Raw genomic sequence first — 56,761 nt, forward strand, 5'->3', positions numbered from 1 at the left:
TCGCCGATCGTCTTGTCGGAATCTTCCAGCGCGGCAAGCGCCGAACCCTTGATGATCGGAATGTCGTCGCCCGGGAAATCATACTTCGACAGCAGTTCGCGAACCTCGAGCTCGACCAGTTCCAGAAGCTCGGCATCGTCAACCTGGTCGACCTTGTTCAGGAAAACCACGATCGCAGGAACGCCAACCTGGCGGGCGAGAAGAATGTGCTCGCGCGTCTGCGGCATCGGGCCATCGGCAGCCGAAACGACCAGGATCGCGCCGTCCATCTGCGCAGCGCCGGTGATCATGTTCTTCACATAATCGGCGTGGCCGGGGCAGTCGACGTGGGCGTAGTGGCGGTTCTCCGTCTCGTATTCGACGTGCGCCGTCGAAATCGTGATGCCGCGAGCCTTTTCCTCAGGCGCAGCGTCAATCTGGTCATACGCCTTGAACTCACCAAAATACTTCGTAATCGCTGCCGTCAACGACGTCTTGCCATGGTCGACGTGACCAATCGTGCCAATGTTAACGTGCGGCTTGTTACGTTCAAACTTGCTCTTAGCCATACTGTCGTTCTCTCGTCATCACAACCGGCTGCACCGGTCCCATATTTGCAGTCAGACGAGACAGCGAACCGTCCGTCAGCACAGTTAACCGCTCCGCCTCAAGGCCTTGCGGCTCGATTCGTCCCGGCGTTCGGCTCGTCATATGGGGACACATGAGCGGCGTACTATGCTCAAGACAAAAAACGAAGAGCACCAATACGCGCTCTCGCATGTACGCGGTGCTCTCTATATCTGGAGCGGGTAGCGGGAATCGAACCCGCGTATTCAGCTTGGAAGGCTGCTGCTCTACCATTGAGCTATACCCGCACATCGTGGCGTCCGGTTCCGGCAATGGTGGAGGGGGTTGGATTCGAACCAACGTAGGCCAAGCCAACGGATTTACAGTCCGTCCCCTTTAACCACTCGGGCACCCCTCCGGCATTGCCGATGGAACCGCACCACAAGGCACTCTGCAGTCAACCGGACCAGTTCGTCAGCGGCTGCTTGCGGAGGGCCTTATGCCGACTAGGCCACGTGGTGTCAACACCTCGCTTCACAAAATGCGCGGCCTTCACAAAATGAGCCGTTCAAGGCCGACAAAAATGCAGCCGGCGCGCAAATTGCGGTAAAACTCCTGTATCGAACTTGCCCGCGAAGGAGTATATCGCGGGCATGACCGATCAAAAATCATCCCGCACGCCCAAAGACACCCATTACGCCAATCTCCGGCGGCAGTTCCGCGACCAGAAGGCCGGTTCCGTCGGCAAAGGTCCAGTCGGCAAAGGTCCGGCCGGCAAGCCCCAGCGCCCGCAGCGGCCGGCGACCGACGCCACTCCGGTGCCGGAAGGCCTGATCCGCCTCTATGGCCTTCACACGGTGCGCGCCGCGCTGGACAATCCCGCCCGGCAGATCAGGCGCATGCTGGTGACGAGGAACGCCCTCGACCGGCTGGAGATCGCCGACGTCGGCGCCCTGCCCTTCGCCGTCGAGATCGTCGAGCCGCGCGCCATCGACCGCGAAACCGGTTCCGAAGCGGTGCATCAGGGCGTCATGATCGAAGCAAGGCCGCTGAAGACGCATTCGCTGAAGGCATTGCAGGACAGTTCGCTGCTGCTGATTCTCGACCAGGTGACCGATCCGCACAATGTCGGCGCCATCATGCGCTCGGCCGTCGCTTTCGGCGCCGGCGCCATCATCACCACCGCGCGGCACAGCCCGCAGGAATCCGGCGTGCTGGCGAAGGCGGCTTCCGGCGCGCTCGAACTCATCCCGCATATCGAGGTGCGCAACCTCGCCGATGCGATCGGCGAACTGCACGATCTCGGCTTCGTCACCATCGGTCTCGATTCGGAAGGACCGCTCGAACTCGAGCAGACGATGACGCCCGGCCGCATCGCGCTGGTGCTCGGCGCGGAGGGCAAGGGATTGCGACAGAAGACCCGCGAGACGGTCAGCCATCTCGCCCGCCTCGACATGCCCGGCGCCATCAAATCGCTCAATGTTTCCAACGCGGCGGCGATTTCGCTCTATGCGGCCCAGCGGTTTCTTGCCGCCGGCAGCCAGGCCGCCTGACCCGGTCAGCCTAGGTTTCCTTCGCTGCCGCGCGCCCGGCCATGCGCCCGGAAAAGATACATCCCCCGAGGAAGGTGCCTTCGAGGGAATTGTAGCCATGGATGCCGCCGCCGCCAAATCCCGCCGCTTCACCCGCCGCATAGACGCCGGCCAGCGGTTCTCCATCCGCGCGAAGGGCGCGCGCGCTCAGGTCGGTCTTGATGCCGCCGAGGGATTTGCGCGTCAGTATGTTGAGGCGCACCGCGATCAGCGGCCCGTGCTTCGGGTCGAGGATCCTGTGCGGCGGAACGACACGCACCAGCCGGTCGCCGATATAGTTGCGGGCGCCGCGAATCGCCGTGATCTGCGCGTCCTTGCTGTATGGATTGTCGACCTCGCGGTCGCGCGCCACGATCTGGGCGGCAAGATGCGCCTCGTCGATGAGATTGTCGCCGGTCAGGCTGTTCATGCGGCGCACCAGATCGCCGAGATCCTTCTCGACGATGAAATCCTCGCCATGGTCGAGGAAAGCCTGCACCGGCCCGGGCATGCCGCCCAGCGCCCGTTTCGCCACCTGGCGCCAGCTGCCGCTGGTGAAATCCGGGTTCTGCTCGGAGCCTGAAAGCGTGAATTCCTTGCGGGCGATACGGGCGTTCAGCACGAACCAGGAATAATCATGGCCGGTCTGCGTCACCCGGTGCAGCGTTGCCAGCGTATCGAAGCCCGGCAGGCAGGGCGGCGGCAGGCGATTGCCCAGCGCGTCGAACCATAGCGAGCTTGGCCCCGGCAGGATGCGAATGGCGTGGTTGGACCAGATTGGATTCCAGTTGTGGATGCCCTCGACATAGTGCCACATGCGATCGCCATTGATGAGATGGGCGCCCGCCTGCCCGGCGATGCCGAGCATCAGCCCGTCCACATGGTCCGGCACGCCGCTGATCAGCCGTTTCGGCGCCGGCCCGAGCCTCTCCGGCCAGTTCTTTCGCACGAGTGCATGATTGCCGCCAATGCCGCCGCTGCAGACGATGATCGCCGGCGCGCGCAGCGAAAAATCGCCGACCACCTTGCGCGAACTCGCAGCGCTGCGCTCGACATCGCTCGGTTCCAGCACGTCGCCGGCAACCTCGTCGATCCTGCCGGAAGACGATGCCAGCGCCGTAACCCTGTGCCTGAAGCGAAAGCTCAGCAGGCCGCTGCGCTCTGCCTCGCGGGCGCGCCGGACGAAAGGCTCGACCACGCCGGGCCCCGTCCCCCAGGTGATGTGGAAACGCGGCACGGAATTGCCATGGCCCGAAGCCAGCGCGCCGCCGCGCTCGGCCCAGCCGACGATCGGGAACCAGCGCATGCCGAGGCCGCGCAGCCAGGAACGCTTTTCGCCGGCGGCAAAATCGACATAGGCCTCCGCCCAGCGGCGCGGCCATTCATCCTCCGCCCGGTCGAAGCGCGCCGAGCCCATCCAGTCCTGCATGGCGAGTTCGCGCGAGTCGCGGATGCGCAGCCTGCGCTGCTCCGGTGAATCGACGAAGAACAGCCCGCCGAAAGACCGCCACGCCTGCCCGCCAAGCGTCTGTTCCGGCTCCTGATCGAGAATGATGACCCGCTTCCCCGCCGCGGTGAGCTCCATCGCCGCAACGAGCCCGGCCAGCCCGGCGCCGATTATGATGGCATCCGCATCCTGGGCCATTCGAACCTCCCCCACCGCCAAATTACCTTTACGTCAACGTTGTCACCGAATTGCCGTTTCGGCAAGCGCAATGACGGTGACGGCGGGCGGCCGTGGTTATTGCGTGGCTGGCCCCTCACCTGTGGGCGATCCATCCAAACGATATTCATGCAGCACTGGTGGAGATTGCAGCAACGTTGCTGCGTGCTTCGACAAGCGCAGCATGAGGGAGGTGGTTTGTTGCGCCACCGGCCGAGGCATGAAACCTGCCACTCCGGCACGGGCCCGATCCCCGGCACTATCCTGATGCCGCGCATATTTTTTCACCCCGCCCGGCATTTTTGATTTCACAGGCATTTGCTTTATGCTATGCGGACGCCGCTGCCCTTATAGCTCAGTTGGTAGAGCATCTGATTTGTAATCAGAGGGTCGGGAGTTCGAGTCTCTCTGGGGGCACCATTTTCAGCTTCTGTCCGTGGAAATCGTCAACCGCCTGCCCGGCGCCGCCGCTCAGCCCATATATTTGGGCAGACCCGCGACCAGGGCGTCGATGGCGAGGCGCAGCTTCAGCGGCATGTGCGGCGTGCGCAGCCACAGCGCGAAATTCTCGAACACATATTCCGGCACGTCCGGCAGGAGGCGCACGAGCCTTCCCGTCCCAAGCTCCTGCCTGATCAGCCAGGACGGCAGCCAGGCCATGCCCATCCCGGCAATCGCCGCATCCATCACCGCCTCCAGATCGTCGAGCCGCATGCGGCATGGCGGCGACACCTCGAAGGGCGGCTGGTCCTGCTGCGGAAAGAGCCATGGATGAACCCAGCCTGGCCGCGCATAGAGAACGGCCCCGTGGCGGGCGAGATCGTCGAGATCGTGCGGCGCGCCATGGGTTTCGACATAGGCGGGCGAAGCGCAGACGACCATGCGATGGCTGCCGAGGCGGCGGGCAATCAGGCCGGCCCTGTCGGTCAGCGTGCCGGTGCGCACGGCAAGATCGAACCCGCCCTCGGCGAGGTCGAGCACAGTGTCGGCAAAGGACAGGTCGAGTTCCATGTCCGCATGTTGCCGCGCCAGCGCCGTGAGCACGGGCGCGACGCATTTGCGCCCCAGCAAGGCCGGCATGGTGACCCGCAAGCGCCCGCGCGGCCTGGAAAGCTGCTCCGCCACCAGTGCATCCGCCGCATCCGCCTCGGCGAGGACGATACGGCAGCGTTCATAATAGGCACGGCCGAAATCCGTCAGGCTCTGGCGCCGCGTCGTGCGGTTGATCAGCCGCACGCCAAGGCGATCCTCAAGAAAGCGGATATGCTTGCCGACCATCGGCGCCGAAATGCCGAACGCCTCGGCCGCAGCGGCGAAAGACCCGGTTTCGGCCGATTTTACGAAGACTGCCATGCTCCCGAGCCTATCCATTCGATACTCCTGGTTCATACTGCAGTGAATGGAACCGCATTTATCATGATCCGGCCCCATGCCAAAGCTGATTAGGTTCAATTGGTTTGGAGTGGTCGCATGGCACGGGTGGTTCGTTTTCATGAATATGGTGGGCCGGAAGTCCTGCGCTTCGAGACTATGGCGGTCGCGGAGCCCGGTCCGGGCGAAATCCGCATCGCGGTACGGGCGCTCGGCCTCAATCGCGCCGAGGCTCTGATGCGCGCCGGCACCTATATCGAAAAGCCCGCCCTGCCATCGGGCCTGGGGCTGGAGGCATCCGGCGTCGTGCAGTCCATCGGGCCGGACGTGGCGGGTTTCGCGCCGGGCGACGCGGTCAGCATCATCCCGCCAATATCGATGGCGCGCTGGCCGGCCTATGGCGAAATCGTCACCTTCCCGGCCAGCCATGTGGTCAGGCATCCCGCCTCGCTTGGCTGGGAAGCGGCGGCCGCCTTGTGGATGTCGTTCCTCACCGCCTATGGCGCGCTTGTCGATATTGGCGGGCTGCGGCGCGGCGAATTCGTCGTCGTCACCGCCGCTTCCAGCAGCGTCGGGCTCGCGGCGATCCAGATCGCCAACATGATCGGCGCGATCCCCATTGCCACCACGCGCAGCTTTGCCAAGGCGCCCGCATTGCGCGCGGCAGGCGCGCCGCATGTCATCGCCTCCGGGGAGGAAGACCTTGCCGCGCGGCTGGAAGAAATCGCCGGGGCGAATGGCGTGCGGCTGGTGTTCGATGCGGTAGGCGGGCCGGATTTCGAGCCGCTCACGGCGGCGATGGCCAAGGGCGGCATGCTGATCGAATATGGCGGGCTGAGCCCGCAGCCAACGCCTTTTCCGCTGTTCGACGTCCTTCGCAAATGCCTGAGCCTGCGCGGCTACCTCGTGCATGAAATCATCGCGGACCCGCAGCGGCTGCGCGCCGCCACCACCTTCATTCTGGATGGCCTGGCTGCCGGCAAGCTCGCCCCGGTCATTGCACGCACCTTCCCTTTCGACGAGATCGTGGAAGCGCACCGCTATCTCGAATCGAATGAACAGTTCGGCAAGGTGGTGGTGACGGTTCCGCCCCGCAGCGATTGATGCCGAGCCAACCTCCCTCATGCTGAGGGGATCGGGTGGGTGGCAGGGGAATAGATCTGCAAGGTTTCAGATCCTGGCTCCCTGCTTTTCTGCAATCAGTCCTCGACCTCCTTAGCACGAGGGAGGTCGGGGCTTGGCAGCACTTATCCAACTTTTTTGGATTAACCGGTAGTTTGGGGATGGATTTTGGGCCTCAAAACAATATTTTGCGGGAAGAACTCCCTGCAAGACACTGATTTTCCTTGCGGTGAGAGCGAAACGACCCGCCAAAATGCGGGGGGATAAATGGAAACTTATCCCACCACTTTGAAACCGGGTTATTTTGATTCGGTCCTTTCCAGTGGGGAGCAGCTTCCGGAGCTGTTTCGACAAGCTGGGAGAGGATGGCGTTGCCGGATAGTCGGAAGTGACAACCCCGACCATCAAGCAAACTGCAGAAGGAAACGGAGGTAGCGCTCATGTTTCCGGGTTGTTGCGTCTGACAAACGCAATGATAGCAGGCAAAGACGTCGCGGGCGGTCTTCGGACCTCGACCCTGATACCTACTGACGCGCTGAAGACCGCCCGTCTCCCCCCATTTCAATGACCAGACGCGATTTTCGCGGGCGTGGTGCGGGTTTTCTGTATTTAACAAGAGACTGCATCACCGTTGCTGCGCCCTTCGACAAGCTCAGGATGAGGGAGAGTAGAGTTTTGCAGGGTTCTAGTTCTGCAAGGTTTCAAACCATGGCTCCCTCCACTTCCGCCATCCATAATTTCCCTCATGCTGAGCCTGTCGAAGCACGCACGATGCTTTTGCAGCGCTCCAAAGAAGGATTGCACAAACGTTGCTGCGCCCTTCGACAGGCTCAGGATGAGGGGAAATAGAGTTTTGCAGGGAGGTCGTTCTGCGATCTCTCAACACCCCGCCAACGCCACAGAACTACCACCCCTGCCAACACCAACCTCCCTCATGCTGAGCCAACTTCCCTCATGCTGACCTTGTCGAAGCACGCACGATGCTTTTGCAGCATTGTAAATAAGGGGGGGCTTGCAGCCGTGCTACGGTTTGACGAGGCCTCCGTGATAGTCCAGCCGATAGACCTCCCTGTCCCCGACGTAAATGCGCTCGATGCCGACGAACTGCCCGATAGTCTCGTCGCTGTCGTCGACGTAGCGGTACTGTCCGACGACATATTCAAACGCACCGAGGAACCTGCCGAGCCGGTACAGGGCAGACAGCGACTCCTTGATGATCGCACCGGCGACAGTCGCATCGATCATTTCGGGATCGAGGATGCGACCGTAATAATTCATGGCCCATACCGGTTCGTCAGCTTTCCACACGACCTCCTGTCCGAGAAAATCGGTACCGCCAAAATAGCTGTCCAGATAGCGCCAGGAACCACGGTCGTAGCCGATATCATGTGCCGCTGGGCGACATGCCGGTGAAGGACTGCCGCCTCCGACATAAGTCGCCGATTTCGCTTCGAGAATAAACGCCTGCAGGCCATCCATGATAGACTCCCATGAGAACATATCACGAACATTGCATGGTTCTGCACAGCTGCCAAGGGGCGGTCGTGCTTCGACAGGCTCGGCATGAGGGAGCTGGCCTCCGCATGAGGGAAATTTGGCCCCGGGGCGACCAGCGCCAAGCATGTTCTTTGCCAGATGCCGTGTGACATGCTAGCCCTTGTGCCGACACGTCGCAGCAAGCAGGCATTCCATGAACCGGAAAGTTCAATCTCTCGCTTTTTTATCTTCCGGCACGCCGGAATCCGACCTCGCAATGCAGGAACTGACGGCGATCTACGGCCAGGCCGAGGCGCGCGATGCCGATGTGATCGTGGCGCTGGGCGGCGATGGCTTCATGCTGCAGACGCTGCAGAACTACATGAACCAGGGCAAGATGATCTATGGCATGAACCGCGGTTCGGTCGGTTTCCTGATGAACGAATTCGACAGCGAGGGGCTGCGGGAGCGCGTCGAGGCGGCGCATTCCGAGACGATCCGCCCGCTGAAGATGACGACGGAATCGGTCGAGGACGGCAGCGTCACCGCCTTTGCGCTGAACGAAGTGTCGCTGCTGCGCCAGTCATACCAGGCGGCGAAGCTGCGGATCACGGTCGATGGCAAGGTCCGGCTGGAGGAGCTGATCTGCGACGGCGTCATGGTGGCGACGCCGGCCGGCTCCACCGCCTATAATCTCTCCGCCCAGGGGCCGATCCTGCCGCTCGACGCCAAGCTGCTGGCGCTTACGCCCGTCTCCGCATTCCGTCCGCGGCGCTGGCGCGGCGCGCTGCTGCCCAACCGCGTCACCGTGCGCTTCGACGTGCTCGAACCGGAAAAACGCCCGGTCAACGCCGTCGCCGACCATACGGAAGTAAAGTCGGTCCTGTCGGTCACGGTGCAAGAATCCTCACAGCTGCGCGCAACTATTCTGTTTGACAAAAATCATTCGTGGAACGAGCGAATTCTCAAGGAGCAGTTCCTTTATTGACACGCTGCGAATAAAATCACGGATAAATGAAACGAACTCTTGAATGTGACTGGCCGAAAGAGTTGACTTTTGCTGGCATGCGCCGTAACGCCATGCGAAGCAACACTGCGCAATTCACGCTGCCGGAAGCTTTTTACGGATGACGGTTTGTGCGGCAATGACTGCAGATAGAAAGTTAAACCTCCATTGACCACCTTTGCTGATCTGGGCCTTTCGTCGAAAGTGCTCGATGCTGTAGAAGCAGCAGGATATACAATTCCAACGCCGATTCAGGCAGGCGCCATTCCGCACGCCCTGCAGCGCAAGGATGTTCTCGGCATCGCCCAGACCGGTACCGGCAAGACGGCGTCCTTCGTGCTGCCCATGCTGACCCTGCTCGAACAGGGCCGCGCCCGGGCCCGCATGCCGCGCACGCTCATTCTCGAGCCGACGCGCGAACTCGCGGCGCAGGTCGAGGAAAACTTCGTCAAATACGGCAAGAACCACCGCCTGAACGTCGCGCTGCTGATCGGCGGCGTTTCCTTCGACGACCAGTTGCGCAAGCTGGAGCGCGGCGCGGATGTGCTGATCGCGACGCCGGGCCGGCTGCTCGATCATTTCGAGCGCGGCAAGCTGCTCCTGAGCGCCGTCGACATTCTGGTCATCGACGAGGCCGACCGCATGCTCGACATGGGCTTCATTCCCGATATCGAGCGCATCTGCAAGCTGATCCCCTTCACGCGGCAGACGCTGTTCTTCTCCGCCACGATGCCGCCGGAAATCACCAAGCTCACCGAGCAGTTCCTGCATTCGCCGGTGCGGATCGAAGTCGCCAAGGCCTCGACCACCGCAACGACGGTGGAGCAATTCCTGGTGAAATCCAGCAAGAAGGATTGGGAAAAGCGTGCGGTGCTGCGTGATCTCATCCGCGCGGAAGACGAAGGCCTGAAGAACGCGATCATCTTCTGCAACCGGAAGAAGGACGTTTCCGAACTGTTCCGCTCGCTGGTCAAGCATGATTTCGACGCCGGCGCGCTGCATGGCGACATGGACCAGCGCGCGCGAACCACGATGCTGGCGAACTTCAAGGAAAACAAGCTCAAGCTGCTGGTCGCCTCCGACGTGGCGGCGCGCGGGCTCGACATTCCCGATGTCAGCCATGTCTTCAATTTCGACGTTCCGATCCATTCGGAGGATTACGTCCACCGCATCGGCCGCACCGGTCGCGCCGGCCGGTCCGGCAAGGCCTTCACGCTCGTCACCCCGACGGATGTGAAATATCTCGCCGCGATCGAGAAGATGATCGGCAACAACATTCCCTGGCTCGACGGCGACCTGAGCACACTGCCGCCTCCCGCCGAAGGCGACGATGCGCCGAAGAAGACGCGCGGCAGAAAATCCGAGCCGAAGCGCCGGCCGCGCAATGAAGGCCGCGAGCGCGAGCGCCCGCAATCCGAGATCGACATTCTCGCCGCGGCCGAAGAAGCGCGCGAGACCCAGGCCGAACAGCGCCAGCCCGTCGCCGAAGCGCCGGCGCCGCGCGCGGAAAAGCCGAACCGGAACGCGATCAAGGCCGAGAACGAGACACGGCGCGCCCGGCCCTCGGGCAGCGATGGACGCCGCGAACATCGGCGCGACCGCGACGATCTCGGACCGGCGCCTGTCGGATTCGGCGACGAGATTCCCGCTTTCATGCTGATTGACACCAAGATCTGAACCGATGGACCGCCCCGGCCTTGGCTGCGGCCTCGTCTTTCTGAAGGATGACCGCATCCTGCTGCTGCAGCGCCTGAAAAGCCCCGAAGCGGGCAGCTGGGGCATACCCGGCGGCAAGGTGGATTTCCTCGAACGGGCGGAAAACGCGGTGCGCCGCGAAGCGCTGGAAGAAACCGGTCTTCTTGCCGGCCCTGTCGAGCTACTCGGCCTGAGCGAACAGCTTTTTCATGAAGAACAGCAGCATTGGATCGGGATATTGTATCTGGCCGCGAGTTTCAGCGGCCAAGAAAGCCTGATGGAACCGGAAAAACATGGCGGCATCGGCTGGTTTCCGCTTGGCAACCTGCCTCCGAAGGTGACCCTGCCGACGCTGCATGCGGTCGAACTGATCCGCAAGCGCGCCTATTTGCCCGCCCGCAAAGAGGCCTCGTAGGCGCGGCGCGCCCAATCGGTCATGATCTCCGGATCGTCGAATGCGTCCACCGGTACCGACCAATAGGGCATGTGGACCGAACGGCCCTTGCCTTCGTAATGCCATTGGCGGCACCCGGCCGCTTCGAATTCCGGCGCGGATAGCCTGTCTGCCTTGAGGAGGATTTCCTCGTCCACCTCGAGCGCTATGATCAGGCCCTGGTGATAGATGCCCTTGCCGCCGAACATGCGTTTGATGACGACCGGCCCGAGGCCGGCGAAAAGATCGCGAATGGCGTCATTGTCCATGACGCTGCGCCGGTCAGGAACCGGCAGCAGCCAGCGCTTCGGGGCGAGCCGGCGTCAGTTCGACGGATTCGCCGCAGCCGCAGGCCGATGTCTGGTTGGGATTGTTGAAGACGAAGCCGGTGCGCAGCGTCGTCGCTTCGAAATCCATCGTCGTGCCAAGCAGATAGAGCACCGCTTCCGGCGCCACATAGACCCGGGCGCCATCGTGCTCGACGAGGTCATCCCCCGCCCGTGCCTCGGTGACGAGGTCGATCGTATATTCCATACCGGCGCAGCCGCCCTTCTTGACGCCCACGCGGATACCGAGCGCGCCTTCGCGCGTGTCGGTGATTTCATGGACACGCCGGGCTGCGGCTTCTGTTAGGTTGATGACAGAAAATCGACCCATTTTTCTTTTCTCATGTTCGAGACCGGTAATTCGTACTTTCTATAAGTAGTGTTATGCGTCCGTCACCGCAAGAGTTCAGACTGTGCAAGAGCAAACAAACCAAAGGTCAGGGCAAACCATGAAACGCCGCCTTCCTGTTCTTTTGACCCCGCTTACCCTCGCGCTTACCTCCCCCTTGGGCTACCCCTTGGCCGCCCGCTTGGCCGCCCCCTTGGCGCTCCCTTTGGGGCTCGCGCTTACCGCCCCCCTGGGCTTCGCGCTTACCGTCCCCCTGGGCTTCGCGCTTGCCGTCCCCCTGGGCTTCGCCCGGCCGGCAATGGCACAGGAGCCCGGCGCCGCGCCGGCGAAGCCAGCCGAGAAGCCGGCAGCCGCCACACCGGCGCAGCAACCAGAAACGACGGCGCAGCAGCCTGACGCGAAGAGCGCAGCTCCGGCGGCCGAACCGAGCGCCGCCGAACAGAAGCCGACGCAGACACCGGCGGATTATACCGACAATCGCAGCACGCCCGATGCGCTGGTGCGCTCCTATTACAATGCCATCAACCGCCAGGAATATGCCCGGGCCTATGGTTATTACGAACCGGAAAGCGTGCCCCAGCCCTTTCCGCAGTTTCAGGCCGGATATGAAAACACCGTTTCCGTCGAGGTCCTGCTTGGCAAGGCCGAAGGCGAAGGCGCGGCGGGTTCGGTCTATTGGAGCCTGCCCATCGCGATCAAATCGACCTTGAAAGATGGCAAGACCAGCATATTCAATGGCTGCTACCGGCTGAAACTCGCCAATCCCGCCATTCAGGGCGTGCCTTTCGTGCCGCTATCGCTGATCGGCGGCACGCTGGAGAAATCGGAACAGCCCTTCGAGCAGAGCGTCCCCGAGGGTTGCGAAGCGCCCTGACCGGGCCAGCCAGCCCTGATCGCCCTTGATCGCCCTGATCGCCCCTTGATCGCCCTGACCGCCCTTGATTGCCCTGGGCGACTTCTCAGCCCTGGCCGATGCACCAGGCCAGCATCGCCAGGCAGCAGGCAATGAACACCCAGACGACGGTCTTTGCCCGCGCCGTGGCAAGTTCGGCAAAGCTTTCAGCGGCAATGTCTTCGGCGATTCCCGCCATGAACGACCGGCCATGTGCCTGCGCCTCGGCTGCGGCCGGAAATTCCGCCGAGCAATGGAGATACCACGCGGCGGAAAGGAGCGCGAGAACCGCGCAAGCCGCAGCGACGACCGCAATCAGGTCAGCCAATGAAAAAGCGTACAACAATGGAATGCTCCGCTAGCGGATGAAATCGGCAGATTAAAATTCAGCAGGTCAAAATACGGTAGGTCAAAATACGGCAGGGCAAAATTCGGCAGGTCAAAATACGGCATGTCCGGCGCGGGCGTGCCACTTGGCCACGACAGTTTAGTCCCGCGACAGTTTAGTCCCGCGACAGTCTCGCCCCACAACAGTCTGGTTCCCCGACAGTTTTAGTCCCGCGACAGTCTGGTTCCACAACAGTGCCAACCCGCGTCTTGGCGGGCTCACTTCCGTGGGACGCTCACTTTCTTGGGGCGCTCAGTTCCTTGGCGGGTTCACTTCGTTGGGCGGGTTCACTTGCCGCACCATGCTCGCCAGACACCCCCGAGAGCTCCACGGTAGCACCAGTTTTTCCCGACTTCGGTAGTTTCAGCCCGCCGGTCTAGAAATAGCAGATCGACATGCCGAGGATGGCGGCGGCGCAAAGCACCAGCGTCATCATCGATGTTGTCGCGCGGCGCTCGCGGCGGCTTTCGCAATGGGCGGCAATGCGGTTCAGGGAAATTCTCCCATCGGATGGGCCGGAAGCACGATGCTGAACGGGCCGTTCCGATGGGATCGCAAGTGATAAAATCATTTTAACACCATAGTCAGCGTTAGAAATTTACAGTTATATTCGCGGTAGAGAGGCAATAAATTTCGTAATTCTCGTTCCGGCAGACTTAAACTTGCCATCTGCCTGTTTAACTTGACATCTGCCTGTCAAACCTGACATCTGCCTGTTTAACTTGGCATCTGCTTGCCGGAACCTGCATCAGCAGCGTGGTTGTGTTATGCCGAAGTTCATTGCGATACACAATCCAGACTTTAGTAGCATACGTTCCGCCCGCCGCGTCCCCGTGGCGCCCCCTCCCCAAGTCCCAATGGAACCCGGCCCTGGCGGCAGGCGGCAAGATACGAATCCGGCCACCCTTTCGAGCAGCCGGACAAAATATTCATTCATGAGAAGGAATGTGGCGCGTCAGTACCAGCCGACGGCGACCTGCGCTTCTTCGGACATGCGGTCCGGCGTCCAGGGCGGATCGAACGTCATGGTGACGTCGACGAAGCTCACGCCTTCGACGGTACCGACGGCATCCTGTACCCAGCCGGGCATTTCGCCGGCGACCGGGCAGCCCGGCGCGGTCAGCGTCATCTCGATCTTCACCGAGCGGTCGTCCTCGATGTCGATCTTGTAGACAAGGCCGAGTTCGTAGATGTCGGCGGGAATTTCGGGATCATAGACCGTCTTCAGGGCGGCGATGATATCGTCGGTCATTCTCGCCAGCTCGTCGGCGGGAATAGCCGAAACGGGCCCATCTTCAACAGACTTGCCTTCGACTGGCTTGCCTTCGAGGGACTTGCCTTCGCCCTGCCCGGTGTCCGTGGCCATTGCGGCCTCCGGTGTTTCGAGAGTCTCTGCCTTGTCGGTCATCATTGTCACCCGAAGAATTTCCGCGCTTTTTCCAGCGCATCGGCGAGAGCGTCGATCTCGGCCCTCGTATTGTACATCGCCAGCGATGCCCGACATGTGGAGGTCACGCCGAACCGTTTCAAGAGCGGCTGGGCGCAATGGGTGCCGGCGCGGACGGCGACGCCGGCGCGGTCGATCACCATTGACACGTCATGGGCATGGATTCCCTGCAGTTCGAATGAGATGATGGAGCCCTTGTCCCTGGCCTCGCCGAAGATGCGCAGCGAATTGATCTCGCGCAGTCGGCGATGGGCATAGTCGCGAAGATCTTCCTCATGCGCGAGGATCGCGGCCCGGCCGATACGCTCGACATATTCGATCGCGGCGCCAAGCCCGATCGCCTGCGCGATCGGCGGCGTACCCGCCTCGAAGCGGTGCGGAGGATGATTGTAGGTGACGATATCCTCCGTCACCTCCTCGATCATCTCGCCGCCGCCCTGGAACGGACGCATGGCCTCCAGCATGTGCTTGCGGCCATAGAGGACACCGATGCCGGACGGGCCATAGAGCTTGTGCCCGGTGAAGATATACCAGTCGCAGCCGAGGTCCTGCACGTCGACCGGCAGGTGCACCGCGCCCTGGCTGCCATCGACGAGCACCGGAATGCCGCGGGCATGGGCGATGCGCACGATCTCCTTGATCGGCGTGACGGTGCCGAGCACGTTGGACATGTGGGTTATCGCCACGAGCTTGGTGCGCTCCGTCAGGCGCTGCTCGAATTCCTCGATGTGGAAGGCGCCATCCTCGTCCACCGGCACCCAGACGAGCCGGGCGCCCTGGCGCTCGCGGATGAAATGCCACGGCACGATGTTGGAATGGTGCTCCATGATCGAAAGGACGATCTCGTCGCCCTCGCCGATCTCAGGCATGCCATAGCCATAGGCGACGGTATTGATCGCCTCGGTGGCCGATTTCGTAAAGACGATCTCGTCGACGGAAGCGGCGTTCAGATATTTCCTGACGATCCCGCGCGCCTTCTCATAGGCGTCGGTGGTCGCATTGGAAAGAAAGTGCAGGCCCCGGTGCACATTGGCATATTCATGGCCGTAGGTATTGGCGACGGCGTCTATGACGGCCTGCGGCTTCTGCGCCGAGGCGCCGCTGTCGAGATAGACGAGCGGCTTGCCGTGGACCTCGCGCGACAGGATCGGAAAATCCTGCCGCACCCGATCCACATCATAGGAACCCTGCATCAGTTTCGTGTCCATGATAACCGCACTTTCTGTGCCCGAAAGCCTCGTCCGTTCAGATGTGAGCGGCGAGCCACTTTTCGAGTATGGCTTCCAATGCCTCGACGAGCTGCTCGTCTTCGAGTTCCTCGATGATCTCGGCGACGAAAGCCTTGATCAGCAGGCCCCTCGCCTCGTTCTCGGGAATGCCGCGCGCCTTGAGATAGAACAGGTGGTTGGCGTCGATCTCCGTCACCGTCGCCCCATGGCCGCAGGCAACGTCGTCGGCGAAAATCTCGAGCTCGGGCTTGGCGTCGAATTCGCCATCGTCCGACAGCAGCAATGTGTTGCAGGCCATGCGGGCATCGGTCTTCTGGGCGATCCTGTTGACCTTGATCTGGCCCTGGAAAACGCCGCGGGCGCGGTCGGTGACGACATTGCGCACCACCTGCACCGACGTGGTGTTCTCGACCAGATGGCCGAGCGTCATGGTAACGTCCGTATGGCTGTCGCCCGCGAGGAGATTGACGCCGCGCAGCTGGAAATCCGAGCCTTCGCCCTTCACCAGCACGTGCACCTCCTGGCGGATGAGCTTGCCGCCGGCATTGACCACATAGAGCGTCAGCTTCGCATTGGTGCCGAGCGTTGCGATGAACTGCGCCAGCTGCGCCGCATCCGGCCCGTGCTCGCGCAGGATGATCCAGGTGATCTCGGCGTCGTCGGCAATGGCGACATTGCTGACGCTGGTCGAGAAACCCTCGCCCTCGCCGCCGGACTGGCGCTCGATGATCGTCGCCTTCACGCCCTTGCCGAACTGGACCGGAAAGCGCACATGGCTCTGCCCGCGCAGTTGCGTGTTCTGCAGCTCGACCGGCGCCGCAAGTTCCGTGCCTTCGGCGAAGACCAGGCTCCAGCCATCGGTCACATAGGCCGCATTGATCTGGCCTATGGCGTCGTCGCCATCGCGAATGGCGAGATCGCGGATGAGCGAGCCATTGGCCAGCTGCTCCGAAACCTTGGCGAAGCTGACGCCTTCGACCTGCGGCGCGGCGAGCGCCACGCCATTGGAGACGGTCGCTACCGCCGAACCCGGGATCACCGCGTTGAGCGCGTTGCTTCCCGCCGCCGGGTCGAAGCCGGGGATGGCGCGCAGCAGCGTGCGCAGGTCCGTGTAGTGCCAGGCCTCGACGCGGCGCGAGGGCAGGCCCCGCTGCTTCAGCGCTTCAACGGCGTTGTCGCGGGCACTGATGACCTCGCCGTCGCCCGGCAATTCGCCCATGCGTTCGGCGAATGTGTCGACCAGAGCGGCTTCTGCCGCCGTAGGCTGACGTCCTGTATGAACATTCATCGAATTATCCTCAGGCTGCCTCGCCGATGATGTCGGCATAACCATTTTCTTCAAGGTGAAGCGCCAGGTTCTTGTCGCCGGACTTGATCACCTGGCCCTTGTAGAGAACATGGACCGTATCGGGCACGATGTAATCGAGCAGGCGCTGGTAATGGGTGATGACGATGACCGCGCGATCGGGCGAACGCAGCGCATTGACGCCGTCGGCGACGATCTTGAGCGCATCGATGTCGAGGCCGGAATCGGTCTCGTCGAGAACGCACAGCTTCGGCTCGAGCAGCTTCATCTGCAGGATCTCGGCGCGCTTCTTCTCACCGCCGGAGAAGCCGACATTCAGCGGCCGCTTCAGCATGTTGATGTCCATGTCGAGCGAGCCTGCCGCGGTCTTGACGCGCGCGATGAAGTCCGAAACCTTCAGCGGCTCCTCGCCGCGGGCCTTGCGCTGCGAATTCAGCGCCACCTTCAGGAATTCCATCGTGGCGACGCCGGGGATTTCCATCGGATACTGGAAGGCGAGGAAGATGCCCTTGGCGGCGCGCTCGGCAGGATCGAGCTCGAGGATGGATTCGCCATTGTAGAGAATGTCGCCTTCGGTGACCTCGTAATCCTCGCGGCCGGCGAGAATGTAGGAAAGGGTCGACTTGCCGGAACCGTTCGGCCCCATGATGGCGGCGACTTCGCCGGCATTGACGGTGAGATTGAGGCCGCGGATGATCTCCGTGTCCGTATCCGCGATCTTCGCGTGAAGGTTTCTGATTTCCAGCATGTTCTTACCCTTTGACGTCCCGGGATCGACCGCAGCGATCCGCATAATGTTTAAGTCGCGTCGATCGCAGGCTTGGCGATCGGAAATGATGATCTGCCCGGCGCGGCGGACAGGGAGCGGCGAAAGGGGATGAGCCCGCGCCGCCCGTGGCCGGCCGCTATCCGACGCTTCCTTCCAGGCTGATGCCGATGAGCTTCTGCGCCTCGACGGCGAACTCCATCGGCAGTTCCTGGATGACTTCCTTGACGAAACCATTGACGATCAGCGCAATGGCCTCTTCCTCGGGAATGCCGCGCTGCATCACGTAGAACAGCGCATCCTCGGAGATTTTCGAAGTCGTCGCCTCATGTTCGAACTGGGCGGTGGCGTTCTTCGCCTCGATGTAAGGCACCGTATGCGCGCCGCAATCATTGCCGATCAGCAGCGAGTCGCACTGGGTGAAGTTGCGCGCATTCTCCGCCTTGCGGTGCGCCGAAACCTGGCCGCGATAGGTATTGTTCGACTTGCCGGCCGAAATACCCTTGGAGATGATGCGGCTGGAGGTGTTCTTGCCCAGATGCAGCATCTTGGTGCCGCTGTCGATCTGCTGATGGCCGTTGGAAACGGCAATCGAGTAGAACTCGCCGCGGGAATTGTCGCCGCGCAGGATCACCGACGGATATTTCCAGGTGATCGCCGAACCGGTTTCCACCTGCGTCCACGAGATCTTCGAGTTCTTGCCCCGGCAGTCGCCGCGCTTGGTGACGAAATTGTAGATGCCGCCCTTGCCCTCGGCATCGCCGGGGAACCAGTTCTGGACGGTCGAATATTTGATCTCCGCATCGTCGAGCGCGATCAGCTCGACCACCGCCGCATGCAGCTGGTTCTCGTCGCGTTGCGGCGCCGTGCAGCCTTCGAGATAGGACACGTAGGCGCCCTCCTCGGCAATGATCAGCGTGCGCTCGAACTGGCCGGTGTCACGCTCATTGATGCGGAAATAGGTGGAAAGCTCCATCGGGCAACGCACGCCCTTCGGCACGTAGACGAAGGAACCATCGGTGAACACCGCCGAATTCAGCGTCGCGTAGAAATTGTCCGACACCGGAACGACCGATGCCAGGTATTTCTGCACGAGCTCGGGATATTCGCGGATCGCCTCGGATATCGAGCAGAATATGACGCCGGCCTTCGCCAGCTCCGCCTTGAAGGTGGTGACGACGGACACGCTGTCGAACACGGCATCCACGGCGACGCGTCCGGACTTGTAGACATTGTCGCTGGCTTCCTCGTCGCCATCGGACGGGCTCGGCTCGCCGGCCTTGCGCACGCCGGCCAGAATCTCCTGCTCCTTGAGCGGAATGCCGAGCTTTTCATAGGTGCGCAGCAGCTCCGGATCGACATCGGCAAGCGACGAGGGTCCCGTCTGGTTCTTCGGCCCGGCGAAATACACCATGTCCTGGAAGTCGATCTTCGGATAATCGACGCGCGCCCAGGTGGGCTCTTCCATGGTCAGCCAGCGCTCATAGGCCTTCAGCCGCCATTCCAGCATCCATTCCGGCTCGTTCTTCTTGGCCGAGATGAAGCGGATGATATCTTCATTGAGGCCCTTCGGCGCCTTATCCATCTCGATAAGGGTCTCAAAGCCATACTTGTATTGGTCCACGTCAAGCGTACGGACCCGGTCAATGGTTTCCTGCACTGCAGGCATTGGCGTTCTCCATCCTCGCGGGGTTCAAGGTCCCGCAGTTGCAAACGTCAAGGCAGTATGTCGTCTTGAATATTTGCCTATAATGTAGTGTGCAACTGCACATTTTAACACCGGTTGCACCGGATTTTTTACAAAGGCGCCGGCCATTGGCCGATCGCCCCGAATTCATGCGGCACTTGCGGCTGCCGCGGCCGAGCGATCGCGGCGCGAGACGATCTGCGCCAGCGCGTCGAGAAACAGTTTCATCTCCGCTTCCGGCGTGTCGGGCGCGGTCGATACCCGCAGCCCGCCCGTGCCCTTGCCGAAACCCATGGCGGCCAGTACATGGCTGGGGCCGACCTTGCCCGAAGAACAGGCCGAGCCAGCCGATAGCGCAATTCCGGCCAGATCGAAAGCGATTTGAACGGTTTCCGCCTTCAAATCGCGCAAGCCGAACATCGTCGTGTTCGGCAGTCTTTCCGCTGCCGCGCCAAAGACAATCGCATCGGGCGCAATTTCGCGGATCGCCAGTTCCAGATTGCGGTGCCTGTCGGCAGGCCAGCCGCCGGAAGCGAGCAGGTCGCGCGCGCTGCGCGCCGCCGCGCCAAAACCTGCGATCAACGGCAGGGCCTCGGTGCCGGCGCGATGGCCCTTCTCCTGGCCTCCGCCGCGAACGAGCGCGTCGGGCATGACCAGATCGGAACCGGCAATGATGGCGCCGACGCCCTTGGGACCGCCGATCTTGTGCGAGGAAAGAATCAGGTAATCGCCGTAACCCTCTGATATATCCAGAGGAATTCGGCCCGCCGCCTGAACGGCATCGACGATGAACAGGCCGCCGAACTCCTTGACGACGGCGCCGATGCGGCCGACGGGCTGCACCACGCCGGTTTCGTTGTTCGCCGCCTGCACTGCCACCAGCGGCAGGCCCGCACTGCGGTCATGGGCGCCGAGCAACGCGCGCAATCGCTCGATATCGATGATGCCATCCTGATCGACCGGGACGGTTTCGATCTGATCGGCCGGAAACTGGCCGCCGGCCAGAATGCAGGGATGCTCGCTGGCCGAGACATAGAGCCTGGAAAGGCGCAAGGGCGCCCTGCCCATGGTGAAATGCGGCGTCAGGAGGGTTGAAGCAGCTTCGGTCGCACCCGATGTAAAGACCACATGATCGGCTTTCGCATTGACCAGCGCGGCGACATCGCGCCGGGCCGCTTCGAGAATAGCCTTGGCGGCGCGGCCTTCCTGATGAACCGAGGATGGATTGCCGACCTGCTGCAACGCGTCGATCACAGCCTGCCGCGCCGCCGGAAGCAGCGGTGCGCTGGCATTGTAGTCGAGATAGGCGCGGTTGAGGCCCATGCGATTCTGCTCTTTTGCACTCTGTGGGGTCTTGAAGCGCAATTTCCTTGAAATTGAGCTTCAGACCAGCCTATTAAGCCAATTCGATATGGTTTCCACCAGTTTTGAACGGTTCTAAACTGGTTTTATGAGTGCAACCGACCGCCGTCAACCCCGACTGGCGTCGATGCGCTCGGTGGTGATGACTGGAGTATACATGCCTGAAGTAATTTTCAATGGACCAGCTGGCCGTCTCGAGGGTCGATATCAGCCCTCGATGGAGAAAAATGCTCCCATAGCAATCATCCTGCACCCTCATCCACAGTTCGGCGGGACGATGAACAACAAGATCGTCTACGACCTGTTCTACATGTTCCAGCAGCGCGGCTTTACCACGCTGCGTTTCAACTTCCGCGGCATCGGACGCAGCCAGGGCGAATTCGACCATGGTTCGGGCGAACTTTCCGACGCTGCGGGCGCGCTGGACTGGGTGCAGTCCCTGCATCCGGACTCGAAGACCTGCTGGGTGGCCGGCTATTCGTTCGGCGCCTGGATCGGCATGCAGCTCTTGATGCGCCGTCCGGAGATCGAGGGCTTCATCTCCGTTGCGCCGCAGCCCAACACCTATGATTTCTCGTTCCTCGCGCCCTGCCCGTCCTCCGGCCTCATTCTGCATGGCGACCAGGACAAGGTCGCGCCGCCCAAGGATGTGCAGGGGCTGGTGGACAAGCTGAAGACGCAGAAGGGCATCACGATCACCCAGAAGACGATGGTCGGCGCCAATCACTTCTTCACCGGCATGGTGGACGAAGCCGTCGCCGAATGCGCGGATTATCTCGACCGCCGCCTGAATGGCGAACTCGTCGAGGCAAAGCCGAAACGGCTCCGCTAGACTTTTCGGAACACGGTTCCATTATGCGGAACTCGATGCCACTCCTCCGGGGGTGGCATTTTTTTGGCGTGGCTCCCCTCGATCAAGGGGCTGGCCCCGCAATCGTGCCAGCCCGATAACCGCGCTCAGCCGATGAGCACGCCGCCCGAGACCGGGGCGGAGCAGCCGGTGGTGCTTGGCCAGGTCAATGGCAGGCCCGCCAGCGAGCGCACCGCCAGATAGGCCCAGGCCTCGGCTTCCATCGAATCGCCGTTGAAGCCGAGTTCCTCGGCGGCGGCGACCTGCATCCCCATGGCGCCGGCGCTGGCGGTCAGATCGGCCATGATGACGGCGTTCTTCCGCCCGCCGCCGCAGATGATCCACAGCGAGGGCTGTTCCGGCGCGTGGCTCGCGCCCTTGAGAATCGCATCGGCGGTGATGCGCGCCAGCGTCCGCGCGCCGTCGGCAAGCGGCACCTCGCCGAGGTCGTCGAGGGTGAAATCGGCGCGATCCAGCGATTTCGGCGGTTTCAGCTCGAAAAACGGCTTGGCAAGATAATGCGCGACGATGGACGCCACCACATGGCCGCTGCCGGCAATCGTGCCGCCCGCATCATAGGCCATGCCGGCCCTGGCGGCGACCCACTGGTCGATGAGGCCATTGCCCGGCCCGGTATCGAAGGCGATCGGCGCAGCTGACGGCGCGACGATGGTAATATTGGAAATGCCGCCAATATTGACGAAAACAACGGGTCGCCCCCTGGAAAGCTCCGCCGGCACCCGTGCGGCAAGCGCCTGGTGATAGGCCGGCACCAGCGGCGCGCCCTGGCCGCCATGGGCCATGTCGTTGGCGCGCATGTCATAGACCACCGGAATGCCGGCCAGCTGGCGAAGCAGCGCCCCATCGCCGATCTGCACCGTCAGCGCCTGTGCCGGGCGGTGCAGCATGGTCTGGCCATGAAACCCAATGACATCAATGGCTTCTTGCGAAATGCCGTTAGCGGAGATGAACTCCGCCAGCGCCTCGCCATGGCGCCGCGTCAGGTCGGTCTCCAGCTCGGCGAGCGAACCCGGCCGCTCGTCGCGGGCGGTGATCTGCGCCGCCTCGGCGAGACCGGCTTCGATCCTCTTGCGGAACGCCTCGTCATAGGCAAAGAAGCCGCTCGGGCCCGCCTGCACATGGGCTTCGCCGTCGGTTTCGACCAGCGCAATGTCGATCCCGTCCATCGATGTGCCGCTCATGAGGCCGATCGCCCGCCGTATCGCTGCCAAAACGCTGCCCTTTCTTGTGATTCAACGGAGAATGATGTTAAACGGCTCCGTCTGTTTCGGACCATCGATAAAATCAGGAAAATCTTAATGTCTGCCTTCAAATCCGAATTCCTGCACACGCTTTCGACGCGCGGCTTCATCCATCAGACCTCCGACGATACGGGTCTGGATGCGCTCTTCGCCAGGGAGACGGTGTCGGGCTATATCGGCTTTGACCCGACGGCATCGAGCCTTCATGCCGGCGGTCTCATCCAGATCATGATGCTCTACTGGATGCAGCAGACCGGCCACAGGCCCGTCGCGCTGATGGGCGGCGGCACGGGCATGGTGGGCGATCCATCCTTCAAGGACGAGGCGCGCAAGCTGATGACGCCCGAGACCATCCAGAGCAATATCGACGGCATCAAGCAGGTATTCGCCAAATACCTCACCTTCGGCGACGGGCCGAAGGATGCGCTGATGGTCAACAATGCCGAGTGGCTGATGCCGCTCAACTACCTGGAATTCCTGCGCGACGTCGGCCAGCATTTCTCCGTCAACCGCATGCTTTCCTTCGACTCCGTCAAGCAGAGGCTGGATCGGGAGCAGTCGCTCTCCTTCCTCGAATTCAACTACATGATCCTGCAGGCCTATGATTTCGTCGAGCTGAGCAAGCGCTACGGGCTGCGCCTGCAGATGGGCGGATCCGACCAGTGGGGCAATATCGTCAATGGTATCGACCTCGGGCACCGCCTCGGCACGCCGCAGCTCTACGCCCTCACCTCGCCGCTCCTGACGACATCCTCGGGCGCGAAAATGGGCAAGTCCATGAATGGCGCGGTCTGGCTCAATGCCGACCTGCTCAGCCCCTATGATTTCTGGCAGTACTGGCGCAATACGGAAGACGCCGATGTCGAGCGCTTCCTGAAACTGTACACGACATTGCCGCTGGACGAGATTGCACGCCTCGCAGGGCTGGGCGGAGCCGAAATCAACGATGCGAAGAAGGTGCTCGCCACCGAAGTGACGGCGCTGCTGCATGGCCGCGAGGCGGCGACAGAGGCAGCGGAGACGGCGCGCAAGACTTTCGAGGAAGGCGCGCTGGCGACCACGCTTCCGACCGTGGAAATAGCCTCTGCCGAACTTGGCGAGGGCGTCGGCATCCTGGCGCTCATGGTCCGGGCCGGCCTTGCCGGTTCGAATGGCGAGGCCCGGCGGCACGTCCAGGGCGGCGCCGTGCGCATCAACGATGCGGCGATCTCCGACGAGAAGGCGCGGATCGGCACGGCTGAAGTCACGCAGGACGGGGTCATCAAGCTTTCGCTCGGCAAGAAGCGGCACATATTGCTCCGCCCGGTCTGATGCGGGCCGGTGGGGAGGCAGTCGTGCCAGCCCCTACTGGAACTCGAATATCGAGCGGAAGATGCCTGGGGCGATGGCGGAGATCGGGTTGACGATGATCTGCGGCTGCTTGATCGGCCCGACCAGCTTGTAGGTGATGCCGATCAGGCCGCGGTCGCGGCCATTGCCGAGGAACAGCCCCAGTACGGGCAGGTCGCCGAACAGGCGGTTCAGCCCGTAGGCGGGCATGAAGGTTCCGGTCAGCGACATATTGCCGTTCGGATCGCTGAGCACGCCCTGGAACGTCGTTCCGATCGTGGAGCCGCGAATGACGCCATTGGCGAGATTGATGTAATTTCTGCCTTTTTCGATCTGCGAGAAGCCGCGCTCGAAGGTGACGGTCGACACGTCTATGTTGCGCTTCACCGCATCGTTCAGGCTGGTGCCGTTCGGCGACGACGAGACGAGCTTGGCCAGGCGCGGCTCGTTGACGAGGGTGAAGTTGCGGGCGTCGATCTGGCCGCGCAGCGGCCCATCGCCCTTGGAATCGAGCGCGACGCTGATGTTGCCGCCCTGCATCTTGTCATAATAGCCGAAGAAGCGCAGCACCGCGCCGGCATCCTTCGATTGCAGGCTGATCGACCGCGCGCCGCTCTCGGAACTGTCGACCGCGGCGATCTTGTTGCCGGATTTGCTGGTGGCGTTGAAGGCGAGGCCGGAAACATTCGAGCCGACGCCCTCATAGGATAGCGAGACGTTGCTGAAATCCTCCGAATAGAAGCCGGTCACGCTGCCGATATCGGCATTGACCAATATGCGCTGCTTGCCGCCATCGCCCTCGCCGCGCCGCCTCGCATCGGTGATCTGGTTGAGCAGCGGGCGGGCGTCGAACGAATCGCCCTTCACATCCACCCGGTAACCATATGGCGTGCGCGCCACCTTGACCGCGATCTTGTCGCCGCGATTGAGCCGGACAGTGTTGAAATCGGCCGAGCTCATCTCGCCGTCGACGACCTTGATATCGCCCTGCAGGCGGAACGTCTCGCCGTTGATGTCGAGATTGTCGATCCGGACATTGTCGTCGTTCTGCACCAGCGAGAACTTGGCCAGGGCCTTCACGCCGGCGCCCTTGGTCCAGCCGATCTGGGCGATCTTGATTTCCGCCTTGGTCAGATCGGCCGTGGCGACGCGGCCGCCATCGCCATTACGCTCGATATCGACGGAAATCGGGCCGGAAAGCAGCGGATCGAGCGCCGGAAACAGTTCGTTGCGCGTCTTGTCGTCGAGCTTGAGCGTCACTTTCTGCTCGCGCTTGCCGTCATTGTCGCCAAGCGGCTCCAGGAGGCTGACGCTGGCCGGAATACCGTTCAGCTTCGCATCCGCCTCGACCTTCGCCGCGGATTGCGTAACGGAGATGGAGCCATCGGCATCCGTGATGAGCTGGCCGTCGATCTTCCTGGCGATGGAAACATTGGAAAGCTCCATCTCCGCCGACCATTTGACGCTGCCGTCCGGCGCATTGCGCGAAACGGGAAAGGTCACGAGGACATTGGTCTTCACATTGCCCTTGATGTCCGCCGCCCCGAAAGGCAGGCTCTTCAGCCCGTTGATCGGCTTGTAGCCGATGATCTCGGCCACCGCCGACGCATCGCCTTCGAGATCGAGGTCGAGCTCCGACAGCACCGGCCGCTGCGGGCCCCAGGGAATGACCAGCGTGCCGCCGACGACGCGCGCCCGGCGCTTGCCGGGGGTGATCGCGACGCCCTTCTGCAGCTTGATCGTGGTGTGGGCGCCCCGGACGCTGATCGTGCCGTTGGCCTCGCTGATCGGCGGCAGGTCGCCGACCGTGTGAAAACGCGAATTCTCCACTGTGAAATCCACCTGGACTTCATCGGCGGTCAAGGGCGGCGGCCGGCCCGGGCCATCGAAATGGCCGGCGGCAAACAGCACCTCGATGCGGCTCTGGCGGGCGCGGCCCTCGAACATGCGGTCGATGACCCATCGGCGCGCGCCGGTCGCCACCCAGACGGGCCAGAGCTGCTTGACCTGCGCCACCGGCATTTCCGGTATCTGCAGCGAAAGCGACAGCTCGGGCGAACCATCCCCGAAAACAGCGCCGGCCCGGCCGAGCAGCGCGCTCTTGTCGTCCGGCCGCACCGCGATATTGGCGACGTCCAGCGTCTTCGTGCCGACATCGTAGCGGCCGGAAACCTCGGCATCGAAGGGCAAGGGCGGCTCCGGCGAGTCGGCCGGGGCGGAGGTGGCGCGCCTGGTGGCAAGTTCGAAACGATAGCCGGGCGCCCCTTGCGCTTCAGGAACGAGGCTGCCTTCGACGACGCCGTCAAAGGCGCCGAAATGCAGCCGGGAGGGCTTGATGGCGATCCGGTTGGACCCGTTCACGTGCTCGAAGATCACATTGGTGCCGACCCTGATGTCATCGACATTGCCGAGCGCGATCGGCCCTTCGGCCAGCGCGACCGAACCCCATATGCGCTGCGGTTCGCTGCCGGTGGCCGCCATGCCGTCCAGCTGCAGGTCCGCCGTATTGTCGAATGCCAGATAGGATGCGTCGGGCTTGAAGCCGTCGCGATCGGCGACCGGAGCCGTGCCGACCTCGCCCTTCAGCGGGATCTTGCCGATGAAAACCGAGAACGCCTCGATGGTTCCGCCGGCGATCGCGCGCCTGACGCTGGCCGCCAGCTCGATCTGCCGGCCCTTCCATTCGACGCTGCCCTTGATCGAGACCGGCCCGCCGGTCTCCTGCAGGTCGAGCCTGACGATCTTCAGCGTCTCCGGGGCACCGTTGACCGTGAAATTGAAGGCGGTGTCGCTGATCGAGATGTCGCTTGTTTCGCGCTGGTCCAGCAGGGAAACGGCGCTGGCAAGACTGTCGAAGATCGCCCGCGACGAACCGTCGAGATCGACCAGCCCGCGATCGTCGACGGGCACGAGCGTCATGAAATCGAACGGGCCCTGCGACGAGACGGCAATCGTCGCGCCCTCGATCTCCAGCCGTTCGACGCGCACGTCGCCGCGCAGCAGCGGCAGCGTCGCAAGACCGATGCGCACGGCGCGGACGTCCTGGACCTTGAGGCCGCGCTTCGCATCGTCGATATTCACGCCCCTCGCCTCGAGCGCGATATGATGGCGCTGGTCGAGCGATATCTGGGCGGACTGGATAGTGGCGTTCGCATCCGCACCGGCAACGGATTTGAGGGCATCTTCCGCCCGCTGCGTCAGCATCTTTCCGCCGATGCCGACGCTGAGAAAGACAAAGGCCGCGCCGCACAGGAGAAGGATGAGCAATGCCGAAGACAGGCATGCGCCGGTGAGCCGCCGCAGACGCGGACGGTGCCTGGGAGTATCGACGGGAGTCCCGGCTTGCTCGGTGGCAGACGGATAATGGTGGAGTTCAGTGAAATCGCGCTTTGTGAAGCGGATCTTTTCCGGTTTCTTTGTCAAATTCCCGAGCCAATTGAGGAATCAATTGGGAAACCGTAGACGATTTCCGTGCCTCTCTATAGTTGCGTATGTGTGGCGCGGATACAATAATGAAAGAAAGGCATTCCTATGACGATTCCCGACGTTGGCAGCGAGGCACCGAATTTCACCCTTCCGAGGGATGGCGGCGAGACACTTACCCTTTCGGACCTGCGCGGACACCCCGTCATCCTCTATTTCTATCCGAAGGACGATACGAGCGGCTGCACCCAGGAGGCGATCGAATTTTCGCAGCTGAAGCCGCAATTCGAGAAGCTCGGCGCGCGGGTGGTCGGCATGTCGCCGGACCCGGTGAAGAAGCACGACAAGTTCAAGACCAAGCATGAACTGACCATCGACCTCGTGGCGGACGAGGACAAGGCGGTGATCGGCGCCTATGGGCTGTGGGTGGAGAAGAGCATGTATGGCCGCAAATATATGGGCGTCGAACGCACCACGTTCCTGATCGGGCCGGACGGCAGGATCGCCCGCGTCTGGCAGAAGGTGAAGGTCCCGAACCATGCGGCGGAAGTATTGGAGGCGACCCGCGGCCTTGCCGCCTGACGGCAGCGATCACCGGCGCGTGGATCAGACTTTATTAACCCTAATAAAGTCTAATGGACGATAGTCGAATCCCACGAGCCGGTGAGCACGCCGTGACCAGAAAGCCCAGCAAAAACACCCTGTTCGGCCGTAATGATCAACCGCATACGATCATCATCGCCCGCGGAGAGAGCGTGCGCCATTTCACCATACGGCCATGGGCCGCGCTGGCCATGGGCGGCGTGCTTGCGACGCTTGCCCTCAGCTATTTCAGCGCCACCGCCTATCTCATGTTCCGCGACGACCTCATCCATGGCAGCGTCGCCAGCCAGGCGCGGCTCCGCCAGGCCTATGAGCAGCGCATCGCCTCCCTGCGCACCCAGCTGGACCAGGCGACCAGCCGCCAAAAGCTGGAGCAGAAGCAGATCGAGGCGAAGATGGCCGAGTTGCTGGAACGACAGAAGACCCTGGCAAACCGCAGCAAGCGGCTCGCGCCCGTACTTGAGACGATAGGAGAAAGCACGCTGGAGAAAGGCGTGGCGCGCCCTCTCGTCCCGGCGACCGACAGCCTCGTCAATTCGGACGATGAAGGCTTCTACGGCATCGACCCGATCATCACCGGGCCGACCGGGCCGCGCCAACCATCGAGATCGCCGCGCATTGGCCGCGGCAGCACCGACAAGGCCGAATTGCTGGATGCCGTCGAAGATTCGCTGCATGCCGCCGAGACGACGCAGAACCAGCATATCCTCGCGCTGTCGACCAAGGCCTATCGGCGCATGGATCGCATCAAGCAGGCCCTCGCCTCCTCCGGCATTGCCGCCTTGCCCGCTGCCTCCGGCCTTGGCGGGCCGTTCCTTCCGGCCAGCCCGATCTCCGATGCCGATGCGCGGCTTGCCGAACTGGAACAGGCCACGGCCCAGCTCAATGCGGCGCAGTCGCTGTTGCAAGGCCTGCCACTGGCCGATCCCGTCGCGGAGAGCTATGTTTCGAGCAGTTTCGGCAAGCGGCGCGATCCCCTGCTTGGCATCCAGGCCTTTCATTCCGGCTTGGACTTTGCCGCGCGGACCGGCAGCAAGGTGCGCGCCGCCGCGAAGGGACGCGTGATAGCGGCCGAATATAGCGGCGGCTATGGCAATATGGTGGAAATCGACCATGGCAATGGCCTCGCGACCCGCTACGGCCATCTCAGCGCCATCCTCGTCGAACCCGGTACGGAGGTGGCGCCCGGCGACATCATCGGCAAGGTCGGCAGCACCGGGCGCTCGACGGGGCCGCACCTGCATTACGAGGTGCGCAAACATGGCAGTCCGGTCAATCCCGCGCCCTATCTGAGAGCAGGCCGGTCCCTCGTCGCCGAACTCTGACTGCCTTCAGGCGATATCCTCGACCTGCACGTCGGCGCCGTGGATGCGGTGCGCCAGCGCTGCTTCCATGAACATGTCGACGTCGCCGTCCAGCACGTCCTGCGGGCTGGTGCTCTCGACGCCGGTGCGCAGATCCTTGACCAGCTGGTAGGGCTGCAGGACATAGGACCTGATCTGGTGGCCCCAGCCGATGTCGGTCTTCGATGCCGAAACCGCGTCGGCGGCCTGCTCGCGCTTCTCCAGCTCCGCCTCGTACAGGCGCGCGCGCAGCATCGACCATGCGGTAGCGCGGTTCTTGTGCTGCGAACGTTCCGCCTGGCACTGCACGACGATGCCGGTGGCGATATGGGTGATGCGGACGGCCGAGTCGGTGGTGTTGACGTGCTGCCCGCCTGCACCCGATGCGCGATAGGTATCGATGCGCACATCGGATTCGCTGACCTCGATGTCGATATTGTCGTCGACCACCGGATAGACCCAGACGCTCGAAAACGAGGTATGCCGGCGCGCATTGGAATCATAGGGCGAAATCCGCACCAGGCGGTGGACGCCGGATTCGGTCTTCAGCAGGCCATAGGCGTTGTGGCCCTTCACCAGGATCGTCGCCGACTTGATGCCCGCTTCTTCGCCGTCATGGATTTCGAGAAGCTCGACCTTCATGCCCTTGCGTTCGGCCCAGCGCGTATACATGCGCAGCAGCATGTTGGCCCAATCCTGGCTTTCCGTACCGCCGGCGCCCGAATGGATTTCGAGATAGGTGTCGTTGGCATCGGCTTCGCCTGATAGCAGCGTATCGATCTGGCGCCGGTCGACATCGTTCTTGATCTCGCGGATCGCGGCCTCCGCCTCGGCGATGATGGATTTGTCGTTCTCCTCCTCGCCCATGGCGATGAGTTCGACATTGTCCTCCAGCGATTGCGTCAGCTGCCGGATGGAATTGATGCTGTCTTCCAGCTGCTGGCGCTCGCGCATCAGCTTCTGGGCTTCCTGGGCATCGTTCCAGAGTGCGGGATCTTCTGCGAGCTGGTTCAGATAGCCGAGGCGCTTGATTGACGTATCCCAGTCAAAGATGCCTCCTCAGCAGGCTTATGGCCTGCTTGATCTCGTCGACCAGCGTCTCGATTTCGGCTCGCATTCGGGTATCCATTCCTGAAGATATTCAAATTTCGCGGGACCATATTGTCTGGTCCGGCGGATGTAAAGTGCGCAGGTCCCGGGATTTTGCCTGATCCGCAAACCGGCGGAGCGATCAGAAAAGACCGCCGCCGCCGCCCTGGATGGCCCTGTTCACATTCGGAGATTGCACCTCGACCGGCGCGCCTTCCGAGAAGCTGTCCATGCCGATGACCGAATAGCTGTCGGCCGGACCGGTGCCGGGCTTGAATGCTTCCATGATGACGTTGGGCTGGCCCTCGGCGGCGCGCATTCCGGTCTTGCGGTTGATCGGAATGATCGTCATGCCTTCCGGAACGCGGAAATCGACCGAACGCTGGTCCTTCAACGCGGCTTCCATGAAGCTCTTGAATACCGGCGCGGCAAGCCCGCTGCCGGTAAAGCCCTTGCCCATGGGAATGGGCGTGTCATAGCCGAGATAGACGCCGAAAACGAGATCGGGCGTGAAGCCGATGAACCAGGCGTCCTTCTCTTCATTGGTGGTGCCGGTCTTGCCGGCGATCGGACGGTCGAGGCTCTTCAGGATGGTCGCCGTGCCGCGCTCGACGACGCCCTCCATCATCGAGGTGATCTGGTAGGCCGTCATCGGATCAAGCACCTGATCGCGCTCGTCGACCAGTTCCGGCTCGTCCTGTCCCGTCCAGGAATCGGCCGAGCAGGCGGCGCATTTGCGCTCGTCATGCTTGAAGATCGTACGCCCATAGCGATCCTGGATACGGTCGATCATCGAAGGCGTGATCTTGCGGCCGCCATTGGCGATGATCGAATAACCGGTCACCATGCGCAGGACCGTGGTCTCGCCCGAGCCGAGCGACATGGCGAGCACCGGCAGCATCTTGTCGTAGATGCCGAAGCGTTCGGCATATTCGGCGACGAGCTTCATGCCCATGTCCTGCGCCAGGCGGACAGTCATCAGGTTGCGCGATTGCTCGATGCCGTAGCGCAGCGTCGAGGGGCCGGCGAACTTGCCGCCGTAATTCTTCGGCGCCCAGACGCCGAGGCTACCACCCTGGTCGACCGAGATCGGACCGTCGAGCACGACCGAGGCCGGCGTATAGCCATTGTCGAGCGCCGCCGAATAGACGAAAGGCTTGAACGAGGAACCGGGCTGGCGCATGGCCTGCGTGGCGCGGTTGAACTCCGATTCGGCAAAGGAGAATCCGCCCACCATGGCGAGCACGCGCCCCGTATGCGGGTCCATCGCCACGGCGCCGCCCTCGATCTTGGGGATCTGGTGCAGGTCGAACTGCGTCTCCGATCCTTCCTTCTTCTGGACGAAGACGACATCGCCGACATTGAAGACCGATTCGAGCGATTTGGCGTTGACCCGCTTGTCATCGGTGATGACGCGGAAAGCCCATTTGATATCCTCGGCGCTGATCGTGCCCTGCTTGCGCTCCGATACGATCTTGCCCGAGGCATCCCTGTCAGGCTGCAGCCCGATCACGGCCTGCTGCGGCGAAACTTCGAGGATGACGGCAAGCTCCCAGTCCGGAACATCCGAGAACGCCTTGATTTCCGAAAGCGGCACGCCCCAGTCGCCCGCGGTCGAGATCGTCTTGTAGGCGCCGCGATAGCCGCGCGCCTCGTCATATTTGAACAGGCCGTGCTGCAGGGCGGCGCGGGCCTGAACCTGCAATTTCGGATCGAGCGTCGTGCGCACCGAAAGACCACCCTCGTAGAGCGCGTTCTCGCCATAGCGCTGGATCAGCTGGCGGCGCACTTCCTCGGTGAAATATTCGGATGCGAACAGATAATTGCCCGTGTGGCGCGGGGTTACGCCGAGCGGCTCGGCCTTTGCCTCCGTCGCCTCCTCCGCCGTCACATAGCCATTCTCGGCCATGCGGTCGATCACCCAGTTGCGGCGCTCGACGGCACGATCGGCCTGGCGGAACGGATGATAGTTGGACGGGCCCTTGGGCAGCGCGGCGAGATAGGCGGCCTGCGCGATGGTCAATTCATTGACCGACTTGTTGTAATAGGTCAGCGCGGCGCCGGCGATACCGTAGGAATTCAGGCCGAAGAAGATTTCGTTGAGATAGAGTTCGAGGATGCGGTCCTTGGAATAGGCCTGCTCGATCCGGAAGGACAGGATAGCTTCCTTGACCTTGCGGCCGATGGTCTGGTCGTTGGTCAGGAGGAAGTTCTTGGCAACCTGCTGCGTGATGGTCGATGCGCCCACCGGCCGGCGCGAACCCCAGTTCTGCAGATTGGTCACCACGGCACGCGCCAGACCACTGATATCCACGCCCGGATGCTGGTAGAAATTCTTGTCTTCCGCCGAGATGAAGGCTGCCTTGACCCGGTCCGGAACCGCCTGGATCGGCAGATAGAGCCGGCGTTCGCGGGCGAACTCCGACATCAGCTGGCCATCGGCGGAGTGTACGCGCGTCATCACCGGCGGCTCATATTTCGACAGGACTTCGTAATCCGGCAAGTCCTTGGAAATATTGACGACATAGAGCGCAACGCCAGCAGCCGCCAGAAGCGCCATAACCGTGCCGATCCCGAAAAAATAACCGATCAAGCGTATCATGTGTATCCGGAATCCATTCCAACAATTGGCATCATACTATCGCAGCATGCTTCGACAAACTATGCAGATTGCGTCGCAGGATCAATTAAACTCCTGCAAGTACTTCTCTTTATCTGCGCCTAAAGCCGTAGAGTCTTTATCGCTGACGCAATTGAGCGACAAATGTGACAAAGGCAAGGACAACCCTCCGTCACACACAATTTTAACCATCCATTGTGGGCTTTGGGCAACGCAACATGCCAAGATCGTTTCGTTACTCATTCCCTGGCGCGTTTCCGGGCTCAATTGGAGCGGCGCGCGGTCTTCAGCCCGATATAGTCCTGCACGGCGGCAGCAAGGCGCGTCGCCACGTGGCCACGCCAGTTCGGATCGGTCATCAGCTTCTCGTCCTCGGCATTCGACAGATAGCCGATCTCGACGAGGACCGAGGGAACGTCGGGCGCCCTCAGCACCTGGAAACCCGCGAAGCGATGCGGGTTGTTGATCATGTTGACATCCTTCTTCAGCGAATCGACCACCGACTTGGCGAAGCTGAGCGAAAAAGTGTGCGTCTCGCGGCGCGTGAGATCCATGAGGATATCGGCAATCTCCGGCGCTTCCGTATCGAAGCTGATTCCGGCGACGGCATCGGCGCGGTTCTCGCGATCCGCCTTGGCGCGCGATTCCGCATCGGACGCCCGGTCGGACACCGTATAGACGGTGGCGCCCCGGATATCGCCGCGGCGGATCGTATCGGCATGGAGCGAGATGAACAGGTCGGCCTCATATTGCCGGGCGATGCGCACGCGCTCGCTCAGCCGCAGGAAACTGTCATCGCTGCGGGTCATCTCGACCCGGGCGCCCGGAATCCTGGCAAGCTCGGCCTGCAATTGCTGGGCGAAGAGCAGCGTCACATCCTTCTCGCGCACGCCGCTCGGGCTTTCCGCCCCGCTATCGATGCCGCCATGTCCCGGATCGACGACGATGGTGAACGGTTTCGGCGCCGCGCTGACATCCTTGGGCGCGGGCGCCGCGACACGGTCGCCCTTCGGCGTCGCTTCGGTCGAGGCGGTCGTCGCGTTCTGGTTCTTGAGGTCCTCGGCGAATTTCCGGTCGGACGATGCGACGATATCGGCAACCATCCGGTAGCCGGGGCTGGTTTCGTTCTTCACCACCTCCAGCCGCTCGACCGCGAACGGGCCCTTCATGCTGAAGATGAGCCGGGCCCGCGTCTCGTCGATCAGGCCATAGCGCAGGTCGGTGATTAGGCCGCGAGGCTCGACCGATTCCCTGGAGAAGGCGAAAACGGCCTTCTGCATGTCCACCACCAGCCGGTGCGGATTCTGCAGCAGCATCGTCGAGACATCCGGCTCCCGGTCGAAATTGATGACGACGCGCGTGCGCAGCTCGTCGCCGGCCGCCTGGTAGGTCAGCGCGGCAAGGCCCTCCTCGGCAAGCGCCGGCATGGCGGCATGCACCGAAGCGACGATGCCCAGACAGAGAGCGAAGATAATGCGGTAGATTGCGTCCATCACTTTGCCGGTGCGGCCCTAGCGGACCAGTTTCCCCTCAGCGTATCCCTGTGTACCAGATCATCGGCGCGCTTGCACGGCAAAGACGATCCGCCATCCACTACCAATAGGTAAGGAAGCATAGTTAATATTGTCTTGCGCAACACCCATATGGCCCAAGGATCGACGTGAATATCAAGAAGGTCTTGTCAGAAGGCGACACACCTCCTAAAAGCAGAGTTGGATTACCCTCTGCCCCTTGGAATCGGGCGCTTTGATGTCACGGCTAAGGACCGAGCGACTATAAGGCCCGAATGGGAGCGGCGATGGCGAACAGCCTCGACGGTGTAACCGAAAAGAATTTGGCGCTGGTGGACAGGGATTGTCGATAGCGCTTTTTGCGAACGGCGGATGGCGCAGACAAGGCGCATCAAGCCAGCCCCTCTGGGGTGTTAACAGTGTCGGCACAGCTGGAAAGCGTGCCATTGATGAGGTCGTTTCGTCAGGAACAGGAATGTTTTTAACAGATAGGATTTTTACCGGCCTGCAAGCCGCGGCTGCCCAAAGGCAGCTTCGCGCGACGCCGTATCTGTCTGTTTCTGCGAACTTTAATGTATCCGGCAAATGTGAAGATGCGGCGCCAGGCCCCCAGCGGGGTCCCTGGCTGTTCCGCATGGAGCGCATTTCAGCCGGGGAGAAGAATCATAATGTCGGACAAAATGCTAATCGACGCCTCCCACCAGGAGGAAACACGGGTTGTCGTGGTTCGCGGCAATCGAATTGAAGAGTTTGATTTCGAATCTGAACACAAGAAACAAATCAAAGGCAATATCTACCTGGCGCGGGTCACGCGCGTCGAGCCGTCGCTCCAGGCGGCCTTCGTAGAATATGGCGGCAATCGCCATGGCTTTCTGGCGTTCAGCGAAATTCACCCCGATTACTACCAGATCCCGGTTGCTGACCGGCAGGCGCTGATCGAGGCGGAAGCCGCGGCGGCCAGCCAGGAAGAGGATCACGAGGACGGCGAGCCGAGAACGCGCGAGCGCAGCGGCGACCGCGACAAGCGCAATCGGCGCCGCGGACGGCGTGGATCGCGCCAGGGCGACGAATCGACGAAGCTCGAAGCCTCCGACGAGGAAGGCGCAGCCAATGTCGAAGGCGAGGAAGCCGCGACCGGCGCCGATGCTGGTAACGATATTGGCAGCGAAAACACTGACAACGACAATCCGTCCGGCGACGACAATGGCGGCAGCCAGTCCATGGCGGCGGCCATCGATGCCGATGTGGTTTCCGAGGCAGTCTCGCTCGACCAGGACGACGAGACGGACGAGGACGACGCCAAGGCCCCTGCCCGCAAGCCTTCCCGCGCAAGAAAGAGCCGTTCCAACGACAGGGACGACGACGCGCAGGACGAACTCGACGAGGTCGAATCCGTCGGGGCGGAAGATGCGATGGAGGAAGTTCCGACGCATCAGCGTTTCCAGCGCCGCCACTACAATATCCAGGACGTGATCAAGCGCCGGCAGATATTGCTGGTACAGGTGGTCAAGGAAGAGCGCGGCAACAAGGGCGCGGCTCTCACCACCTATCTTTCGCTTGCCGGACGGTATTCCGTGCTCATGCCCAATACGGCGCGCGGCGGCGGCATTTCCCGCAAGATCACCAATGTCCAGGACCGCAAGCGGCTGAAGGACATCGTCAAGGATCTCGAAGTGCCGAAAGGCATGGGGGTGATCCTGCGTACCGCCGGCGCCAACCGGACCAAGCCGGAGGTCAAGCGCGACTATGAATATCTGATGCGCCTGTGGGAGAACGTCCGCAATCTGACGCTCTCATCGACCGCGCCGACCCTCGTCTACGAGGAAGGCAGCCTCATCAAGCGCTCCATCCGCGACCTCTACAACAAGGATATCACCGAGATCCAGGTTGCCGGCGAGAACGGATATCGCGAGGCCAAGGATTTCATGCGCATGCTCATGCCGAGCCATGCGAAGGTGGTGCAGCCCTATCGCGACATGACGCCGATCTTCGCCCGCAACGGCATCGAGGCGCAGCTCGACCGCATGCTGCAGCCGCAGGTGACGCTCAAATCCGGCGGCTACATCATCATCAACCAGACCGAAGCGCTGGTTGCCATCGACGTCAATTCCGGCCGCTCGACCCGCGAACATTCGATCGAGGACACGGCGCTGCAGACCAATCTCGAAGCAGCGGAGGAAATCGCCCGCCAGCTGCGCCTGCGCGATCTCGCCGGGCTGATCGTCATCGACTTCATCGACATGGAGGAGAACAGGAACAACCGCGCCGTCGAGAAGCGGATGAAGGAATGCCTGAAGGACGATCGCGCCCGCATCCAGGTCGGCCGCATCTCGCATTTCGGCCTGCTGGAAATGTCGCGCCAGCGCATCCGGGCCAGCGTGCTCGAAAGCACGACGCAGGTCTGCTCCGTCTGCGGCGGCACCGGCCATGTCCGTTCCGCCTCGTCCATCGCGCTGCATGTGATGCGGTCGATCGAGGAATATCTGCTGCGCCATTCGCAGAACAACATCATCGTGCGCACGACCGTGCCGACGGCGCTTTACGTTCTGAACCACAAGCGCCAGAACCTCGCCGATCTGGAGGCCCGCTTCGGCCTGACGATCAGCATCGAGGCCGATGACAGCGTCGGCGCGCAGCATTTCGCCATCGACAAGGGTTCGGTGGCGCTTGGTCCCATCGTGCCGCTGCAGGATACGCTCCCCGTCGGCATTTCCGATGATTACGACGATAATGATCCGATCGTCGAAGAGATCGACGACGAGGCCGACGACGTTTCGGCGGAAGCGCCTAAGACCATCGATGGCGACGACAGCCGCAAGCGCAAGCGCAAGCGGCGGCGGCGCGGCGGCCGCGACCGGCAGGAGAATGCCGGTGCCGAACAGCGCCAGCCTGCCGTGCGTGAAGACATTGCCGAGGGCGAAGGCGAAGGCGAGGCTCCGGGCGAGGACGCCGCTGCGGCCGCGGCACGCGAGGAAGAATATCGCAAGAAGCGCCGGCGTGGTCGGCGCGGCGGCCGCAAGAACAAGCGCTTCGACGACGAGAGCGCGGCAAAGGCAGTGCCCGATGCGGAACCGGTCTTCGTGACCATTCCCCTGCCCGATTTCGCCAAGGCGAAACAGGCCGGCGTCACCGATGTGATCGCCGAGGCACCGGTCGCGCCGCAGGAAGCCGCGCCGCAGGAGGCCGGGCCGCAGGCAGCTGCGCCTCTGGTCGAAGCCGAAGCTGAGGTCGAAGCACCCAAGGCCCGCAAGGCGCCGGCCAAGCGCAAGTCGCGGGCAAAGGCTGCGGCAGAACCCGCCGATACCGTCGCTGCCGATGCCGTGGTTGCGGACAGCGTGGCCGAGGAGAGCGTAGCTCCCGCGGCGGAGGAAGCACCGGCGAAGCCAAAGCGTGCTCCGCGCAAATCGACCAAGAAGGCAGCCCCTGAGGCGAGCGAAGCCGAAGCGACCAGCGCTCCCGCCGAGGTGACGGAAACCGCCGCCCCGGCGCCAGAAACGCCGGAAGCCGAGACTCCGGAAGCCGAGACTCCGGCAGTTGAGACGCCAGCAGCCGAGACGCCGGCGGAACCGGCCGAGCCGGCAAAGCCTGTCGTCACATCGACGAGCAAGGCCGCCGAGGGCGCACCGGCGCCGAAGCGCGGCTGGTGGCAGAAGAAGGGCTTCTTCTGAGAGCTTCCAGACCGCTGATTCCTGAAGAAACCGGCAGCGATGCCGGTTTTTTCTTTATCGGACGCCCGGAATCCTGACGCGAATTTGCCCGATTCATACGATTTTCACGAATTAGGGAGTGTCATTGTTGCTCCCTTTCATTCGTGGTTCGATTTGGTTAGGTATAGGCGATGGTCACTCCTCTGAAAGCCGCAACGTCGCGATCCCTGGCAGCGTTTGCACGCGCCGCAATCGTCACACTGGCCGCCGCTTCCGTCAGCCTGCTGCCGGTCAACACCGCCATGGCGCAGTCGCGAAGCGTGCCCATCGTGCGCGATGCGGAGATCGAGGCGCTCGTCAGCGACTATGCGGCGCCGGTCATCAAGGCGGCGGGATTGAGCCGGCGGGCGATCAAGGTCGTCCTCGTCAACAGCAACAGCTTCAATGCCTTCGTCGACGGCCGGCGCATCTTCATCAATACCGGCGCCCTACTGCAGGCCGAGACGCCCAACGAGATCATCGGCGTGCTGGCCCATGAGACCGGGCACCTTGCCGGCGGCCATCAATTCAAGCTGCGCGAACAATTGGCGGCGGCGCGGACGATGGCGATCGTCGCCGGTCTCCTCGGCATCGGTGCGGTCGTTGCCGGCGCGGCGAGCAAGCAGGGAGGCCTGGCGCAGGCTGGTTCCGGCCTCGCCGTCGGCGGCCCGGAAGCTGCGATGCGCAATCTGCTGAACTATCAGCGCACCGAGGAAATGGCGGCGGATCGCTCGGCGATCACCTATCTTGCCAGCACGGGCCAGTCGGCGAAGGGCATGCTGACGACGTTCGAGCGCTTCTCCAACGCGCTGGCGCTGACCGGGACGCGGGTCGATCCCTACCGGATAAGCCATCCGATGCCGCGCGAGCGTATCGCGAACCTCGAGAACCTGGCCCGCGCCAGCCCCTATTTCGACAAGACCGACAGCCCGGCCCTGCAGCGGCGGCACGATCTCATGCGCGGCAAGATCGCCGCCTATACGGGCGGCGGCGCGAGCGTCATCCAGTCGTTCCGCAAGGATCCGCGCAACATCGGCGCACGCTATGGCGACGCCATCGCCACCTATCTCAACGGCTCGTCGCAATCGGCGCTCGCCAAGATCGGCGCCTTGATCAAGGAAGACCCAAAGAACCCGTATTTCTACGAGATCCGCGGCGAAATCCTGATGAAGATGAACAAGGTTGCGGATGCGGCGAAGGCATTCCAGAAGGCCGGCAGCCTCGATCCGCGCAAATCCGCCCTCATCCGCATGAATTACGGCCGTACGCTGATGCTGACGGGTTCGAAGGACAACCTCAAGACCGCCATTGCCGAACTCAAGGCGAGCATCGCGCGCGAGCGTGAATATTCGACGGGCTACGGCTATCTGGCGCAGGCCTATGGCCAGCTCGGCGAGATGGCGCATTCGGATCTGGCAAGCGCCGAGGAGAAATATTATTCGGGCAAGATCCAGGAGGCACAAATCTTCGCCACGCGCGCGCAACGTGGCTTGCCAAAGGGCTCGCCCGAGTGGATACAGGCGCAAGACATCATCAATACCAAGCGGAAATGAAACGAGTCTCACTCGTTCCTGAGCGAAAAAGGAAAGTTCCATGAGCAAGACCGCCCTGATCGGAGCCGCGGCCGGCATTATCGGCATCGCCGCTCTCGGAGCCGGTTACCAGGCCGGCCGCACGACAGCGGTGTCAGCGCCCGCAGCGCCCGTACCGGCGGCCGCACAGGCGCAGGCGGCGGCGCCTGCCATCGACAAGAGCGAGATCGAGGGCATCGTCCGCAACTACCTCATCAACAATCCGGAAGTGATGATCGAGGTGCAGACGGCGCTGACCGAGAAGCAGGAGGCCGCGCAGCTCGCCGCTTCGACCGAGATCATCGACAAGAACAAGGACCAGATATTCCAGTCGCCGATGGATGCCGTCTTCGGCAATCCGCAGGGCGACGTTACCATCGTCGAGTTCTTCGATTACAATTGCGGCTATTGCAAGCGCGCCCTGCCCGACATGGACGCCCTGTTGAAGAGCGATCCGAAGCTGCGCTTCGTCATGAAGGAATTCCCGATCCTCGGTCCGGATTCGACCCGGGCGCACCTCGTCGCCAAGGCGTTCAAGACGGCAATGCCCGACAAATACCTCGAATTCCACCGCGCCCTGCTTGGCAGCGAGGGCCGCGCCACCGAGGAGACGGCGATGGCCGTTGCGGTGAAGCTCGGCGCCGACGAAAAGCAATTGCGCGAAATCATGCAGAAGCCGGAAATCGCCGGCGCCTTCCGCACCAATTTCGAGCTGGCCAGCAGCCTCAACATCACCGGCACGCCCTCCTACATCATCGGCAGCGAGGTGGTTCCGGGAGCCATGGGCGCGGACGTCCTGGCGGAGAAAATCAGCCATATTCGCAACAAATAATTGTTGCTACGTGCCAAAACGCGTTGTGGACAAGCGATATGCCATATTTGCAGGCTTTTCGCTTGCCGATAAGGCGTCTATATGGGACCAGCATTCCTACAGGACATCATGAAACAGCTCGTCTTTATCCTCAATGGACCCAACCTCAACATGCTCGGCAAGCGTGAGCCCGGTATCTATGGCGGCGATACGCTGGAAGACATCGAGGCGCTCTGCCGTGCCGAGGCGGAGGCGCTGGGCGTGGATATCGAGTTTCGCCAGTCCAATCACGAGGGCGACCTCGTGGAATGGGTGCAGGAGGCCGGCGGGCGCAAGGCGCTCGTCCTGATCAACCCGGCCGCCTATACCCATACATCGATCGCGCTTCACGACGCCTTGCGGGCCGCTGCGGTCACCGTCGTCGAGGTTCACATCTCCAACATTCACGCGCGCGAGCCATTCCGGCACCATTCCTATGTTTCCTCTTTGGCCAAAGGGGTGATATGTGGCTTCGGTATCGAAGGCTACGCGATGGGCTTGCGCGCACTGGTAAAGTCGGCACAGGCGCAATGACGCCGCTGCCAAAGTAACAAGGGGCTTGAAAAAGCATGGCAACCAAAACCAACGGGATCGACAAGGTCATGATCCGCGACCTCGCGGAAATCCTGAACGATACGGATCTTACCGACATCGAGATCGAACAGGGCGACCTTCGCATTCGCGTATCTCGGCAAGTCACCGTCCAGGCTGCCGCCAGCCAGCCATATTATGCGCAGGCCCAGGCGCCCGCTCCCGCCGCAGCCGCCGCGCCGGCCGCCCCGGCAGCGCCCGCGGTGGACATATCGAAGAATGCCGTGCCCTCGCCCATGGTGGGCACCGTCTATCTCGCCCCGGCTCCCGGCGCCCGTGCCTTCATCGAGGTCGGCACCCAGGTCAAGGAAGGCCAGACGCTTCTCATCGTCGAAGCGATGAAGACCATGAACCAGATACCTTCGCCGCGCGCCGGCACGGTTACTTCCATTCTCGTCACCGACGGCCAGCCCGTGGAATATGGCGAGTCCCTGGTGGTGATCGAATAGGCAGATCGAGAACGTGATGTTTCAGAAGATTCTCATAGCCAATCGCGGCGAAATTGCATTGCGCGTGCTGCGCGCCTGCAAGGAGCTCGGCATCCAGACCGTCGCCGTCCATTCCACGGCCGATGCCGATGCAATGCATGTGCGCCTCGCGGACGAGAGTGTCTGCATCGGGCCGCCTCCCTCGCGGGAGAGCTACCTGAACATTCACCAGATCGTCGCCGCATGCGAGATAACGGGCGCCGACGCCATTCATCCGGGCTATGGCTTCCTGTCGGAAAACGCCAAGTTCGCGGAGATTCTGGAAGCACACAACATCACCTTCATCGGCCCCACCGCTGCCCATATCAGGGTGATGGGCGACAAGATCGAGGCGAAGCGCACCGCGAAACGGCTCGGCATCCCGGTCGTGCCCGGCTCCGATGGCGGCGTGACGGACGACAAGGAAGCCGCCCGCATCTGCGCCGAGATCGGCTATCCGGTCATCATCAAGGCCTCGGCCGGCGGCGGCGGCCGCGGCATGAAGGTGGCGATGAACGAGGAAGAACTGTCGGTCGCGCTCTCCACGGCGCGCACGGAAGCCGGCGCGGCCTTTGGCGACGACGCCGTCTATATCGAGAAATACCTGCAGAAGCCGCGGCACATCGAGGTCCAGATCATGGGCGACGGTTTCGGCAATGCGGTCCATCTCGGCGAGCGCGACTGCTCGCTGCAGCGCCGCCACCAGAAGGTCTGGGAGGAAGCCAATTCCCCGGCGCTCAATTCCGATGCCCGCGAGCGGATCGGCATGATCTGCGCCAATGCGATGGCCGACATGGGCTATCGCGGCGCCGGCACGATCGAGTTCCTCTACGAGAATGGCGAATTCTACTTCATCGAGATGAATACGCGCCTGCAGGTGGAGCATCCGGTGACGGAGGCCATCACCGGCATCGATCTGGTGCATGAGCAGATCCGCATCGCTTCCGGCGGCGGGCTCTCGGTGCGGCAGGAGGATATCCGTTTCTCCGGCCATGCCATCGAATGCCGCATCAATGCGGAAGACCCGCGCAATTTCACGCCTTCGCCGGGTCTCATCACCCATTATCATACGCCCGGCGGCCTCGGCATTCGTGTCGATAGCGGCGTCTATAGCGGCTACAAGATCCCGCCCTACTACGACAGCCTCATCGGCAAGCTGATCGTCCACGGGCGCAACCGCGTCGAGTGCATGATGCGCCTGCGCCGCGCGCTGGACGAGTTCGTGGTTGACGGGATCAAGACCACCTTGCCGTTGTTCCAGGACCTGATCAACAATCCGGACATCGCCAACGGGGATTACGACATTCACTGGCTCGAAAAATACCTGGCCGGCGACGCGCCCGACAACGCAGAAGAATAGGCATGACGGGTAGCGACCCGGACGGCAATATCCATATCGACCCCGCGCTGCTGCTGCGCGCCTATGCAACCGGGGTCTTTCCCATGGCCGAGGAGGCCGACAACCCGGAAATATTCTGGGTCCGGCCCGAAAAGCGCGGCATCATCCCGCTTGAGGCCTTTCATGTCTCGCACAGCCTGCGCAAGACCGTCAGGCGCGGCCTGTTCGATATCCGCTACGATACGGATTTCCAGGGCGTTATCGACGGCTGCGCCAGCGGCAATGGCGACCGCGCCCGCACCTGGATCAACCAGCCCATCCGCGAGGCCTATGGCCAATTGTTCGAACTCGGCTATTGCCACACCGTGGAAGCATGGCGCGACGGCAGGCTGGTGGGCGGGCTCTATGGCATCGCCCTCGGCTCGGCCTTCTTCGGCGAGAGCATGTTCTCGCGCGAGCGCGATGCCTCCAAGGTCTGCCTCGTCCATCTCGTCGGCCGGCTGATCGAAAAGGATTTCACCCTGCTCGATACGCAGTTCACCACCGACCATCTCGAAAGGTTCGGCGCCGTCGAGGTGCCGCGCCGTCAATACCAGAAGATGCTGGAGACCGCCCTCGCCCAGCCGGCCAATTTCTAGCCGGGGCCCTATGGAATAATTTTTCTCACCGCCCTGTCGGTATTATGCTCGCTGTTTCGTCCTAGGGAAGATGCAAAGGAGAACATCGATGCAAATCAATCCATACCTGAACTTTTCCGGACAATGCGAAGAAGCGATCAATTTCTACGTCAAGGTACTCGGCGGCAAGATCGATCACATCATGCGCTATGACGAAATGCCCGACATGTACCAGATCACGCCGGAAACGGCCAAGCACGTCATGCATTCGCAGATCACGGTCGGCGGCAACGTCATCATGGCGTCCGATGCGCCGGCCCCCTACTTCCAGAAGGCGCAGGGCATGACCGTGGCGCTGAATGTCGACACGCCAGCGGAAGCGGAGCGCATCTATGCGGAATTGTCCGATGGCGCCGAAAGCATCATGATGGAGCTGGGCGAGACGGCCTGGGCATTGCGCTTTGCGATGTTCACCGACCGATATGGCACGCCCTGGCTGATCAATTGCTCAAGGCCGCAAGCCTGAGCCGATGACCACCGGTGGGCAATGTGCCCGCCTCCCGTCTAATGTCAGGTGCGGGCATTCGTGCCCGCCTCCCATCCAATGTCAGGTGCGGGCACTCGTGCCCGCCGGGCATCTGTCGTCAGGTGCGGGCACTCGTGCCCGCCCCGGTCAGCTATTGTCAGGCGCGGGAACGTCCGATTTCTGCTTGCAGGTCTTGAGCCAGACATCATAGACCGGATGTTCGACCGCATTCAGCCCGGGGCTGTCGGCGAACATCCAGCCGGAGAATATCTTGCGTATCTTGCGGTCGAGCGTGATCTCGTCGACCTCGACGAAGGTGTCGGTCTTCGGCGCTTCCGTGTCCGGACGCGTGTAGCATACGCGCGGCGTCAGTTGCAGCGCGCCGAATTGCACCGTTTCATCGATATAGACGTCGAAAGTCGTGATGCGGCCGGTGATCTTGTCCAGCCCGGAGAATACCGCGATCGGGTTCTTGATCTTCTCGTCGGCGGCCAGTCCGGCGCCCGCATGCGTTGCGACCATACCAGCGGCGAGGAGTGCGACGAGGCTGCTTCGCAGTGAACACATATTCGGACGTTTCATTTCGCTTCCGGTTTCTCGAGCGTGCGTGGAATCGCGGCCTGCCTGTCGATAGGGTTCAATTATGGCAGAAGAAGAACCGATCAGGAACCCGGCGTCCAGGCATCGTAGTCGCCCGTGACGGCCGGTCGGTTGTCGCCGCGCGCTATCGAGCCCTTGGGGCGATAGGCGGCGGGCGTGCCGGTCAGATTCGGCTGGTGGCTCTTTTCCCATTCCATCTGCTTGTAATCCTCGGCAGAGGGCGGCGTGTCGACACGATGGTGCATCCAGCCATGCCAGCCGGCGGGGATGGCCGATGCTTCCGCATAGCCATTATAGATGACCCAGCGGCGCTTGCGCCCTTCGGAATCGAAGGTGCCTTCGAAATAGACATTGCCGAACTGGTCTTCGCCGACCTTGGTGCCCTTGCGCCAGGTAAAGAAGCGGGTGCCGAGCGTCTGCCCATTCCACCAGGTGAAAAACTGAGTAAAGAAGGTTTTCATGGCAATCCTGCTTGCAACGAAATCATGTCGTTGTCCGGTTTATGGCCGCATCGCCGCACTATGGCAAGGGTCAAGTTGACGCTGGCGCCAGCTTCATCTTGAAACCGGCATGGGATTTCTCGAAGCCGAGCCGCTCGTAGAACTTGTGAGCATCGACCCGTTTCGCGTTGGACGTAAGGTGTGCATGCACCGCGCCGCGCTCGCGGCCGAGCGCCAGGCAATGATTGACGAGGCGCGCGCCGATACCCTTGCTGCGCATGTCGGCGCGGGTCTGCACCGCCTCGATCGCCATCTTGAGCGCGCCCCTGCCGGGCAGCGAATGGATGAATGTCAGCTGTGCCGTGGCAACCACCTCGCCGGCATGTTCGACCACCAGCAGCAGATCGCCCGGGCTCGCCATAATCGCGGCGAATGCGCGCTCGTAGTGCGGGCGCGCCGCCTCGTCCAGCGTGTCGCCATGGCCGCCGAGCGCATCGGCGGCAAACAGGCCGATCAGCGCCGCCAGATCCTCGGGCCGCGCCTCGCGGATGTGGAAATCATCGCTGCTCATGGCGCGAGTTCATAGCCGACGAGCGGCTTTTCGAGCACCAGCACCGATATTTGCGAACCCGGCTCGCCCCAGTTCTCGATGACCGCGCCGGTCCTCGCGAAGCCGCGGCTTTCGTAGAAGCGGCAGGCCTTCTCGTTGGCTTCGATCACTTCGAGCTGAAGCGTATAGACGCCGGGAAAGGCGCTTTCCATTTCCGCCAGCAACAGCGAACCGACGCCCTTGCCCTGATGCTCGGGATGCACGTAGAGCTGGTGCAGGATCGACAGCTTGTGATCCTTCTGGCTGGCATAGGCCACGCCGAGAATATCCGCGCCATCGTCGGCGACGACGAATTCGGAATAGGGCTTGGCGAGATTGCGCTTCAGCGCCTCGACGGAGTGCCAGCGGCCGGTGATCCCATCGACCTTCTGCGCGCCGTAGACTTCGTCATAGGTGGCGTGCCACGTCGCCACCAGCAATTCATGGACCGCCTGCAGGTCTTCCCTGGTGACGCTGCGGATCCACATCTATTCCGTGATCCCCAGCTTTGCCTTGACGAGGTCGCTCACCGCCTGAGGATTGGCCTTGCCGCCGGTCGCCTTCATCACCTGGCCGACGAACCAGCCTGCCATGGTCGGCTTTGCCCTCGCCTGCTCCACCTTGTCGGGATTGGCGGCGATGACGTCGTCGACAGCCTTTTCGATGGCGCCGGTATCGGTGACCTGTTTCATGCCGCGGCTCTCGACCACCTGGCGCGGGTCGCCGCCTTCGTTCCAGACGATCTCGAAAAGGTCCTTGGCGATCTTGCCGGAAATCGTGCCTTCCTTGATCAGGTCGATGATGGCGCCAAGCTGGTCGGGCGAAACCGGCGACTCGTCGATGCCCTTGCCGGCCTTGTTGAGGGCGCCGAGCAGGTCGTTGATCACCCAGTTCGCCGATGCCTTGCCGTCGCGTCCCCTGGCCACCGCCTCGTAATAATCGGCGATCGCCTTTTCGGTGACGAGAATGGAAGCGTCATAGACCGAGAGACCGAGATCGGACACCAGCCGCGCGCGCTTGTCGTCGGGCAATTCCGGCAGGTCGGACCGGATCTCGTCGACATATTCCTGCGTGAATTCCAGCGGCAGCAGGTCGGGATCGGGGAAATAGCGATAATCATGCGCCTCTTCCTTGGAGCGCATGGAGCGCGTCTCGCCCTTGACGGGATCGAAAAGCCGCGTCTCCTGGTCGATCTCGCCGCCATCTTCGAGGATGCCGATCTGGCGGCGGGCCTCATATTCGATGGCCTGGCCGACGAAGCGGATGGAATTCACATTCTTGATCTCGCATCGCGTGCCGAACGCGCCGCCCGGCTTGCGCACCGAGACGTTGACGTCGGCGCGCATCGAGCCTTCGTCCATATTGCCGTCGCAGGTGCCGAGATAGCGCACGATGGTGCGCAGCTTGGTCAGATAGGCCTTCGCCTCGTCCGAGGAGCGCATGTCCGGCTTGGACACGATCTCCATCAGCGCGACGCCGGAACGATTGAGATCGACATAGGACATGGTCGGGTTCTGGTCGTGCAGCGACTTGCCGGCATCCTGCTCCAGATGCAGCCGCTCGATGCCGATCTCGATATCCTCGAACTGGCCCTGCTTGTCCGGCCCGACGGATATGATCATCGTGCCCTCGCCGACGATCGGCTGCTTGAACTGCGATATCTGGTAGCCCTGCGGCAGATCCGGGTAGAAATAGTTCTTGCGGTCGAACACCGATTTCAGGTTGATCTGCGCCTTCAGGCCGAGCCCGGTCCGGATGGCCTGGCGCACGCACCATTCATTGATGACCGGCAGCATGCCGGGCATGGCCGCATCCACCAGCGACACATTCTCGTTGGGTCCGGCGCCGAAGGTCGTCGATGCTCCCGAGAACAGCTTGGAGTTCGACGTTACCTGCGCGTGTACTTCCATGCCGATTACAACTTCCCAATCGCCGGTCGCACCGGAAATGAAGCGTTTGGGTTCGGGTGTACGGGTATCAACGAGAGTCATGCTGCCTGTCATTCCTGGGCTGGATTTTCTGACTACTGGCTAGAGCAAACCGCTCAGTCAGGCAAGCCCTTCCGAGCCGCCGATGCCAGCTCTCGCAGCGCCATATGCTTGAAACAGCCGACCAGCCGGTCGCCTTCCTCGCGCTCCACCGATATCGCCAGCCGCATCGTCGCCTCGCCAAGCTGCATCAGCAGGAAGCTCGACTGTTCGAGCGCCTGCCTGTCCGCGCCCGGCGAAACGCGCGCGCGCGCATCGGCCAACAAGCCGCCGGTGACGCGGCTGTCGGCGATGTCGATATTGCGCAGGGCCTTGTCCGCCTGGGTGCCGGACCAGATATCGCGCATGACCGGCTCGGCCAGGAACATGGCGTAATAGGTGTCGATCAGTTCGCCAAAGGCGCGCAGCAGCGCCGGCTCGTCATCCGCGCCCTGCAGGGCCTCGGCAATGCAGGCCTGCCCGGCCTGATTGTAGCGCTCGGCAAGCGTGCGGATGATCGCGGCCTTGTCGGGGAAATATTGATAGAGCGAGCCGATCGAAATGCCCGCCTGCGCGGCAACGTCGCTCATGCGCATGGCGTCGCTGCCGCCCTGCTCTATCAGCCGCGTCGCGCAGAGAAGAATCCTCTCTACCCTGTCGCGGCTGCGCTGCTGCGTGGGTTCGCGCCGGGCCGCGGCTTCGGGATTGGCCTGCTCGTTCATGAGTATTCCTCACATTTTCACTTGACACCCATAATATGAGGATTAATCACATTTGCAAATATGATAAACACTCACATTTTGGAGGACGTCATGACAGATAGAGATTTGGGCAAGCCGGTGCTGGTGATCGGCGGCACGGGAAAGACCGGCAAGCGCGTCGCGAGCCGGCTGGCGCAGCTTGGCATTCCGGTGAGGATCGGCTCGCGCAGTGCGGCGCCGGCATTCGACTGGAACGATCCGGCAGGTTGGCAATCCGCGCTCGATGGCGTCTCTGCCGCCTACATCACCTATTATCCCGACCTCGCGGTGCCGGGTTCGGGCGCGGCCATCCAGCGCCTGACGAGGCTCGCGCTGGAGATGGGCGTCAAGCGGCTGGTCCTGCTTTCCGGGCGCGGCGAACCGGAGGCGCAACACGCCGAAGCAATCCTGCAGGCTTCCGGGGCGGATTGGACCATCGTCCGCGCGAGCTGGTTCATGCAGAACTTCAGCGAAAGCCTGATGGCGGGCCCTATCCTGTCCGGCGCCCTGGCCTTGCCGGCAGGGGCGGTGCGCGAGCCGTTCATCGATGCGGACGACATTGCCGATGTCGTGACGGCGGCGCTGACCGATCCGCAACATATCGGGCAGATATACGAGGTGACGGGGCCGCGCCTGCTGACCTTTGGCGAGGCGACGGCGGAAATCGCCAGCGCCACCGGCCGCAGCATTGATTATCATACGATTACGCCGCAGGATTTCATGGCGGGCTTGCGGCACGAGCAGACGCCGGAGGACCTGGTGCAGCTGATCAACGAGCTGTTCACGGTCGTGCTCGACGGGCGCAACGAATATCTCGGCGATGGCGTGCAACGGGCGCTCGGCCGCGAGCCGCGTGATTTCGTGCAATTTGCCCGCGACGGCGCGGCGCAGGGCGTTTGGGGGGACTGAGCGATGAATGGCTTGCTTGCGGTGCTCAATCTTGTGGCGATCCTCGGCAGCGGGATCATGGCCGGGCTGTTCTTCGCCTTTTCCAGCTTCATCATGACGGCATTTTCGCGCCTGCCGCCCGAACAGGGCATCGCGGCGATGAATTCCATCAATGTGACCATCCTGAACGCCACTTTCGGCCTGGCGTTCTTCGGCACGGCAATCGTCTGCCTCGTCCTCGGCATTGCCGGCTTCCTGCGCTGGGACATGCCCGGCTCGGCCTGGATGATCCTCGGCAGCCTCGCCTATCTCATCGGCACGATCGCGGTGACGATCATCTTCAACGTGCCGCTCAATGACGCGCTTGCCGCCGTCGCTCCCGCCAGCAGCGAGGGCGCGGCGATGTGGAGCCGCTATCTGGCGCAATGGCTGCCCTGGAACCATGTCCGGACCCTCGCCAACATGGTGGCGCTCGCCGCGTTCGCCCTCGCCTTCTCGCGGCTTGCCGCATGAGTGCGGGCTTGCCGTTCAGCCTAGCTGCAACCGCCTCTACAACATTCGGCTAGATACCGATCGGGCGATTCTCTGCTAGAATGCACGCGGTGGGAGGAAATGACGATGTTTCTGCAAACGATCGCCGAGGACGAGGCGAAAGGAAGAGTGGCCGAGATCTATTCGGCCCAGCGCGCCCAATCGGGCATGGTCATGGAAGCCATCCGCTGCTTCACCGCACGGCCCGATCTCCTCCCCGCCTATATGGATTTCGTCATGCAGGCGCGGGGGAATTTTTCGCTCAGCCAGCGCGACTGGCGCATCATCACCTTCATCGCCGCCCGGGACATTCCCTCCACCTATTGTTCGCATGTCTATGGCAGGCAGCTTATCGATGAACTCGGTTCGAGGGCGGCCGTCCTCGCCGTCCAGCGCGATCACCGCAATGCGGGCCTGTCGGAGCGGGACGTGGCAATGCTCGACTATGCGGAAAAGATCACGCGCGACGCGTCGAGAATCACCATCGACGACATAGGCCGGCTGCGCGATGCGGGTTTTTCCGACACGCAGATCTGCGACATTGCCCTCTGCGCCTCGTTCCGCAGCTTCGTCAGCCGCTTTTTCGACGCCGTGGGCGCCGTGCCGGAAGATGCCTTCCTCGACAGTGACGAAGAATTCAGGACGGCGATGACCGTCGGCAAGCCGATCTGAGCACGCGACCGACGCTGAGCCCCTCATGGTGAGGGAATTGGGTGTTTGGCAGGGGGATAATTCTGCGAGGTTTCCAACCTGGGCTCCCGGCTTTTCTGCAATCAAATCAATCATCCTCATCCTGAGCTTGTTGAAAGACCCCCCAACAGTAATGCAACACACGGCCCCTCTGGGGGGATAAGTGGAAACTTATCCCACCTGTTTGAAACCGGGTTATTCTGTGCAGGTTCTTTCCAGTGGGGGAGCAGCTTCCGGTGCTGTTTCGATTGCTGGGAAAGGATGGCGTTGCCGAAAGATCGGAAGTGACAACCCCGATTGGCCAGCAAACTGCAGAAGGAAACGGAGGTAGCGCTCATGTTTCCGGGTTGTTGCGTCTGACAAGCGCAGCAATAGCGGGCAAAGACGTCGCGGGCGGTCTTCGGACCTCGACCCTGATACCTACTGACGCGCTGAAGACCGCCCGTCTCCCCTCATTTCAATGACCAGACGCGATTTCGCGGGCGTGGTGAGGATTTTCCGTATCCAGCATCTGCACAAGGGATTGCAGCCCCCAGCCCGGCAACCATCGCATATTCACATTTTCAGCTTCATGCTCTATAGGATGGCGATCCACCCGATGGAGTGTTCATGTTCAAGCAGTCTCAGTCCCGCTGAAGCCCCAGCTTCGTTGCAAGTTGGGGCGTGAAAACAGAAGCCCCGCGCCGGTCCCTATCGGCAGCGGATGTTTTCGCATGGGCGTTTGCCCGTTTTCAGGACAAGACACATGGATATTTCGCGCGACGAACAGCGCATATTGCACCTGCTCGCGCAGGGCGGGAAGATATTGCTCGACAAGGACGATCGCAAAACGATCAGGGAGGTCATCTGCCTCACACGCGACGGCTCGAGATATATGGCCTGCGATATAGGCCTGTTTCGCAAGCTCAAGCGAAAGCGGGCCATCGCCTCTTCCGGCGGCGGCCCCTACCACGTGACAAGGCGTGGGCTGCAACTGGTGCGCTCCGAGTTGGACAACCGGTAAGGCAAACGCGGCGCCAGCGATGGCGCCGCGTCCACGGACCGCAGCAGATCCCGGGGGGAATCTCCGGCAAGGCGACATTTTTTCCGCCTTTTCAGGTGTATTCCCCGCAAGATTTGCTCTAAGAGAACCGCTTAACGCCCAACCGAACTGGTAATCCTCATGACGCTCTCGAATTCCATCCAGATCACGCCCGAACTCGTTGCCGCGCACGGGCTCAAGCCCGATGAATATCAGCGCATTCTCGACCTGATCGGGCGCGAGCCGAGCTTCACCGAACTCGGTATCTTCTCGGCCATGTGGAACGAGCACTGCTCCTACAAATCCTCGAAGAAGTGGCTGCGCACGCTGCCGACGACCGGCCCGCAGGTCATCCAGGGTCCCGGCGAAAATGCCGGCGTCGTCGATATCGGCGATGGCGATTGCGTCGTCTTCAAGATGGAAAGCCACAATCACCCCTCCTTCATCGAGCCCTACCAGGGCGCCGCGACGGGCGTCGGCGGCATCCTGCGCGACGTGTTCACCATGGGCGCACGGCCGATCGCAGCCATGAATGCGCTGCGTTTCGGCGAGCCGGACCATGCGAAGACGCGGCATCTGGTGTCGGGCGTCGTCGAGGGCGTCGGCGGCTACGGCAATTCCTTCGGCGTTCCGACCGTGGGCGGCGAAGTCAATTTCGAAGCGCGCTACAATGGCAATATCCTCGTCAACGCCTTTGCCGCGGGCCTCGCCAAGACGGATGCCATCTTCCTTTCCGAAGCCAAGGGCGTCGGGCTGCCCGTGGTCTATCTCGGCGCCAAGACCGGACGCGACGGCGTCGGCGGCGCAACGATGGCATCGGCGGAATTCGACGAATCCATCGACGAGAAGCGCCCGACCGTGCAGGTCGGCGATCCTTTCACCGAGAAGTGCCTGCTCGAAGCCTCGCTCGAACTGATGGCATCGGGCGCGGTAATCGCGATCCAGGACATGGGCGCGGCCGGCCTCACCTGTTCGGCGGTGGAGATGGGCGCCAAGGGCAATCTCGGCATCGAGCTCAACCTCGACAGCGTGCCCGTGCGCGAGGAGCAGATGAGCGCCTATGAAATGATGCTCTCCGAAAGCCAGGAGCGCATGCTCATGGTGCTGCGGCCGGAAAAAGAGCAGGAAGCCGAGGCGATCTTCAGGAAATGGGGGCTGGATTTCGCCATTGTCGGCTACACCACCGACGATCTGCGCTTCCGCGTCCTGCATCAGGGCGAGGAAGTCGCCAACCTGCCGATCAAGGACCTCGGCGACCAGGCGCCGGAATATGACCGTCCGTGGATGGAGCCGGGCAAGCATGCGCCGCTGCCGGCGGCCAATGTGCCGGAGGTCGAGGATTATGGCGCCGCGCTGCTGCAGATGGTCGGATCGCCCGATCTTTCCTCGCGCCGCTGGGTCTACGAGCAATATGACACGCTGATCCAGGGCAATTCGCTGCAGGTTCCGGGCGGCGATGCGGGCGTGGTGCGCGTCGAGGGCCATGCCAGCAAGGCGCTTGCCTTCTCCTCGGACGTTACCCCGCGCTATTGCGAGGCCGATCCCTATGAAGGCGGCAAGCAGGCGGTGGCGGAGTGCTGGCGCAATCTCACCGCCGTCGGCGCCGAGCCGCTGGCCGCGACCGACAATCTCAATTTCGGCAATCCGGAACGGCCGGAGATCATGGGGCAGCTGGTCAAGGCCATCGGCGGCATCGGCGATGCCTGCCGCGCGCTCGCCTTCCCGATCGTCTCGGGCAATGTCTCGCTCTATAATGAAACCAATGGCCAGGCCATCCTGCCGACGCCGACCATTGCCGGTGTCGGCCTTGTCCCCGACTGGACGAAGACGGCCCGGATCGGCGGCATGAGCGATGGCGACGTGCTGATCCTCGTCGGCGGCGACGGCAGCCATCTTGGCCAGTCGATCTACCTGCGCGATCTTCATGGCCGCGCCGACGGCCCTGCCCCGGCGGTCGATCTCGCCATCGAAAAGCGCAATGGCGATTTCATCCGTTCGGCCATCCGCAACGACCAGATCACCGCCTGCCACGACATTTCCGATGGCGGGCTGGCGATCGCGCTGGCCGAGATGTGCATGGCGGCGGGCAAGGGCGCCGACGTCGAGATCGGCGAAGGCTTGCCGCATGCGCTGCTGTTCGGCGAGGACCAGGCGCGCTATGTCATCGCCGTTGCGCCCGATCTCGCCAACCTGCTGACGCTCAATGCCGAGGGCTCGGGCCTGCCCTTCCGCAAGCTCGGCACCGCCGGCGGCGATTCATTGAACATCGCCGGCCTGCTCACCATATCCGTAGCGGACCTGACAAATGCCCACGAATCGTGGTTCCCTGACTATATGGCTGGTACCGGAACCAAAAGAAGCCAGGCCGCCTGAGGAGAACGAAAATGGCAATGGACGCGCGCGATATCGAGAAAATGATCCAGGACGCCATCCCGGATGCGAAGATAACGATCCGGGATCTTGCCGGGGATGGTGATCATTACGCTGCCGAGGTCGTCGCAGAGAGCTTTCGCGGCAAGTCGCGCGTGCAGCAGCACCAGATGGTCTATGATGCGCTGAAGGGCAATATGGGCGGCGTCCTGCATGCGCTGGCGCTGCAGACAAGTGCCCCGGACTGACCCCGCAACCGGGCGCCGCACGAGAGTTTGACTTGCGTTCGGGCGCCCATCGTGGTTTTTCTGGGTTAAACCATAGGCAAATCGCCTCGAAATACGTATTCTGGCTGCAGATTCCTCCCATGCGGCCGCGAAAGGAAGTCGAAAATGAGCGGTATCAACGAATTCATCGATAATGAGGTCAAGAGCAACGACGTCGTCCTGTTCATGAAGGGCACGCCGGGTTTCCCGCAATGCGGCTTCTCCGGCCAGGTGGTGCAGATCCTCGATTACATCGGCGTCGACTACAAGGGCGTCAACGTGCTGACCTCGAACGACCTGCGCCAGGGCATCAAGGATTATTCGAGCTGGCCGACCATCCCTCAGCTCTATGTGAAGGGTGAATTTGTCGGCGGCTGCGACATCATCCGCGAAATGTTCCAGGCAGGCGAACTGCAAACTCTCCTCAGCGAAAAGGGCATTGCCACCAAGGCAGCCTGATTACGCAATAAATTCAACCAATTCCGCCGAAAGGCGGAATTAGATTCTAAAAGGCGTCGGTTCTCCGACGCCTTTCTCGTCGTTTGTAATACAGGTTAGAAAATGGACAGCTCGGTTCAATCGCACGCCCCCAGGCTTCAGGGGATGGGCAAGGTGGAATTCATTGCAATTGCGGCAATGCTGATGGCGCTCAATGCCCTTGCCATCGACATCATGTTGCCCGGCCTGCAGGAGATTGGCGCGAGCCTCGGCGTCTCGAACGAAAATCACCGCCAGTATGTGATCTCCGCCTACCTGTTCGGATTTGCGGTCTCGCAGCTGTTCTATGGCCCCCTGTCGGACCGGTTCGGACGGCGCAAGCCGATGTTTGCCGGGCTCATCATCTATATTTTCTCGGCCATTGCCTGCGTCTTCGTGCCGAGCTTCGCCACGCTGCTGTTCTTCCGGCTGTTGCAGGGCGTCGGTTCCGCCGCGACGCGGGTGATCACGATTTCAATCGTGCGCGATGTCTATGGCGGGCGCATGATGGCGGAAGTGATGTCGCTGATCATGATGGTGTTCATGATCGTTCCGGTCATCGCACCAGCCACCGGACAGGCGGTGATGCTCTTCGGCAACTGGCACCTGATCTTCGTCTTCATGGCGGTGCTGGCGGCGGCGGTGCTGCTCTGGGTCTATATCCGCCTGCCGGAAACGCTCGATCCCGCCGATGTGCGCCCGTTCACGCTCGGCTCGGTGGCGCGCGGCTTCCGCATCGTCCTCACCAATCGCCCGGCGCTTTGCTACGCCCTTGCCAGCGCCTTCATCTTTGGCGGCCTGTTCGGCTTCATCAATTCGGCGCAGCAGATCTATGTCGGCATCTACGGGCTCGGCGTGTGGTTCCCGGTCGCCTTCTCGGCGGTCGCGATCATGATGGCGCTTTCGTCATTCGTGAATTCCCGGCTGGTCGGACGCTTCGGCATGCGCCGGCTTTCCCATGGCGCGCTGCTGGCATTCCTGGCGATCACCGGCGCGTGGCTGTTGCTGACGCTGTTCGGCCCGGCGCCGATGCCGTTCCCGCTCTTCCTGCTGTTCTTCGCCGCGGCGATGTTCCAGTTCGGCTGGATCGGCTCCAACTTCAATTCGCTGGCGATGGAGCCGCTCGGCCATGTCGCCGGCACCGCCTCCTCGGTGCTCGGCTTCATGGGCACGGCAGGCGGCGGGGCGATCGGCGCCATGATCGGACAGGCCTTCGACGGAACGACGCTGCCGCTGGTGATGGGTTATTTCCTGCTGGCGCTGATCGGCCTGATCTTCGTGCTCATTGCCGAGCGCGGCAGGCTGTTCCAGCCGCACAACCAGCCGATCTGATTATTCCGCGGCCCCGGGAGCAGCGGCCCCGAGAGCGGCGAAATCGAAGATCTTGCGGTCGAGCAGATGGCTCGGCCGCGTATTCGCCAGGGCGCGGATCATGGTCTCCTTGCGGCCGGGCATGCGCTTCTCGATATCGGCCAGCATCGCCTTCATCATGTTGCGCTGCAGGCCATCCTGGCTGCCGCAGAGGTCGCAGGGGATGATCGGAAACCGCATCGCCTGCGCGAACTTCTCCAGATCGTCCTCGGCGCAATAGCTCAGTGGACGCAGCAGCATCAGGTCGCCCTCGTCATTGATGAGCTTCGGCGGCATGGCAGCCAGGCGGCCGCCATGGAACAGGTTCATCATGAAGGTCTCTAATATGTCCTCGCGGTGATGGCCGAGGACGAGCGCCGAACAGCCCTCCTCGCGCGCCACGCGGTAGAGATGGCCGCGGCGCAGGCGCGAGCAGAGCGAGCAATAGGTCTGGTTTTCCGGCACCTTGTCGGTGACGATCGAATAGGTGTCACGATATTCGATGCGGTGGGCGATGCCA

51 protein-coding genes, 3 tRNA genes and 1 pseudogene (1 of these 55 cut by a window edge) are annotated in these 56,761 nt (G+C 62.3%); 27 read left to right on the forward strand and 28 right to left on the reverse strand.

The annotated features are described in order from the left end of the window. From M8997_RS20300 to M8997_RS20310, 3 genes are all read right to left on the reverse strand, one after another. The coding region (locus M8997_RS20300; RefSeq protein WP_252597218.1) for a GTP-binding protein at positions 1-548 on the reverse strand (548 nt) is incomplete at its 3' end. A gap of 232 nt (positions 549-780) precedes the next feature. After that, positions 781-854, reverse strand: a tRNA-Gly gene (locus M8997_RS20305). A gap of 25 nt (positions 855-879) precedes the next feature. Beyond that, positions 880-964 (reverse strand) — tRNA-Tyr (locus M8997_RS20310). Positions 965-1,199: 235 nt separating this feature from the next. Here M8997_RS20310 and rlmB point away from each other — a divergent pair. Further along, complete coding sequence (gene rlmB / locus M8997_RS20315; RefSeq protein ID WP_250017862.1) at positions 1,200-2,099, forward strand: 23S rRNA (guanosine(2251)-2'-O)-methyltransferase RlmB; 900 nt, start codon at positions 1,200-1,202, stop codon at positions 2,097-2,099. 10 nt (positions 2,100-2,109) lie between these two features. Here rlmB and M8997_RS20320 read toward each other — a convergent pair whose 3' ends face one another. Beyond that, the gene (locus tag M8997_RS20320) at positions 2,110-3,762 is read right to left on the reverse strand and encodes an FAD-binding dehydrogenase (RefSeq protein ID WP_250017864.1); all 1,653 of its coding nucleotides are present in this window, start codon (positions 3,760-3,762) and stop codon (positions 2,110-2,112) included. A gap of 362 nt (positions 3,763-4,124) precedes the next feature. On the opposite strand from M8997_RS20320, the gene M8997_RS20325 reads away from it, so the two are divergent. Next, positions 4,125-4,200, forward strand: a tRNA-Thr gene (locus M8997_RS20325). A 51-nt stretch (positions 4,201-4,251) separates the two neighbouring features. Here M8997_RS20325 and M8997_RS20330 read toward each other — a convergent pair. After that, positions 4,252-5,151, reverse strand: coding sequence for a LysR family transcriptional regulator (locus M8997_RS20330; RefSeq protein WP_250017866.1), 900 nt, complete (start codon positions 5,149-5,151; stop codon positions 4,252-4,254). Between the two features lie 99 nt (positions 5,152-5,250). Here M8997_RS20330 and M8997_RS20335 point away from each other — a divergent pair, with 99 nt between their 5' ends. After that, positions 5,251-6,255, forward strand: coding sequence for a zinc-dependent alcohol dehydrogenase family protein (locus M8997_RS20335; protein WP_250017871.1), 1,005 nt, complete (start codon positions 5,251-5,253; stop codon positions 6,253-6,255). Between the two features lie 1,041 nt (positions 6,256-7,296). On the opposite strand, the gene M8997_RS20340 is transcribed toward M8997_RS20335, so the two are convergent. After that, positions 7,297-7,752, reverse strand: a complete 456-nt coding sequence (locus M8997_RS20340) for a DUF5680 domain-containing protein (RefSeq protein WP_250017874.1) — start codon at positions 7,750-7,752, stop codon at positions 7,297-7,299. Between the two features lie 211 nt (positions 7,753-7,963). On the opposite strand from M8997_RS20340, the gene M8997_RS20345 reads away from it, so the two are divergent. The 3 genes and pseudogenes from M8997_RS20345 (at position 7,964) to M8997_RS20355 (ending at position 10,865) form a co-directional block, all read left to right on the forward strand. Further along, complete coding sequence (locus M8997_RS20345; RefSeq protein WP_250017876.1) at positions 7,964-8,737, forward strand: NAD kinase; 774 nt, start codon at positions 7,964-7,966, stop codon at positions 8,735-8,737. A 186-nt stretch (positions 8,738-8,923) separates the two neighbouring features. Then, positions 8,924-10,106, forward strand: a pseudogene (locus M8997_RS20350) (DEAD/DEAH box helicase); the annotation flags it as partial. Positions 10,107-10,436: 330 nt separating this feature from the next. Then, the gene (locus M8997_RS20355; RefSeq protein WP_250017881.1) at positions 10,437-10,865 is read left to right on the forward strand and encodes an NUDIX domain-containing protein; all 429 of its coding nucleotides are present in this window, start codon (positions 10,437-10,439) and stop codon (positions 10,863-10,865) included. Here M8997_RS20355 and M8997_RS20360 read toward each other — a convergent pair. Then, positions 10,835-11,152, reverse strand: a complete 318-nt coding sequence (locus M8997_RS20360; protein WP_250017883.1) for a TfoX/Sxy family protein — start codon at positions 11,150-11,152, stop codon at positions 10,835-10,837. The genes M8997_RS20355 and M8997_RS20360 overlap by 31 nt on opposite strands. Positions 11,153-11,165: 13 nt before the next feature. Then, positions 11,166-11,540 carry a Fe-S cluster assembly scaffold SufA gene (gene sufA, locus M8997_RS20365; RefSeq protein ID WP_250017895.1) on the reverse strand — a complete coding sequence of 125 codons (375 nt, stop codon included), beginning with the start codon at positions 11,538-11,540 and terminating at the stop codon, positions 11,166-11,168. Positions 11,541-11,751: 211 nt separating this feature from the next. Between sufA and M8997_RS20370 the strand changes: the two genes are divergently transcribed. Further along, a complete protein-coding gene (locus tag M8997_RS20370) occupies positions 11,752-12,432 on the forward strand; it encodes a hypothetical protein (RefSeq protein WP_250017897.1) in 681 nt (226 codons plus the stop codon). 85 nt (positions 12,433-12,517) lie between these two features. On the opposite strand, the gene M8997_RS20375 is transcribed toward M8997_RS20370, so the two are convergent. The 8 genes from M8997_RS20375 to M8997_RS20410 form a co-directional block, all read right to left on the reverse strand. Next, positions 12,518-12,778 (reverse strand): hypothetical protein, encoded by a 261-nt coding sequence (locus M8997_RS20375; RefSeq protein ID WP_250017899.1) that lies wholly within the window; start codon positions 12,776-12,778, stop codon positions 12,518-12,520. Positions 12,779-13,214: 436 nt separating this feature from the next. Beyond that, positions 13,215-13,409, reverse strand: a complete 195-nt coding sequence (locus M8997_RS20380) for a hypothetical protein (protein WP_250017901.1) — start codon at positions 13,407-13,409, stop codon at positions 13,215-13,217. A gap of 384 nt (positions 13,410-13,793) precedes the next feature. After that, complete coding sequence (locus M8997_RS20385; RefSeq protein ID WP_371929618.1) at positions 13,794-14,246, reverse strand: SUF system Fe-S cluster assembly protein; 453 nt, start codon at positions 14,244-14,246, stop codon at positions 13,794-13,796. Positions 14,247-14,251: 5 nt separating this feature from the next. After that, positions 14,252-15,493 (reverse strand): cysteine desulfurase, encoded by a 1,242-nt coding sequence (locus M8997_RS20390; protein ID WP_250017903.1) that lies wholly within the window; start codon positions 15,491-15,493, stop codon positions 14,252-14,254. 37 nt (positions 15,494-15,530) lie between these two features. Beyond that, positions 15,531-16,802 carry a Fe-S cluster assembly protein SufD gene (sufD, locus tag M8997_RS20395; protein WP_250017905.1) on the reverse strand — a complete coding sequence of 424 codons (1,272 nt, stop codon included), beginning with the start codon at positions 16,800-16,802 and terminating at the stop codon, positions 15,531-15,533. Positions 16,803-16,812: 10 nt separating this feature from the next. Then, positions 16,813-17,568 (reverse strand): Fe-S cluster assembly ATPase SufC, encoded by a 756-nt coding sequence (gene sufC / locus M8997_RS20400; protein WP_250017908.1) that lies wholly within the window; start codon positions 17,566-17,568, stop codon positions 16,813-16,815. 157 nt (positions 17,569-17,725) lie between these two features. Then, positions 17,726-19,255: a Fe-S cluster assembly protein SufB gene (gene sufB / locus M8997_RS20405; RefSeq protein ID WP_250017911.1), complete on the reverse strand. Its 1,530-nt coding sequence runs from the start codon at positions 19,253-19,255 to the stop codon at positions 17,726-17,728. A 165-nt stretch (positions 19,256-19,420) separates the two neighbouring features. Then, entirely contained in the window at positions 19,421-20,596 is a 1,176-nt protein-coding gene (locus M8997_RS20410; RefSeq protein ID WP_250017913.1) for a cysteine desulfurase family protein, read from the reverse strand. 196 nt (positions 20,597-20,792) lie between these two features. On the opposite strand from M8997_RS20410, the gene M8997_RS20415 reads away from it, so the two are divergent. Beyond that, positions 20,793-21,467: an alpha/beta hydrolase gene (locus tag M8997_RS20415; protein ID WP_250017915.1), complete on the forward strand. Its 675-nt coding sequence runs from the start codon at positions 20,793-20,795 to the stop codon at positions 21,465-21,467. A 125-nt stretch (positions 21,468-21,592) separates the two neighbouring features. Here M8997_RS20415 and M8997_RS20420 read toward each other — a convergent pair whose 3' ends face one another. Continuing rightward, positions 21,593-22,717, reverse strand: coding sequence for an anhydro-N-acetylmuramic acid kinase (locus M8997_RS20420; protein WP_256473415.1), 1,125 nt, complete (start codon positions 22,715-22,717; stop codon positions 21,593-21,595). An 87-nt stretch (positions 22,718-22,804) separates the two neighbouring features. Here M8997_RS20420 and tyrS point away from each other — a divergent pair, with 87 nt between their 5' ends. Continuing rightward, positions 22,805-24,058 (forward strand): tyrosine--tRNA ligase, encoded by a 1,254-nt coding sequence (tyrS, locus tag M8997_RS20425; RefSeq protein WP_250017920.1) that lies wholly within the window; start codon positions 22,805-22,807, stop codon positions 24,056-24,058. Positions 24,059-24,091: 33 nt separating this feature from the next. Here tyrS and M8997_RS20430 read toward each other — a convergent pair whose 3' ends face one another. Next, complete coding sequence (locus M8997_RS20430) at positions 24,092-27,499, reverse strand: DUF3971 domain-containing protein (protein ID WP_250017922.1); 3,408 nt, start codon at positions 27,497-27,499, stop codon at positions 24,092-24,094. Positions 27,500-27,607: 108 nt separating this feature from the next. Here M8997_RS20430 and M8997_RS20435 point away from each other — a divergent pair, with 108 nt between their 5' ends. Both M8997_RS20435 and M8997_RS20440 read left to right on the forward strand, forming a co-directional pair. Next, a complete protein-coding gene (locus tag M8997_RS20435) occupies positions 27,608-28,081 on the forward strand; it encodes a peroxiredoxin (RefSeq protein WP_250017925.1) in 474 nt (157 codons plus the stop codon). A gap of 92 nt (positions 28,082-28,173) precedes the next feature. Then, the gene (locus M8997_RS20440; RefSeq protein ID WP_250017927.1) at positions 28,174-29,427 is read left to right on the forward strand and encodes a peptidoglycan DD-metalloendopeptidase family protein; all 1,254 of its coding nucleotides are present in this window, start codon (positions 28,174-28,176) and stop codon (positions 29,425-29,427) included. A 6-nt stretch (positions 29,428-29,433) separates the two neighbouring features. On the opposite strand, the gene prfB is transcribed toward M8997_RS20440, so the two are convergent. The 3 genes from prfB to M8997_RS20455 form a co-directional block, all read right to left on the reverse strand. After that, positions 29,434-30,562 (reverse strand): peptide chain release factor 2 gene (prfB, locus tag M8997_RS20445; RefSeq protein ID WP_250017941.1). Its coding sequence is split into 2 segments (ribosomal slippage): positions 29,434-30,492 and positions 30,494-30,562, totalling 1,128 coding nucleotides; the frame shifts between segments, so codons are not numbered across the junction. 114 nt (positions 30,563-30,676) lie between these two features. Then, positions 30,677-33,136, reverse strand: a complete 2,460-nt coding sequence (locus tag M8997_RS20450) for a penicillin-binding protein 1A (protein WP_250017943.1) — start codon at positions 33,134-33,136, stop codon at positions 30,677-30,679. A 281-nt stretch (positions 33,137-33,417) separates the two neighbouring features. Further along, complete coding sequence (locus tag M8997_RS20455) at positions 33,418-34,647, reverse strand: N-acetylmuramoyl-L-alanine amidase (protein ID WP_371929619.1); 1,230 nt, start codon at positions 34,645-34,647, stop codon at positions 33,418-33,420. A 686-nt stretch (positions 34,648-35,333) separates the two neighbouring features. Between M8997_RS20455 and M8997_RS20460 the strand changes: the two genes are divergently transcribed. From M8997_RS20460 to M8997_RS20495, 8 genes are all read left to right on the forward strand, one after another. Further along, on the forward strand, positions 35,334-38,333 hold the full coding sequence (locus M8997_RS20460; protein WP_250017946.1) for a ribonuclease E/G: 3,000 nt from the start codon (positions 35,334-35,336) through the stop codon (positions 38,331-38,333). A 170-nt stretch (positions 38,334-38,503) separates the two neighbouring features. Continuing rightward, positions 38,504-39,904: a M48 family metalloprotease gene (locus M8997_RS20465; protein ID WP_371929620.1), complete on the forward strand. Its 1,401-nt coding sequence runs from the start codon at positions 38,504-38,506 to the stop codon at positions 39,902-39,904. Between the two features lie 40 nt (positions 39,905-39,944). Next, positions 39,945-40,754 (forward strand): DsbA family protein, encoded by an 810-nt coding sequence (locus M8997_RS20470; protein ID WP_250017949.1) that lies wholly within the window; start codon positions 39,945-39,947, stop codon positions 40,752-40,754. Between the two features lie 108 nt (positions 40,755-40,862). Then, on the forward strand, positions 40,863-41,306 hold the full coding sequence (aroQ, locus tag M8997_RS20475) for a type II 3-dehydroquinate dehydratase (protein ID WP_250018308.1): 444 nt from the start codon (positions 40,863-40,865) through the stop codon (positions 41,304-41,306). Between the two features lie 35 nt (positions 41,307-41,341). After that, complete coding sequence (accB, locus tag M8997_RS20480) at positions 41,342-41,812, forward strand: acetyl-CoA carboxylase biotin carboxyl carrier protein (RefSeq protein ID WP_250017952.1); 471 nt, start codon at positions 41,342-41,344, stop codon at positions 41,810-41,812. A gap of 16 nt (positions 41,813-41,828) precedes the next feature. Then, positions 41,829-43,190, forward strand: coding sequence for an acetyl-CoA carboxylase biotin carboxylase subunit (gene accC, locus M8997_RS20485; RefSeq protein WP_250017955.1), 1,362 nt, complete (start codon positions 41,829-41,831; stop codon positions 43,188-43,190). Positions 43,191-43,192: 2 nt separating this feature from the next. Beyond that, the gene (gene aat / locus M8997_RS20490; RefSeq protein ID WP_371929621.1) at positions 43,193-43,807 is read left to right on the forward strand and encodes a leucyl/phenylalanyl-tRNA--protein transferase; all 615 of its coding nucleotides are present in this window, start codon (positions 43,193-43,195) and stop codon (positions 43,805-43,807) included. A gap of 88 nt (positions 43,808-43,895) precedes the next feature. Next, entirely contained in the window at positions 43,896-44,312 is a 417-nt protein-coding gene (locus M8997_RS20495) for a VOC family protein (RefSeq protein ID WP_250017957.1), read from the forward strand. A gap of 147 nt (positions 44,313-44,459) precedes the next feature. Here the strand turns inward: M8997_RS20495 and M8997_RS20500 are convergent, their stop codons facing one another. From M8997_RS20500 to M8997_RS20525, 6 genes are all read right to left on the reverse strand, one after another. After that, positions 44,460-44,894 (reverse strand): DUF2155 domain-containing protein, encoded by a 435-nt coding sequence (locus M8997_RS20500; protein ID WP_371929622.1) that lies wholly within the window; start codon positions 44,892-44,894, stop codon positions 44,460-44,462. 80 nt (positions 44,895-44,974) lie between these two features. Beyond that, a complete protein-coding gene (locus tag M8997_RS20505) occupies positions 44,975-45,373 on the reverse strand; it encodes an NADH:ubiquinone oxidoreductase subunit NDUFA12 (RefSeq protein WP_250017960.1) in 399 nt (132 codons plus the stop codon). 70 nt (positions 45,374-45,443) lie between these two features. Beyond that, positions 45,444-45,923, reverse strand: coding sequence for a GNAT family N-acetyltransferase (locus M8997_RS20510; protein WP_250017963.1), 480 nt, complete (start codon positions 45,921-45,923; stop codon positions 45,444-45,446). After that, complete coding sequence (locus tag M8997_RS20515; RefSeq protein WP_250017965.1) at positions 45,920-46,429, reverse strand: GNAT family N-acetyltransferase; 510 nt, start codon at positions 46,427-46,429, stop codon at positions 45,920-45,922. Before M8997_RS20515 ends, M8997_RS20510 begins: the two co-directional genes overlap by 4 nt. Further along, on the reverse strand, positions 46,430-47,932 hold the full coding sequence (gene gatB, locus M8997_RS20520) for an Asp-tRNA(Asn)/Glu-tRNA(Gln) amidotransferase subunit GatB (protein WP_250017968.1): 1,503 nt from the start codon (positions 47,930-47,932) through the stop codon (positions 46,430-46,432). A 53-nt stretch (positions 47,933-47,985) separates the two neighbouring features. Then, on the reverse strand, positions 47,986-48,630 hold the full coding sequence (locus M8997_RS20525) for a TetR/AcrR family transcriptional regulator (protein ID WP_250017971.1): 645 nt from the start codon (positions 48,628-48,630) through the stop codon (positions 47,986-47,988). Between the two features lie 90 nt (positions 48,631-48,720). Between M8997_RS20525 and M8997_RS20530 the strand changes: the two genes are divergently transcribed. From M8997_RS20530 to M8997_RS20565, 8 genes are all read left to right on the forward strand, one after another. Then, positions 48,721-49,557: an NAD(P)H-binding protein gene (locus tag M8997_RS20530; RefSeq protein ID WP_250017974.1), complete on the forward strand. Its 837-nt coding sequence runs from the start codon at positions 48,721-48,723 to the stop codon at positions 49,555-49,557. Between the two features lie 3 nt (positions 49,558-49,560). Continuing rightward, on the forward strand, positions 49,561-50,049 hold the full coding sequence (locus M8997_RS20535) for a DUF1772 domain-containing protein (protein WP_250017977.1): 489 nt from the start codon (positions 49,561-49,563) through the stop codon (positions 50,047-50,049). A 105-nt stretch (positions 50,050-50,154) separates the two neighbouring features. Continuing rightward, a complete protein-coding gene (locus tag M8997_RS20540) occupies positions 50,155-50,739 on the forward strand; it encodes a carboxymuconolactone decarboxylase family protein (protein ID WP_250017980.1) in 585 nt (194 codons plus the stop codon). 763 nt (positions 50,740-51,502) lie between these two features. Then, a complete protein-coding gene (locus tag M8997_RS20545) occupies positions 51,503-51,760 on the forward strand; it encodes a YjhX family toxin (RefSeq protein ID WP_250017996.1) in 258 nt (85 codons plus the stop codon). A 159-nt stretch (positions 51,761-51,919) separates the two neighbouring features. Continuing rightward, complete coding sequence (purL, locus tag M8997_RS20550; RefSeq protein ID WP_250018000.1) at positions 51,920-54,151, forward strand: phosphoribosylformylglycinamidine synthase subunit PurL; 2,232 nt, start codon at positions 51,920-51,922, stop codon at positions 54,149-54,151. A gap of 11 nt (positions 54,152-54,162) precedes the next feature. After that, on the forward strand, positions 54,163-54,396 hold the full coding sequence (locus M8997_RS20555; protein WP_250018004.1) for a BolA/IbaG family iron-sulfur metabolism protein: 234 nt from the start codon (positions 54,163-54,165) through the stop codon (positions 54,394-54,396). A gap of 144 nt (positions 54,397-54,540) precedes the next feature. Further along, positions 54,541-54,873, forward strand: coding sequence for a Grx4 family monothiol glutaredoxin (gene grxD, locus M8997_RS20560; RefSeq protein WP_250018006.1), 333 nt, complete (start codon positions 54,541-54,543; stop codon positions 54,871-54,873). A gap of 144 nt (positions 54,874-55,017) precedes the next feature. After that, positions 55,018-56,223 carry a multidrug effflux MFS transporter gene (locus tag M8997_RS20565; protein WP_250018311.1) on the forward strand — a complete coding sequence of 402 codons (1,206 nt, stop codon included), beginning with the start codon at positions 55,018-55,020 and terminating at the stop codon, positions 56,221-56,223. Here the strand turns inward: M8997_RS20565 and ttcA are convergent, their stop codons facing one another. Next, positions 56,224-56,761, reverse strand: partial view of a tRNA 2-thiocytidine(32) synthetase TtcA gene (ttcA, locus tag M8997_RS20570; protein WP_250018009.1) — the 3' portion only. The gene runs 338 nt beyond the window's last position; 538 of the gene's 876 nt are visible here — the last part of the coding sequence; its start codon lies beyond the right edge, outside the window; its stop codon occupies positions 56,224-56,226.

This window comes from Phyllobacterium sp. 21LDTY02-6 (assembly GCF_023554255.2).
Classification (GTDB): Bacteria; Pseudomonadota; Alphaproteobacteria; order Rhizobiales; family Rhizobiaceae; genus Phyllobacterium.

Excerpts from the sequence above, each read along its gene's own strand:
- M8997_RS20410 (WP_250017913.1), bottom strand. The coding sequence starts at position 20,596 with ATGGGCCTCAACCGCGCCTATCTCGACTACAATGCCAGCGCACCGCTG.
- M8997_RS20340 (WP_250017874.1), bottom strand. The coding sequence starts at position 7,752 with ATGGATGGCCTGCAGGCGTTTATTCTCGAAGCGAAATCGGCGACTTAT.
- M8997_RS20510 (WP_250017963.1), bottom strand. The coding sequence starts at position 45,923 with ATGAGCAGCGATGATTTCCACATCCGCGAGGCGCGGCCCGAGGATCTG.
- sufA (WP_250017895.1), bottom strand. The coding sequence starts at position 11,540 with ATGGGTCGATTTTCTGTCATCAACCTAACAGAAGCCGCAGCCCGGCGT.
- M8997_RS20435 (WP_250017925.1), top strand. The coding sequence starts at position 27,608 with ATGACGATTCCCGACGTTGGCAGCGAGGCACCGAATTTCACCCTTCCG.
- accC (WP_250017955.1), top strand. The coding sequence starts at position 41,829 with ATGTTTCAGAAGATTCTCATAGCCAATCGCGGCGAAATTGCATTGCGC.
- M8997_RS20525 (WP_250017971.1), bottom strand. The coding sequence starts at position 48,630 with ATGAACGAGCAGGCCAATCCCGAAGCCGCGGCCCGGCGCGAACCCACG.
- purL (WP_250018000.1), top strand. The coding sequence starts at position 51,920 with ATGACGCTCTCGAATTCCATCCAGATCACGCCCGAACTCGTTGCCGCG.
- M8997_RS20545 (WP_250017996.1), top strand. The coding sequence starts at position 51,503 with ATGGATATTTCGCGCGACGAACAGCGCATATTGCACCTGCTCGCGCAG.
- M8997_RS20465 (WP_371929620.1), top strand. The coding sequence starts at position 38,504 with ATGGTCACTCCTCTGAAAGCCGCAACGTCGCGATCCCTGGCAGCGTTT.
- M8997_RS20450 (WP_250017943.1), bottom strand. The coding sequence starts at position 33,136 with ATGATACGCTTGATCGGTTATTTTTTCGGGATCGGCACGGTTATGGCG.
- aat (WP_371929621.1), top strand. The coding sequence starts at position 43,193 with ATGACGGGTAGCGACCCGGACGGCAATATCCATATCGACCCCGCGCTG.
- sufD (WP_250017905.1), bottom strand. The coding sequence starts at position 16,802 with ATGAATGTTCATACAGGACGTCAGCCTACGGCGGCAGAAGCCGCTCTG.
- M8997_RS20515 (WP_250017965.1), bottom strand. The coding sequence starts at position 46,429 with ATGTGGATCCGCAGCGTCACCAGGGAAGACCTGCAGGCGGTCCATGAA.
- M8997_RS20320 (WP_250017864.1), bottom strand. The coding sequence starts at position 3,762 with ATGGCCCAGGATGCGGATGCCATCATAATCGGCGCCGGGCTGGCCGGG.
- accB (WP_250017952.1), top strand. The coding sequence starts at position 41,342 with ATGGCAACCAAAACCAACGGGATCGACAAGGTCATGATCCGCGACCTC.
- M8997_RS20330 (WP_250017866.1), bottom strand. The coding sequence starts at position 5,151 with ATGGATAGGCTCGGGAGCATGGCAGTCTTCGTAAAATCGGCCGAAACC.
- M8997_RS20455 (WP_371929619.1), bottom strand. The coding sequence starts at position 34,647 with ATGGACGCAATCTACCGCATTATCTTCGCTCTCTGTCTGGGCATCGTC.
- M8997_RS20380 (WP_250017901.1), bottom strand. The coding sequence starts at position 13,409 with ATGATTTTATCACTTGCGATCCCATCGGAACGGCCCGTTCAGCATCGT.
- M8997_RS20460 (WP_250017946.1), top strand. The coding sequence starts at position 35,334 with ATGTCGGACAAAATGCTAATCGACGCCTCCCACCAGGAGGAAACACGG.
- M8997_RS20535 (WP_250017977.1), top strand. The coding sequence starts at position 49,561 with ATGAATGGCTTGCTTGCGGTGCTCAATCTTGTGGCGATCCTCGGCAGC.
- M8997_RS20385 (WP_371929618.1), bottom strand. The coding sequence starts at position 14,246 with ATGACCGACAAGGCAGAGACTCTCGAAACACCGGAGGCCGCAATGGCC.
- M8997_RS20505 (WP_250017960.1), bottom strand. The coding sequence starts at position 45,373 with ATGAAAACCTTCTTTACTCAGTTTTTCACCTGGTGGAATGGGCAGACG.
- M8997_RS20360 (WP_250017883.1), bottom strand. The coding sequence starts at position 11,152 with ATGGACAATGACGCCATTCGCGATCTTTTCGCCGGCCTCGGGCCGGTC.
- M8997_RS20495 (WP_250017957.1), top strand. The coding sequence starts at position 43,896 with ATGCAAATCAATCCATACCTGAACTTTTCCGGACAATGCGAAGAAGCG.
- rlmB (WP_250017862.1), top strand. The coding sequence starts at position 1,200 with ATGACCGATCAAAAATCATCCCGCACGCCCAAAGACACCCATTACGCC.
- sufC (WP_250017908.1), bottom strand. The coding sequence starts at position 17,568 with ATGCTGGAAATCAGAAACCTTCACGCGAAGATCGCGGATACGGACACG.
- gatB (WP_250017968.1), bottom strand. The coding sequence starts at position 47,932 with ATGACTCTCGTTGATACCCGTACACCCGAACCCAAACGCTTCATTTCC.
- M8997_RS20565 (WP_250018311.1), top strand. The coding sequence starts at position 55,018 with ATGGGCAAGGTGGAATTCATTGCAATTGCGGCAATGCTGATGGCGCTC.
- M8997_RS20355 (WP_250017881.1), top strand. The coding sequence starts at position 10,437 with ATGGACCGCCCCGGCCTTGGCTGCGGCCTCGTCTTTCTGAAGGATGAC.
- M8997_RS20500 (WP_371929622.1), bottom strand. The coding sequence starts at position 44,894 with ATGAAACGTCCGAATATGTGTTCACTGCGAAGCAGCCTCGTCGCACTC.
- grxD (WP_250018006.1), top strand. The coding sequence starts at position 54,541 with ATGAGCGGTATCAACGAATTCATCGATAATGAGGTCAAGAGCAACGAC.
- sufB (WP_250017911.1), bottom strand. The coding sequence starts at position 19,255 with ATGCCTGCAGTGCAGGAAACCATTGACCGGGTCCGTACGCTTGACGTG.
- M8997_RS20555 (WP_250018004.1), top strand. The coding sequence starts at position 54,163 with ATGGCAATGGACGCGCGCGATATCGAGAAAATGATCCAGGACGCCATC.
- M8997_RS20335 (WP_250017871.1), top strand. The coding sequence starts at position 5,251 with ATGGCACGGGTGGTTCGTTTTCATGAATATGGTGGGCCGGAAGTCCTG.
- M8997_RS20470 (WP_250017949.1), top strand. The coding sequence starts at position 39,945 with ATGAGCAAGACCGCCCTGATCGGAGCCGCGGCCGGCATTATCGGCATC.
- M8997_RS20345 (WP_250017876.1), top strand. The coding sequence starts at position 7,964 with ATGAACCGGAAAGTTCAATCTCTCGCTTTTTTATCTTCCGGCACGCCG.
- M8997_RS20390 (WP_250017903.1), bottom strand. The coding sequence starts at position 15,493 with ATGGACACGAAACTGATGCAGGGTTCCTATGATGTGGATCGGGTGCGG.
- M8997_RS20415 (WP_250017915.1), top strand. The coding sequence starts at position 20,793 with ATGCCTGAAGTAATTTTCAATGGACCAGCTGGCCGTCTCGAGGGTCGA.
- M8997_RS20530 (WP_250017974.1), top strand. The coding sequence starts at position 48,721 with ATGACAGATAGAGATTTGGGCAAGCCGGTGCTGGTGATCGGCGGCACG.
- aroQ (WP_250018308.1), top strand. The coding sequence starts at position 40,863 with ATGAAACAGCTCGTCTTTATCCTCAATGGACCCAACCTCAACATGCTC.
- tyrS (WP_250017920.1), top strand. The coding sequence starts at position 22,805 with ATGTCTGCCTTCAAATCCGAATTCCTGCACACGCTTTCGACGCGCGGC.
- M8997_RS20540 (WP_250017980.1), top strand. The coding sequence starts at position 50,155 with ATGTTTCTGCAAACGATCGCCGAGGACGAGGCGAAAGGAAGAGTGGCC.